Origin of the sequence: Clostridium brassicae (assembly GCF_026738875.1) — a bacterium.
Taxonomy (GTDB): Bacteria; Bacillota; Clostridia; order Clostridiales; family Clostridiaceae; genus Clostridium_H; species Clostridium_H brassicae.
Window position 1 is genome coordinate 57672 of sequence record NZ_JAPQFJ010000014.1, and the last position, 57671, is coordinate 115342.

General features: G+C 29.4%; 58 protein-coding genes (2 of these 58 cut by a window edge). 55 read left to right on the top strand and 3 right to left on the bottom strand.

All coding sequences use genetic code 11. The features are described from left to right. From OW729_RS13255 to OW729_RS13460, 42 genes are all read left to right on the top strand, one after another. Positions 1-418 carry the 3' portion of an HAD family hydrolase gene (locus OW729_RS13255; RefSeq protein WP_268062013.1) on the top strand. 254 nt of this gene lie to the left of the window's left edge, so the window shows 418 of its 672 coding nt (coding positions 255-672); the start codon falls outside the window, past its left edge; its stop codon occupies positions 416-418. Positions 419-438: 20 nt separating this feature from the next. Beyond that, the gene (locus tag OW729_RS13260; RefSeq protein ID WP_268062014.1) at positions 439-1161 is read left to right on the top strand and encodes a glycosyltransferase family protein; all 723 of its coding nucleotides are present in this window, start codon (positions 439-441) and stop codon (positions 1159-1161) included. 22 nt (positions 1162-1183) lie between these two features. Further along, positions 1184-2194 (top strand): dTDP-glucose 4,6-dehydratase, encoded by a 1011-nt coding sequence (locus tag OW729_RS13265; RefSeq protein WP_268062015.1) that lies wholly within the window; start codon positions 1184-1186, stop codon positions 2192-2194. An 86-nt stretch (positions 2195-2280) separates the two neighbouring features. After that, entirely contained in the window at positions 2281-3333 is a 1053-nt protein-coding gene (gene pseI / locus OW729_RS13270) for a pseudaminic acid synthase (protein ID WP_268062016.1), read from the top strand. Positions 3334-3348: 15 nt separating this feature from the next. Next, positions 3349-4362 (top strand): UDP-2,4-diacetamido-2,4,6-trideoxy-beta-L-altropyranose hydrolase, encoded by a 1014-nt coding sequence (gene pseG / locus OW729_RS13275; protein ID WP_268062017.1) that lies wholly within the window; start codon positions 3349-3351, stop codon positions 4360-4362. Positions 4363-4476: 114 nt separating this feature from the next. After that, positions 4477-5364: a methyltransferase domain-containing protein gene (locus OW729_RS13280; protein WP_268062018.1), complete on the top strand. Its 888-nt coding sequence runs from the start codon at positions 4477-4479 to the stop codon at positions 5362-5364. 81 nt (positions 5365-5445) lie between these two features. Further along, positions 5446-5973 (top strand): hypothetical protein, encoded by a 528-nt coding sequence (locus tag OW729_RS13285; RefSeq protein ID WP_268062019.1) that lies wholly within the window; start codon positions 5446-5448, stop codon positions 5971-5973. Positions 5974-6111: 138 nt separating this feature from the next. Continuing rightward, a complete protein-coding gene (locus OW729_RS13290; RefSeq protein WP_326498378.1) occupies positions 6112-6960 on the top strand; it encodes a methyl-accepting chemotaxis protein in 849 nt (282 codons plus the stop codon). A gap of 138 nt (positions 6961-7098) precedes the next feature. Then, positions 7099-7275 (top strand): YjfB family protein, encoded by a 177-nt coding sequence (locus OW729_RS13295; protein ID WP_268062020.1) that lies wholly within the window; start codon positions 7099-7101, stop codon positions 7273-7275. Positions 7276-7289: 14 nt separating this feature from the next. Beyond that, the gene (locus OW729_RS13300; protein ID WP_268062021.1) at positions 7290-8111 is read left to right on the top strand and encodes a flagellin; all 822 of its coding nucleotides are present in this window, start codon (positions 7290-7292) and stop codon (positions 8109-8111) included. 232 nt (positions 8112-8343) lie between these two features. After that, positions 8344-9126, top strand: coding sequence for a response regulator (locus OW729_RS13305; RefSeq protein ID WP_268062022.1), 783 nt, complete (start codon positions 8344-8346; stop codon positions 9124-9126). 339 nt (positions 9127-9465) lie between these two features. Continuing rightward, positions 9466-11163 carry a methyl-accepting chemotaxis protein gene (locus tag OW729_RS13310; RefSeq protein WP_268062023.1) on the top strand — a complete coding sequence of 566 codons (1698 nt, stop codon included), beginning with the start codon at positions 9466-9468 and terminating at the stop codon, positions 11161-11163. Between the two features lie 221 nt (positions 11164-11384). Further along, a complete protein-coding gene (locus OW729_RS13315) occupies positions 11385-12239 on the top strand; it encodes a flagellin N-terminal helical domain-containing protein (protein ID WP_268062024.1) in 855 nt (284 codons plus the stop codon). A gap of 769 nt (positions 12240-13008) precedes the next feature. Further along, positions 13009-13413 carry a flagellar basal body rod protein FlgB gene (flgB, locus tag OW729_RS13320; RefSeq protein ID WP_268062025.1) on the top strand — a complete coding sequence of 135 codons (405 nt, stop codon included), beginning with the start codon at positions 13009-13011 and terminating at the stop codon, positions 13411-13413. Position 13414: 1 nt separating this feature from the next. Next, positions 13415-13846, top strand: coding sequence for a flagellar basal body rod protein FlgC (flgC, locus tag OW729_RS13325; RefSeq protein WP_268062026.1), 432 nt, complete (start codon positions 13415-13417; stop codon positions 13844-13846). A 13-nt stretch (positions 13847-13859) separates the two neighbouring features. Then, positions 13860-14171 carry a flagellar hook-basal body complex protein FliE gene (gene fliE, locus OW729_RS13330; protein WP_407647682.1) on the top strand — a complete coding sequence of 104 codons (312 nt, stop codon included), beginning with the start codon at positions 13860-13862 and terminating at the stop codon, positions 14169-14171. Positions 14172-14188: 17 nt separating this feature from the next. Beyond that, on the top strand, positions 14189-15748 hold the full coding sequence (fliF, locus tag OW729_RS13335) for a flagellar basal-body MS-ring/collar protein FliF (protein WP_268062027.1): 1560 nt from the start codon (positions 14189-14191) through the stop codon (positions 15746-15748). An 8-nt stretch (positions 15749-15756) separates the two neighbouring features. After that, positions 15757-16770 (top strand): flagellar motor switch protein FliG, encoded by a 1014-nt coding sequence (fliG, locus tag OW729_RS13340; protein WP_268062028.1) that lies wholly within the window; start codon positions 15757-15759, stop codon positions 16768-16770. Next, entirely contained in the window at positions 16754-17524 is a 771-nt protein-coding gene (locus tag OW729_RS13345) for a FliH/SctL family protein (RefSeq protein ID WP_268062029.1), read from the top strand. Before fliG ends, OW729_RS13345 begins: the two co-directional genes overlap by 17 nt. A gap of 131 nt (positions 17525-17655) precedes the next feature. Then, positions 17656-18966, top strand: a complete 1311-nt coding sequence (gene fliI, locus OW729_RS13350) for a flagellar protein export ATPase FliI (RefSeq protein ID WP_268062030.1) — start codon at positions 17656-17658, stop codon at positions 18964-18966. Between the two features lie 182 nt (positions 18967-19148). Then, on the top strand, positions 19149-19589 hold the full coding sequence (gene fliJ, locus OW729_RS13355; protein WP_268062031.1) for a flagellar export protein FliJ: 441 nt from the start codon (positions 19149-19151) through the stop codon (positions 19587-19589). A gap of 16 nt (positions 19590-19605) precedes the next feature. Continuing rightward, positions 19606-21033: a flagellar hook-length control protein FliK gene (locus OW729_RS13360; RefSeq protein WP_268062032.1), complete on the top strand. Its 1428-nt coding sequence runs from the start codon at positions 19606-19608 to the stop codon at positions 21031-21033. A 15-nt stretch (positions 21034-21048) separates the two neighbouring features. Continuing rightward, positions 21049-21819 carry a flagellar hook capping FlgD N-terminal domain-containing protein gene (locus tag OW729_RS13365; RefSeq protein ID WP_268062033.1) on the top strand — a complete coding sequence of 257 codons (771 nt, stop codon included), beginning with the start codon at positions 21049-21051 and terminating at the stop codon, positions 21817-21819. 13 nt (positions 21820-21832) lie between these two features. Further along, positions 21833-22228 carry a TIGR02530 family flagellar biosynthesis protein gene (locus OW729_RS13370; RefSeq protein WP_268062034.1) on the top strand — a complete coding sequence of 132 codons (396 nt, stop codon included), beginning with the start codon at positions 21833-21835 and terminating at the stop codon, positions 22226-22228. 73 nt (positions 22229-22301) lie between these two features. Further along, positions 22302-23744 (top strand): flagellar hook protein FlgE, encoded by a 1443-nt coding sequence (locus tag OW729_RS13375; RefSeq protein ID WP_268062035.1) that lies wholly within the window; start codon positions 22302-22304, stop codon positions 23742-23744. Between the two features lie 209 nt (positions 23745-23953). Then, a complete protein-coding gene (locus OW729_RS13380) occupies positions 23954-24145 on the top strand; it encodes a flagellar FlbD family protein (protein ID WP_268062036.1) in 192 nt (63 codons plus the stop codon). Positions 24146-24157: 12 nt separating this feature from the next. Then, on the top strand, positions 24158-24964 hold the full coding sequence (locus OW729_RS13385; RefSeq protein WP_268062037.1) for a motility protein A: 807 nt from the start codon (positions 24158-24160) through the stop codon (positions 24962-24964). Further along, positions 24957-25694, top strand: coding sequence for an OmpA family protein (locus OW729_RS13390; RefSeq protein ID WP_268062038.1), 738 nt, complete (start codon positions 24957-24959; stop codon positions 25692-25694). The genes OW729_RS13385 and OW729_RS13390 overlap by 8 nt, the downstream gene beginning before the upstream one ends. Before the next feature lies 1 nt (position 25695). Then, positions 25696-26181 carry a flagellar basal body-associated FliL family protein gene (locus OW729_RS13395; RefSeq protein WP_268062039.1) on the top strand — a complete coding sequence of 162 codons (486 nt, stop codon included), beginning with the start codon at positions 25696-25698 and terminating at the stop codon, positions 26179-26181. Positions 26182-26197: 16 nt separating this feature from the next. After that, positions 26198-26551, top strand: a complete 354-nt coding sequence (gene fliO, locus OW729_RS13400; RefSeq protein ID WP_268062040.1) for a flagellar biosynthetic protein FliO — start codon at positions 26198-26200, stop codon at positions 26549-26551. Then, positions 26551-27324, top strand: coding sequence for a flagellar type III secretion system pore protein FliP (fliP, locus tag OW729_RS13405; RefSeq protein ID WP_268062041.1), 774 nt, complete (start codon positions 26551-26553; stop codon positions 27322-27324). Before fliO ends, fliP begins: the two co-directional genes overlap by 1 nt. Positions 27325-27334: 10 nt before the next feature. Next, positions 27335-27604: a flagellar biosynthesis protein FliQ gene (gene fliQ / locus OW729_RS13410; protein ID WP_268062042.1), complete on the top strand. Its 270-nt coding sequence runs from the start codon at positions 27335-27337 to the stop codon at positions 27602-27604. An 11-nt stretch (positions 27605-27615) separates the two neighbouring features. Then, on the top strand, positions 27616-29457 hold the full coding sequence (locus tag OW729_RS13415) for a fused FliR family export protein/FlhB family type III secretion system protein (RefSeq protein ID WP_268062044.1): 1842 nt from the start codon (positions 27616-27618) through the stop codon (positions 29455-29457). A gap of 16 nt (positions 29458-29473) precedes the next feature. Then, positions 29474-31546, top strand: a complete 2073-nt coding sequence (gene flhA, locus OW729_RS13420) for a flagellar biosynthesis protein FlhA (RefSeq protein WP_407647683.1) — start codon at positions 29474-29476, stop codon at positions 31544-31546. After that, a complete protein-coding gene (flhF, locus tag OW729_RS13425; RefSeq protein ID WP_268062046.1) occupies positions 31543-32697 on the top strand; it encodes a flagellar biosynthesis protein FlhF in 1155 nt (384 codons plus the stop codon). Before flhA ends, flhF begins: the two co-directional genes overlap by 4 nt. After that, positions 32691-33593 carry a MinD/ParA family protein gene (locus OW729_RS13430; protein ID WP_268062047.1) on the top strand — a complete coding sequence of 301 codons (903 nt, stop codon included), beginning with the start codon at positions 32691-32693 and terminating at the stop codon, positions 33591-33593. Before flhF ends, OW729_RS13430 begins: the two co-directional genes overlap by 7 nt. An 18-nt stretch (positions 33594-33611) precedes the next feature. Further along, positions 33612-34268, top strand: coding sequence for a flagellar brake protein (locus OW729_RS13435; RefSeq protein ID WP_268062048.1), 657 nt, complete (start codon positions 33612-33614; stop codon positions 34266-34268). A 4-nt stretch (positions 34269-34272) separates the two neighbouring features. Next, complete coding sequence (locus tag OW729_RS13440) at positions 34273-35004, top strand: FliA/WhiG family RNA polymerase sigma factor (protein ID WP_268062049.1); 732 nt, start codon at positions 34273-34275, stop codon at positions 35002-35004. A gap of 12 nt (positions 35005-35016) precedes the next feature. After that, on the top strand, positions 35017-35649 hold the full coding sequence (locus tag OW729_RS13445; RefSeq protein WP_268062050.1) for a hypothetical protein: 633 nt from the start codon (positions 35017-35019) through the stop codon (positions 35647-35649). A 77-nt stretch (positions 35650-35726) separates the two neighbouring features. Beyond that, positions 35727-35873, top strand: a complete 147-nt coding sequence (locus OW729_RS13450) for a hypothetical protein (protein WP_268062051.1) — start codon at positions 35727-35729, stop codon at positions 35871-35873. Continuing rightward, the gene (locus OW729_RS13455) at positions 35870-36640 is read left to right on the top strand and encodes a flagellar hook-basal body complex protein (RefSeq protein WP_268062052.1); all 771 of its coding nucleotides are present in this window, start codon (positions 35870-35872) and stop codon (positions 36638-36640) included. The genes OW729_RS13450 and OW729_RS13455 overlap by 4 nt, the downstream gene beginning before the upstream one ends. 30 nt (positions 36641-36670) lie before the next feature. Continuing rightward, entirely contained in the window at positions 36671-37471 is an 801-nt protein-coding gene (locus OW729_RS13460) for a flagellar hook-basal body complex protein (RefSeq protein ID WP_268062053.1), read from the top strand. Between the two features lie 157 nt (positions 37472-37628). Here the strand turns inward: OW729_RS13460 and OW729_RS13465 are convergent, their stop codons facing one another. Next, positions 37629-39272: a putative manganese-dependent inorganic diphosphatase gene (locus tag OW729_RS13465; protein WP_268062054.1), complete on the bottom strand. Its 1644-nt coding sequence runs from the start codon at positions 39270-39272 to the stop codon at positions 37629-37631. A 392-nt stretch (positions 39273-39664) separates the two neighbouring features. On the opposite strand from OW729_RS13465, the gene OW729_RS13470 reads away from it, so the two are divergent. After that, entirely contained in the window at positions 39665-42187 is a 2523-nt protein-coding gene (locus tag OW729_RS13470; protein ID WP_268062091.1) for a calcium-translocating P-type ATPase, SERCA-type, read from the top strand. 73 nt (positions 42188-42260) lie between these two features. Here OW729_RS13470 and OW729_RS13475 read toward each other — a convergent pair whose 3' ends face one another. Then, on the bottom strand, positions 42261-42674 hold the full coding sequence (locus OW729_RS13475; RefSeq protein ID WP_268062055.1) for a hypothetical protein: 414 nt from the start codon (positions 42672-42674) through the stop codon (positions 42261-42263). A 253-nt stretch (positions 42675-42927) separates the two neighbouring features. On the opposite strand from OW729_RS13475, the gene OW729_RS13480 reads away from it, so the two are divergent. Then, positions 42928-45234: an AAA family ATPase gene (locus OW729_RS13480; RefSeq protein ID WP_268062056.1), complete on the top strand. Its 2307-nt coding sequence runs from the start codon at positions 42928-42930 to the stop codon at positions 45232-45234. Positions 45235-45300: 66 nt separating this feature from the next. On the opposite strand, the gene ychF is transcribed toward OW729_RS13480, so the two are convergent. Further along, entirely contained in the window at positions 45301-46398 is a 1098-nt protein-coding gene (ychF, locus tag OW729_RS13485; RefSeq protein ID WP_268062057.1) for a redox-regulated ATPase YchF, read from the bottom strand. Between the two features lie 396 nt (positions 46399-46794). On the opposite strand from ychF, the gene rsmH reads away from it, so the two are divergent. The 11 genes from rsmH to OW729_RS13540 all read left to right on the top strand — a co-directional run. After that, a complete protein-coding gene (gene rsmH / locus OW729_RS13490; protein WP_268062058.1) occupies positions 46795-47724 on the top strand; it encodes a 16S rRNA (cytosine(1402)-N(4))-methyltransferase RsmH in 930 nt (309 codons plus the stop codon). 27 nt (positions 47725-47751) lie between these two features. After that, positions 47752-48252, top strand: coding sequence for a hypothetical protein (locus OW729_RS13495; RefSeq protein ID WP_268062059.1), 501 nt, complete (start codon positions 47752-47754; stop codon positions 48250-48252). 15 nt (positions 48253-48267) lie between these two features. Further along, positions 48268-50442, top strand: coding sequence for a stage V sporulation protein D (locus tag OW729_RS13500; protein WP_268062060.1), 2175 nt, complete (start codon positions 48268-48270; stop codon positions 50440-50442). Between the two features lie 227 nt (positions 50443-50669). Further along, the gene (locus OW729_RS13505; protein ID WP_268062061.1) at positions 50670-52115 is read left to right on the top strand and encodes a UDP-N-acetylmuramoyl-L-alanyl-D-glutamate--2,6-diaminopimelate ligase; all 1446 of its coding nucleotides are present in this window, start codon (positions 50670-50672) and stop codon (positions 52113-52115) included. Next, positions 52116-53486: a UDP-N-acetylmuramoyl-tripeptide--D-alanyl-D-alanine ligase gene (locus OW729_RS13510; protein ID WP_268062062.1), complete on the top strand. Its 1371-nt coding sequence runs from the start codon at positions 52116-52118 to the stop codon at positions 53484-53486. 13 nt (positions 53487-53499) lie between these two features. Next, entirely contained in the window at positions 53500-54471 is a 972-nt protein-coding gene (mraY, locus tag OW729_RS13515) for a phospho-N-acetylmuramoyl-pentapeptide-transferase (protein WP_268062063.1), read from the top strand. A 25-nt stretch (positions 54472-54496) separates the two neighbouring features. Continuing rightward, entirely contained in the window at positions 54497-55615 is a 1119-nt protein-coding gene (spoVE, locus tag OW729_RS13520) for a stage V sporulation protein E (RefSeq protein ID WP_268062064.1), read from the top strand. Between the two features lie 130 nt (positions 55616-55745). Next, entirely contained in the window at positions 55746-56513 is a 768-nt protein-coding gene (locus OW729_RS13525; RefSeq protein WP_268062065.1) for a cell division protein FtsQ/DivIB, read from the top strand. Positions 56514-56525: 12 nt separating this feature from the next. Then, a complete protein-coding gene (locus tag OW729_RS13530) occupies positions 56526-57242 on the top strand; it encodes a DUF881 domain-containing protein (protein ID WP_268062066.1) in 717 nt (238 codons plus the stop codon). Between the two features lie 11 nt (positions 57243-57253). Further along, positions 57254-57595: a small basic family protein gene (locus OW729_RS13535; RefSeq protein WP_268062067.1), complete on the top strand. Its 342-nt coding sequence runs from the start codon at positions 57254-57256 to the stop codon at positions 57593-57595. Positions 57596-57607: 12 nt separating this feature from the next. Next, positions 57608-57671: the start of a DUF881 domain-containing protein gene (locus OW729_RS13540; protein WP_268062068.1), read on the top strand. It continues 668 nt past the right edge of the window; the window shows 64 of its 732 coding nt (coding positions 1-64); its start codon is at positions 57608-57610; the stop codon falls past the right edge of the window.

A 57671-nucleotide genomic window follows, 5' to 3' on the forward strand; every position in this document is an offset into this window, starting at 1 on the left:
GCTAAATTTATATGAGGATAGTATAGAGATATTAAATAAGCTAAGGTGCAAATATAAATTAGGACTTATAACTGATGGGTTAGCTTATGTTCAATGGAATAAAATCAAAATTTTAGATTTAGAAAAACATTTCGATAATATTATAGTAACTGATGAATTGGGAAGAGAGTATTGGAAACCTCATATAATGCCTTTTCAAAATATGGCAGATAAATTTAAAGTTTCACCAAAGGAATGTATCTACATAGGAGATAATCCTAGTAAGGATTTCTTTGGAGCAAAAAAGATCGGATATAAGACAATAAGAATAATTAGACAAGAAGGGGATCATATTAAAGCAAGACTAGATAAAAATTATGAAGCTGATTACGATATAAGTAGTTTAGATGAATTAATTCCTATAATTCAAGACATTTGATTTAAAAGGTGGGATTATTAATGAAAGTATTAGCTATAGTTCAAGCAAGAATGGGTTCAGAAAGGTTACCAGGAAAAGTTGTAAAACCTATTTTGAATAAGCCTATGATAATGCATACTCTAGATAGATTAAAAAAGAGTAAATACATAGATAAAGTTGTATTGGCAACTTCAGATTTAGAAAAAGATGATATTTTAAATAAAACAGTAAAAGAAGGTTGTTATGATGTTTTTAGAGGTAGTGAAGACAATGTTCTTGAGAGGTATAAAATAACTAGTGATAAATACTGTGGAGATATAATAATAAGAGTTACAGGGGACTGTCCCTTAATTGATCCTGTAATAGTGGATAATGTAGTAAGTTATTTTTTAATGAATAATTTTGATTATGTTAGGCTAGATGTTCCAGAAAGTTTTATTAGAGGTTTTGACGTAGAAGTGTTTTCGAAAGAAGCTTTAGATAAAACCTTTAAACTAGCTAAAGAGGAAAAATATAAGGAACATGTAACACTTTATATGTATAATCATCCAGAGATATTTAAAATAGGTTATGTTAAAGGGAATAGTTTTTATAAAAAAGACTATAGATTGTGTGTTGATACAGAAGAGGATTTTAAGTTAGTAAGTTTAATATATGAAAATTTCAATGATGAAAATGTATCAGCTAAAGATGTAGTTGAATTTTTAGATAAAAATAGAGAAATTGCAAATGTAAATAAACAAGTTGTTCAAAAGAATGTTTAATTAAATGTAAGGAAGTGAAGGCATGAAAATATTAGTAACAGGTGGAACGGGATTTATAGGTAGATGGGTAGTGAAAAGATTATTAGAAGATGGACATAATGTCTTAGCATTAGATAATTTATCTAATGGAAGACTTGAAAATATAGAAGAATTCAAAAGTAATGATAAATTTAAATTTATAAAAGGAGATATAAAAGACAAGAAAACTTTAGATGAAATATTCAATGGGGATAAGTTTGATATTGTATATCATTTAGCTGCCTCCATAAATGTACAAGATAGTATAGATGATCCCGCAACAACTTTTTATAATGATACAGTGGGAACTTTTAATATTTTAGAAAAAGCTAAAATTCAGATGTTTGGAAAAAATGCTAAGATGGATGGGGATGAATGGGTAATAGATGAGAATGAAGATACTTACCCTTGCAAAGTTGTATTTATGAGTACATGTATGGTTTATGATAAAGCAGGAGAAGAGGGTATAAATGAAATTCATCCAACGAAACCAGTATCTCCTTATGGAGGTGCTAAAATAGCAGCTGAAAATATGGTGCTTTCATATTATAATGCATATAAAATTCCTACAGTAGTAATAAGACCGTTTAATACTTATGGACCTTTTCAAAAGACAGGAGGAGAAGGTGGCGTAGTAGCTATATTTATAAAAAATGCTTTAAATAATAAGACGTTGAATATATATGGGACAGGAAATCAAACAAGAGATTTACTTTACGTAAAAGACTGTGCAAGATTTGTAGTCATGACAGGTTACTCAAATAAAGTATATGGGGAAATAGTAAATGCAGGCACAGGAAGAGAGGTAACTATAAATGAACTTGCAAAAATTATTTCAAAAGGTAGAGTTGATATTAATCATGTAAAACATATTCATCCTCAAAGTGAAATAATGAAATTAAAGTGTAATTATGAAAAAGCAAAAGAAATTTTAAATTGGAATCCTGAGTACACTTTAGAAGAAGGGATAAATGAAACGGAAGAATGGATAAAAAGCAATATGCTATCAATATAGTATATGTTTTGTATTAAAATTTTAAAGAATCATAAAGAATGTCATATGATTAGGATGATTCTTTTAAAATGAAAGGAGTTGACTTTATGGGCGATTTAATAAAAATTCAAGATAAAATAATAGGAGAGAACAACTCTACATTTATTATAGCTGAAATGTCAGCAAACCATCTTCAAAACTTTGACAGAGCAGTTGAAATTATAAAAAAAGCCAAGTGGGCAGGAGCAGATGCTATAAAACTTCAAACATACACACCAGACACAATAACTTTAGATTGTGATAATGAGTATTTTCAAATCAAGCAAGGAACAATTTGGGATGGAACTACTTTACATAAATTATATGAAGAAGCATATACTCCTTGGGAGTGGCAGCCTAAATTAAAACAAATAGCTGAAGATGAAGGTTTAATTTGGTTTTCATCTCCTTTTGACAAAACAGCTGTTGAGTTTTTAGAAGATATGGATGTGCCAGCATACAAGATAGCTTCTTTTGAAATAACAGATATACCTTTTATAGAATATATAGCATCTAAAGGAAAACCTGTAATAATGTCAACAGGTATAGCAACTCTTTCGGATATAGAAGAAGCTATAAATGCTTGCAGGAAAGTTGGAAATAATCAAATTGCTTTATTAAAATGTACAAGTGCTTATCCAGCGCCTGTAGAAGAAGCAAATTTAACAACTATTCCTAATATAGCTGAAACTTTTGATGTTGTAACTGGGCTTTCAGATCATACTTTAGGTAGTGCGGTATCTGTAGCTGCTGTAGCCTTAGGAGCTAAAATAATAGAAAAACATTTTACTTTAAGTAGAGAAGATGGTGGACCTGATTCAGCTTTTTCTATGGAACCTCATGAGTTTAAACAAATGGTTGTAGACATAAGAAATGTAGAAAGAGCTTTAGGGAAAATCAGCTATGATCTTACTGAAAAACAACAGAATAGTAGACAACATTCGAGGTCATTGTTTGTAGTAAAAGATGTAAAAGAAGGAGAAGAATTTACTGAAGAAAATGTAAAAAGTATAAGACCAGGGTTTGGTATGAAAACTAAATATATAAAAGATGTTATTGGTAAAAAAGCTAGTTGTAATATAAGTAAAGGAACTCCAATGGATTGGAAGTTTATAAGATAAAAACAGGTGATATATATGAAAATAGCGATTCGAGCAGATGGTGGAAATAAGATAGGTATGGGTCATGTTATGAGAACATTGGTTTTAGCGAAAGAGCTTGCTAAGACCAATGATGTTTTTTATGTATGTAAAGTAGATAATTCTTTCTCAGACAGGTATAAGCAAGGTATAGATAAAATTAGATCTCAAGGATTTAATGTGGTGACTATTGATGAAAATAATGTTTTCAATGAACTAAAAAACATTTTAGCAGATTGTTTAATAACTGATAGTTATGATGTGAATGAAGATTATTTTAATGAAACAAAAAAATATTTTAAATTAACAGGTTATATAGATGACATGAATTTATATTACTTTAATGTTGATTTTATAATAAATCAAAATATTGGGGCAGAGGATTATGTATATAAAACAAACAAGGATACTAAATTATTTTTAGGAACTCAATATGTTATGTTAAGGAAAGAATTTAGAAATATTTCTAATAGAGTTATTAATAAAAAAGTTTCTAATGTTATGATAACTCTAGGTGGATCCGATACTAATGGAATTACAAATATGATTTTAGATTATGTAAAAGATTCAGAACTTAATTTTCATGTTGTAATAGGTCCGTCTTTTGAAGAAAATAATATACAGAAGCTAAGAGAATTAGAAAAACTGAAATCTAATATAAAACTATATTTTAATGCTAATATGATTGAGATAATGAATAAATGTGATATTGCAATATCAGCTTGTGGAAGCACATTATATGAGTTGACAGTTTGCCATGTGCCTACTCTTGGAATAATTGTGGTAGATAATCAGCAACAAATAGCTAGGAAGATGGATGAATTAGGTATGATAAAAAATATGGGATGGTATGATAAATTACTTAAAGATAAGTTTGTTAATAGTTTAAACATCTTATGTAATGATTTTGTAATGAGGAGAGAAATCGCTATAAAAGCTAAGAAATCTATTGACGGTAATGGAGTAGCAAGAATAGCAAAAGAGTTAAAGGTACAATTACATATAAAATAATAATATAGTATGGATGATGCTAAGAAATACATAAAAGTATTGAGTGTGTTATAAAATATACAAAATCTTAAATTAATATTTTTAATATAATTGATATTTAAGGAGATGAAAAACATGGATAAATTAAAAATTTTAAATAGAATTAAGGAATTGTATCTTAAGGATACAAATATAATAAAGTATTTAAAAATAATGGAAAATAATGACTATAATAGTATTGAGGACATTATGATAAGTTATGATTTGCAAGCGGGAACATATAGTGATTACTATAAAAAAAATCCAATATTAAAAAATAAATATTGTAATTATCTTGCTGATATAATTAATAAACTAGAAGAAGTTAATTCATTATTAGAAGTAGGTATTGGGGAAGCAACTACTTTAGGGCCTTTAATGCTAGCTTTAAATAAAAGACCTAAAAATTGCTATGGATTTGATGTATCTTGGTCAAGAATAAAATATGCTAAGAGGTTTCTAAATGAATTAAACTTAAATGAAGTTGAGTTATTTACAGGAGATTTATTTTGTGCTCCATTTAAAGATAATTCTATAGATATAGTATATACTTCTCACTCAGTAGAGCCTAATGGAGGAAAAGAGAGAGAAGCTTTGGAAGAATTATATCGTATAACAAATAAATATCTAATTTTATTAGAACCGGATTACGAATTAGCAGATGAGAAGTCACAGAAGAGAATGATTGAACATGGATATGTAACTAAACTATACTCCACAGCTATAGAGCTTGGTTATAAAGTAATTGAACATAGATTATTTGATATTTGTGCAAATCAACTAAATCCTACGGGATTAATAATAATTGAAAAAGAATCTAAACAACAGGTTGAAAATCCTATATGTTGTCCTATTACAAAAACAAATATGATTAGAAAAAATAATGCTTATTATTCACCTGAAAGTCTTCTTGCTTATCCAATAATAGACGATATACCATGTTTATTATCTCAAAATGCAATTATTGCAACAAAATTCTTATAATAATATCACTGGTGTGTTTTTTCAAAACTCATCTAATGGACGCCTAAAGATTGAAAAACATATAAAAGGTGGAGAAATAATTTGAAAAAACTTTCAAACAAACAAAAAATGATTTTTGTACTTTCTTTAATTTTCTTTTGTACTTCTATAGCTGTTAAAATTAAAAATTTTAATAATAATATTCAAGCTATAAAAAAGAAAGATAGCATAGAAGAAAAAGGTAAACAAAATTTAAAAAACTCTTCATTAAATATTACACCAAAAAAATTAAAAAATCAGTTTGTATTAGATAATAATAAAGAAGTGCAAAATGGCATAGATATCAAGAATAGAGTATCAGAGCTTTTGGGTACTTTAGATAAAGCTATAAATTATTTAAAAAATAATATAGATAATAAAAATAAAAAAGAAGAAATTATAATTTTAATAGATGATTGTATAAATGCTTTAAATAGTATAGAAAATGCTTTAGTGAAGGTTAAAACTAAAGATGATACTATTAATGCAAAGAAAGATATTAAAAAATTAAAAGAGGATTTTAAGGAACTTAAAAAAGTTTTTAAAGAGGGTAACTTAAAGAAATGTAAGGAGATTTTAGATAAAAGCTAATAAGAGATTCAATCCCCTAATATTTGGATTAAGTTTTAAAGAAAATTTGCGATAAGTATAGGAAGAGAAACTATTATTTCACAAACAAAGTAAAGTAATGTTTAAAGTTTAGTAATTTTTAGGGGAGTTGGATAAGTAATGAGCGTAAACGAAGATTTTAAGACAAATGAGGAAATATTGGCTGCATTTAAGCTTGTATTACCTTACATTAACAAAATTATACATGATGACATGGTAGTGGGATTAACAGACTTAGAAAAGTATATTGGATACCATAGAGCAAATGATTTTGAATTGGATTTACCAGAAGGAAAACCAATTGAGGGAATTGACACTATTAAAGAGTGTATTAAATATAAAAAGGAAACTTTTGCTGATGTTCCACGTGAAGTATATGGTAGAGAAATTAAAACTATATTTACTCCTATATATGGAATAAATAATGAAGTTATAGGAACTCTTAGTTCAGGCATAGACTTTAATAATAATAAAAGACTTATAGAATCTGTATCTGGGTTAGCTGAAGTTACAGAACAGGTAAATAAAAGTATAAGACAAGTTGCAGAATCAGCAACCAATTTAGCAAATGCAGGTCAAAGTTCAATTGAAATGGTTGGAAAACTTAACGATAAAAAGAGTGATACAGCTGAAATTTTGCAATTTATCAGAAATATTTCAGCACAAACAAATTTACTTGGTTTGAATGCTGCTATAGAATCAGCTAGAGCTGGTGAATATGGACGAGGTTTTTCTGTAGTAGCTTCTGAAGTGAGAAAGTTGGCAGAACAATCTCAAGAATCAGTTAAAAACATAGAAAAAATACTTGAAGAAATGAATGGAAGTATAAATCATATTAGTAATAACGTAGGGAATATAGGTGCAATTAGTGAAGAACAGGCAGCAGTTACAGAAGAAGTTTTAGCAAATGTTGATCAAATAAATAATACAGTTGAAGATTTGAAAAATTTTGTTCAAAGATATAAATAGAGTTTGATTGAAAATTAACAGCAGAGGTATGGCGTAAAATACATCTTTAAATTAAGTTCTAAAAAAAAATTACGATAATAATTAAAGGATATATTTCACAGACAAGGAAGTCTAATATAAAAACAAGGAGATAATATTATGGATATTGCAGGAATGTCTATGAATTTAAACAATGCTAAAGTAATGCAGGCATCTCAATTAGCTGTTATGAAACTTGCTATGAACACAGGTAAAGATATTGCAGCTGAAATGACTGAAATGATGGAAAAATCTTGTGACCCTAATTTGGGAAACCACATTGATACACAAGCTTAAAAGGGGGGAATTGTATGTTTGTTGCAAATAACATATCCCTTTTAAATTCTTTTGGCAAGCTAACTAAAAATAAGACAGCTAAAAATGAACTTACAGAAAAGATATCTTCCGGAAAAAGAATAAATAGAGCTGCTGATGATTCAGCAGGATTATCTATAAGCCAAAGCTTTAAAGCTCAAGTAAGAGGGATTGACATGGCAGAGAGAAATATCCAAGATGGTATTTCTATGATTCAAGTAGCAGACGGTGCTATGGAGGAGATAACAAAAACTCTTCACAGGATGAAGGAAGCTTCAGTACAAGCAGCTAATGGAACATTAACAGATGAAGATAGAGGAGCAATAGAAGAAGAATTTAAAAATCTTAAAGAAAGCATAGATAAAATAGTAAATGATACAGAATTTAATGAAATAAAGCTTTTAAATGAAGATAAAACATTGAATTTACAAATAAGAGATAACCCGTATGCTAGCTATGATTTAACACTAACTGATAATTCTTGCATAGCTTTAGGAATAGATGATATTAATGTAAGTACTGTAGGTAGTTCCAATGAAGCCAATGGAAAGATTGACGAAGCTTTAAATAGGATTACTAGTAATAGAACAGAGTTAGGGGGACATTTAAATAATCTCCAACATTCTTATAATGATGTATCTAATGCAAAAATTAATTTAACAGCCTCTCTTTCACAAGTGGAAGATGTAAATATGGCAACAGCTCTTATGCAATCTGTTAAAAATAATGTACTATTAAATTGTAATAAATCTATGTTAACTTCAGCAAAATTGAATAATGAAAATGTAAATACTGTACTTAACAAATGGATTTCATAGAAGTGCCTTAGGGTACTTCTTGTTTTTATACTTATTTATTGTAAAACTCCACTTAGTTTATAATTTTAATATAGAGTAAGAATTTATTAAAAGTTAAGGGCTTCTAATTATTTTTATAATATGAGAAAATATTAAATATTCATAAAAAATATTCGATAATATAGTAAATATTTCTAATAAGGTTATGAATTTAATTTAAAGCTAAAAATTAAAGAGATTGGGGAGATTTACTATGTACACGATACTTCATATTGAACAAAGCGAATTTTTTTGTAATATTGTAGAGGATCAGGTGAGAAAAAAAGGTTATCAATACATGTGCACTAATAACTTTAATGAAGCCTATAGTATACTAGAAAAATTTTATGTAGATTTGATAATAACTTCATTGTCTGCAAAAGATGGAAAGGTTGAAAATTTTGTAACTAAGGTTAATAAAAACATAAATGATAAGATTCCAATTTTTGCATTAACAGGAGGTAATCTTAATAATAAAAAGAAAAAAATAATTGATCTAGGGGTTAGTGACTATATATTTAAAAGTGATTTAGCGAATGAAGTATCTGAGCGTATAGATGATGTTTTAGAAGAACAGGGAAATATGAAGTACCTTAAAGAGGTAGAAATGGCAATAATAGATGATAATTTTTTTGAAACTGCTATAGAAGAAAAACTTTTAAATAAATATGATATATATAACTTTGATTATTATCAGTCAGGAAAAGAACTTATAAAGAGCAAAAACAAATATGATGTATATCTTGTGGATATAATTCTTAAAGATGAGTTTGGAACAGATATTATAAGAGATATAAGAAGAAATAACAAAGATGCTGTAATTATAGCTGTAACCTCTCTTAATAATCCTAGGACTTTGGCTAGTGTTTTAAATGCAGGAGCAGATGACTATATACCTAAACCTTTAGATGAAAATTTATTTATAGCTAAATTAAAGTCTAACATAAGACATTACAGTTACCATGGAGAAACTTTTGAAACATCACAGGGATATTAACTTTGATTTTACAAAGACATGCTTTTGCAAGTCTTTTTTTTATGTCCATTTTGATGGGAATTATTTACATGCAGTATATATTTTTTAAAACAATATATTTATTAAATAATTAATAAATTTTGTAAATATAAAATACAGTTATTACAAATTACAGTTATTTTATAGAACTTCAAATATTTAGGAAATAACTTTTGATATACAATAAAGGTTTGAAATTGAAACACGAAATATGTAGTATGGTAAAATTATTTTTTAAAAATTTCATTTAATTTAAAAACAATTTAAAAATAAAAGATATTTTTGGTATTTATAAAAATAAATACAGGAGGAACCTTAAATATGAAATTAAAGAAAAATTTAAAAGTCACACAAGGAATTGTTATTTTAGGCATTATAGCTTTTTTGAGTACTTTTATTGTAGCGGGCGTAGGTTTTTATGGTATGAGCAAATTAACAAATAACACTAAAGCTATATATGAAGAAAAATTGAATAATATTAAAATATTTGGCTACATTAATGCTGAAATGGGAATGCTTAGAAATTCTCTTACTAAGGTTATAGATAGACCATATAACCAAGATGAAGTAAATATTGTATTAGAAAATGATAAAGCTATAAAAGAGAATTTACAACTCCTTGAAAAAGTTAAAAAGGATGCAAAAGGAGAGGAGTTTCTAAAAATTGCAAAGCAAAATTACAAAGAATATATGAAAGGCGCAGAGCAAATAATAGCTAAAAAGAAGAGTGGACAAGTAATTGAAACTAGCTTTGCTCAGCAGTATGGTAAAGCTGGAACAAATGTATCAAAAAGCATATTAGATTCTATGGATTATAATAAACAGTTAGCAGAAGCGCTTTATAAAGAATCTACCGAACAATCTAATTCTATGAAAACTATATTTATAGTTGTACTTATTTTGTCATCAGTAATAGTAGTTTGTATACTTTTAACAATATTTAAGATTATAAAGGATTCTATAAAAGATTTTACTAATATTCTTAAAGTTATATCTTCAGGAGATTTCACAGTAGGAATAGATACAACTGAAAATAATGAGTTTGGAATTATGAAAAAAGAACTTGCCTGTACTATAGAATCTATATCAGGAATACTTAAAAAAATAAAAAATGATATGGAAAAGATAAACGATAACGCTATATCCTTATCTTCTATATCAGAAGAAATGACAGCAACTACTCAAGAAGTAGCAAATTCTATAGAAGGTGTTGCTGATGGGTCTGTTTCTCAAGCAGGTGATCTTGTTCAAACAGCCCAACTAGCAAGTGACTTTGGAGAATCAATAAATAACATTGTTATATCAATAAGTAATGTAGATTCAAATGCGAAAAATGTAAATGGATTAGCTAGTACAAGCAATTCTAATCTTTTAGAATTAATTAATTCCTCTAGTGAAATGAGAGAAGCTTTTAAAGAAGTAAGCAGTAAAATATCTTCATTAGGAAGTAGTGTAAGACAGATAAACGAAATTACTAATATGATAAATAATATTGCAGATCAAACTAATTTACTTGCATTAAATGCAGCTATTGAAGCAGCAAGGGCAGGAGAAGCGGGGAAGGGATTTGCAGTAGTAGCAGAAGAAATAAGAAAATTGGCAGAACAAAGTAAAAATTCTCTTGGAGAAATAAATAATCATATTAATGTAATTTCTAATGAAACAGAGGAAGTTATAAATAATACAGAAAAAGTTAATCTAGAGTTTACAAAACAAACGGAAGTAATAAATAATTCCATTGATTCTTTCAAAAATATTATAGAAGAAATAGAAAATATATTACCTTTAATAGAAAGTGTAAATTCAGAAGTAAACAAAATAAACTCTGAGAAAAATGATATTATAAGTAAGGTAGAAAGCGCTTCAGCGGTAGCAGAAGAAAATTCAGCTTCTTCAGAAGAAATTTCAGCTTCTGCTCATGAAATGAATGCATCATCAGAAGAAGTAGCTTCTAGTTCAGAAACATTATCAATAGTGGCAGCAGCAACTTTAGAAAAAATAAATAAATTTAAACTATAAGTAAAATGAAAAAACAACTCTTGTGGATTTATATATCATACAAGAGTTGTTTTTTATAAATGAATAGAAAAAATGTTTTAAAGAAATAAAATTAATAAACGATAAATTTAATAATGTCTATTTAAGTAGATATGTCTAGGGAGGTATAAGAAATTACTTACATTGTATAATGTAAGTAATGGCTATTTTAATAAAAATTTTTATTTATTGGAGTTGATAAAATGAGATTAAATCATAACCTAGCATCACTTAATATATATAGAGAACATGAAAGAGTACTTCAAAGACAAAGTGGTGTTTTAGAAAGGATTTCTTCAGGAACTAAGATAAATAGTGCAAAAGACAATCCTGTTAAGTTGGCTGATAGTGAAAGAATGAGAATTCAAATAAGAGGTCTACAAATGGCTGAAAGGAATGCTCAAGATGGCATAAGTATGCTTCAAACAGCAGAGGGTGGTTTAGATGGGATGACTTCTATGCTTCAAAGAATAAGAGAACTTACTTTGCAAGCAGGAAGTGGTGCAAATAATACTCAAGATAAAGAAACAATACAACAAGAGATTAATCAACTTATTGAAGGAATTGAAGATATATCTAAAAATACAGAATTCAATAGTATTCATTTACTAAATGGTAATGCAGATGATAAAAGTCTTTTTATGCCTATAGGTGCTAATGTTGGAGAAAAAGTAGATATACCCATGTTTGATTTATCTTGTGAAAAAATAGGAAATGGCAGTAAAACACTTAAGGATTTAAATACTTCTGGATTAAACAATTTAGGCGTAGACGAATCTTTGTCAATAATTGATGGAGCGCTAGATAGTGTTTTAAGTGCTAGAAGTAAATATGGTGCTATTTGTAATAGATTTGAAAGTAGTCATGATAAAATAAGTGAGATATATACTTGTATGCAAGGTGCTGAAAGTAAAATAAGAGATTCTGATATAGCAGAAGAAATGATGAACTTTGCTAGAGATAATATTTTAATAGAATCGGGAAATGCTATGATGGCTCAATCAAACAAGTTCCCTCAGGATGCATTAAAAGTATTGGAAAATGTGAGAACTAGGTAATTTATATACCTAGTTCTTTTATGGAATAAATAGACTTTTTAATGGCTTTTTAAAATCTATAATAATAATTATAAATAAAATAAAAAAAATATTAAATTAAACTTGAATTATTTTAGATAATAATGTAAAATTTAAATGGATAAAGAGTTTATTTCCATATTGAAGGAAGTTGATATGATTGATAGAGAATAAGATTTTATTTAGCTAGAGATATATCAATTTTATATATGGTTCTTATAAATATTATTAATTAAAAAATAAAATAGATATTTACTATTACTAGTATGTACATAAAGAGAGTATGGTTATATTTAGCTATATGTAAGCTAGCATGGTTAGTTTAAGTTACTTTGAAAGTAACTTGTCTGATTGTGCTGGCTTTTATTTTTTGATGTGATATTTTGCAATAATATATATTAATTTGAAAATTAGTATAAATAATCTCAAAGATTTTATAAAATGAGTAAAAATCTGCTTAGTTTAATGAGAAATTTAATTTAATATAAAATTTGTATTAAAACTATTTAAAAAAATGAGAAAATATTATATAATAAAAATATGATTATTTTGAAAAAACTACTATTTGTCATATTACATTTATAAGAACTCCAGATATAAGAAGAAATGTGTTAAATTTTATTGAAAAATATATTAATTTTTATTAAATTTTATTAGATAATGTGTTAAAATTTAATAAAAAATAGAAAAAACACAGATAATTTAAATAATTTGGAGTTTGCCGTAGAAAATAAGATAAGGAGCTGATATTTTGAAGATTGGAAGTAATTCTGTAGAAGAAAACACGTATAGTCTTATAAAAAAGGCATTAGATGCCTCTCTAAAAAGAAATGAAGTTATAGATAACAATATAGCAAATGTTAATACTAAAGGATTCAAAAGGAGCTATGTAACTTTTGAAGAGACTCTAAAAGATACCCAAGATGACATAAATATGACAATAACTAACGAAAAACATATAAATCAAGGAAAAGAATATGGACAAATAGAAGAACAGAGAGATGAATCAGATAGTATGAGAATGGATGGTAATAATGTAGATATCGATAATGAAATGGCTAATCTAGCTGCTAATTCATTGAAATATAATGCTTTAATAAGTCAAATAAATTCTAGAATATCTATGAAAAGAAATGTTATAAACGGAGGAAAATAATATGAGTGCTTTTGATTCTTTTAGGATAAGTGCTAGTGGTCTTTCAGCTGAGAGACTAAGAATGGATACTATTGCGGCTAATATTGCCAATGTTTCAACAACAAGAGGAGAAGATGGGCAAGCTTATAGAAGAAAAGTAGCTGTGTTCCAAGAAAATTTAGAGCAAGAATTAAATAAAGAAGATAATAAATATGGAACTAAATTAAAAGGAGTAAAGGCTGTAGGAATTGAAGAAGATCAATCTCCTTTGAGAAAAGTATATGATCCATCCCATCCAGATGCAGATGCAGAAGGATATGTTATGATGCCAAATGTTAATGTTCTAAACGAGATGGCTGATATGATAGCTGCAACACGTGCTTATGAAGCTAATGTTACAGCAATGAATTCTGAGAAGAGTATGTTTTCAAAAGCTTTAGAAATAGGCAGATAGGAGGAAGATAAATTTGAAAATTAATGATTTTATACCCAATACACCATTTTATACTCAAATAAATTCAAAAGATATCCAAAATGACATGGAACAAGAAGGCAATATTTCTAGCTTTGGTGAAGCTTTGAAATCAGAATTAAATAAGGTTAATGACAAACAGTTGGAGGCTGAAGATCTAACAGATAAGTTTATAAAAGGGGAAGATGATAATATACATGAAGTAATGTTAAAAACTGAAGAAGCAAAGCTTTCTCTCCAGCTTGCAGTTCAAGTAAGAAATAAAGTTTTGGAGGCTTACCAAGAGATAAATAGAATGCAAGTATAGTTAGGAGTGCTGAATAAATGAACAAGCTAAAGGAGAATGTGGGGAAGCTGTTAGATAAGATAAAGAGTTTAAGTAAAGGCAAAAAAATAGCTTTTGGAACTCTAGCTTTAGGAATTCTTATAGTAATTATTTATTTAATTGTTTATTTTAATAAAACCAATTATGCAGTGCTCTTTAGAGATATGGACCCTAATGATGCACAAACAGCTTTAGCTAAGTTAAATGAAAAAAAGATACAGTATAAAATAGAGAATAACACTATAAAAGTTCCAGAGGGAAAGGCAGCAGAACTAAGGATGGAAATTGCTCCTGTATTGACAAATGGGGCTAAAGGATATGAGATATTAGATGAGGGAAGCAAATGGGGAATGACAGATAAAGAAATGGATACAAAATATCAAATTGCTCTTCAAGGAGAACTTCAAAAGACTATAGAAACATTTCCAGAAGTTGAAAAAGCAGATGTTAAACTTGTTATGAATAAGGAAAGTGATTTCTTTAAAAAAGAAGATCCTGCCCAAGCTTCTGTAACATTACATTTTAAAAATGGGAAAAAGGTAAACAAAGAACAAATAAAAGCTATAGTTTCTCTTGTTGGAGGCAGTGTTAAAAATTTACCTAAAGAAAATGTAAAAGTAATAGGTGTAATAAATGGTACTACTTCCGTTTTAAGTGAAGACTTGTTTGATGATGAAAAAAATACTTTAGGAACTGCTACAGATAAGCAAAGAGAATATGAGAAAAATCTTGAAAAGGAATACGAAAAAAAGATTTTAACATTGTTATCTCAAAAATATGGAAACGGTGTGCAAGCCACAGTTGATGTAGAGGCAGATTTTAATGCTTCAGAGAAGACTTCTACAGCATGGGATAAAACACCTGTAGTAAGAAGCGAAAAAAATGTAAAAGATACAAATACAAATGCTCAAACAAAAAATAGTGGAAGTCCTGTAGACAACAATATGTCTAATACATATGGTAGTAATGGAGGAGTTTCTAATTCTTCTCATGAAGAAAGTACAAAAAATTATGAAATTGGCAAGGTGGAAGAAAAAGTAGTTGCAGCTCCAGGAAAGATTAAAAAAGTTTCTGCATCTATAATTGTTAATGAATCTAGTTTAAGTGATGATGCAAAAACAAAGATACAAAACACAGTATCCGCTGCAATTGGTTATGACCAAAACAGAGGAGATATCATAAGTGTTGAAGGAATGAAATTTGTTGGAGTAGATGACCCTGAAAAAGAAGCGGAGAAGAAGGCGCAAGAAGAAGCGGCTCAAAAGAAAATGCTTATGTATAAATATATAGGTGCTGGAGTAGCAGCATTAATAGCATTAATAGCGGTATTTATTTTTGTAAGAAAATCAAGAAGAAAGAGAAATCAAGAAGATGAAACACAAGGAATAGATTTCCTTGTAGATGAAAATATAACTCCAAAAGAACCTTTAAAGCCAATTCAATTTGACGATGAGAATGAAAAGACTCATTTAGAAAAAGAAATAAAGAAATATGCATCAAACAAGCCAGAGCAGGTTGCTGAGATTATTAAAGCCTGGATGGCAGAAGATGAGAGGTGATATAGTATATGGCTAAGGAAAATAAACTTACCGGAATTCAAAAGGCTGCCATTCTATTCATAACTCTTGGACCAGAAGCAGCATCTGGGATTATTAAAAAATTATCTGATAATGAAATACAAAAAATAACTTATGAAATAGCTAATACAACATCAGTAAAGCAGGAACAAAGATCAGAAATTCTGGAAGAATTTATAGAGATGAATAAAGCTAAAGATTATATTCTAGAAGGTGGTTTTGAGTATGCTAGAAATGTTTTAGGAAAGGCGCTTGGAACTCAAAGAGCTAAAGAAATCTTGGATAAGGTATCTGAAGCTACCCAACAATATAGACCTTTTGCAATAGCAAGAAAAGCCGATGCTCATCAACTTCTAAATGTTATATCTAATGAGCACCCTCAAACAATAGCACTTATATTGTGTTACCTTCAAGGAGATAAAGCTGGTCAAATAATGGCTGAATTGCCTGAAGATATTCAAACAGAGGTAGCTTTTAGAATAGCAACTATGGATAATACATCACCTATGGTTATTAAAGAGATTGAAAAAGTACTAAATAGTAAATTGTCTTCAGTAGTTAGAACAGATATGACAATTATAGGTGGAGTTGAAACGTTAGTTGATATATTGAATCAAGTTGATAGAACTACTGAGAAAAATATTACAGAAGGATTGGAAAGAGAAGATCCAGAACTTGCAGAAAAAATCAAACAATCTATGTTTGTATTTGAAGATATTATTTCATTGGATGATGTATCTATACAAAGAGTACTCCGAGAAGTGGAGACAAAAGATCTTTCTCTTGCATTAAAAGGATGTTCAGAAGAAGTTGCCAATGCTATATTTAGAAATCAATCAAAGAGAGCTGCTGCATCATTAAAAGAAGATATAGAATTCTTAGGACCTGTAAGAATTATGGATGTTGAAAAAGCTCAACAAAAAGTTGTTAGTGTAATAAGAAGATTAGAAGATGCAGGAGAAATAATTATTTCTAGGGGTGGAGAAGATGCTATCATCGTCTAGGGTCATAAAAAGTAATTCTACTATTGAGAGTGGTAAGGTAGAAATAAACACAGAATATGTATGTAAAAAAAATAAAGAACTAGCAGAGAAGAATGCTAAGGATTTTATTGAAAACTATGAAGTGCTAGCAAGAACTATGCTTGAAAATGCAAGAAAGCAAGGTGAAGAACTGATTTCTAGAGCTTATCATGAAGCTCAACAAATAGAGGAAGATGCATATAGAAAAGGCTATGATGAGGGATTAGAAACAGGTTATAAAGAAGCTTATGAAAAAGGTGTGGGTGAAGCTAATGAGTATTATGAAAACATCTCAAAACAAGCCCAAATGGAATTAGAAGAAACTAATGCAAAAATAGACAAGATGTTTTTTCAAGCTAATCAAGATTATTTAAACTACTTGGATGAAAAAAAAGAAGATGTAAAAGACTTAGTTATTACCATAGCGGAAAATATTCTTCAGAAAGAAATTAAGGAAAAAGATTCAATAGGTAATATGATTTTAGATGCTATGGAAGTAAACTTGAAATCTAAAACTGTTATTGTTAAAGCAAGAAGTGAATATATAGATGATGTTAAATCAAAAATTGAGATATGGAAAAGTGGCAATGTTTTTAATGGAGATGTTTTTGTAGTAGCAGACGATACTTTAGATGAAGGTTCTGCAATTATTCAAAGAGAAAATGGGAAAATAGTAGTTGATGCAATAAAGGCTTTAGACAAGGTTAAAGAAATAATGTTTTCTAATGATCAGTAATCAGTAGCTAGATGCCAGTGACTAGTTGCCATGTGTTAAGAGAGACGGAATTTCTTCAAATCAGAGATTCAGTTAATACTGCTACTAGAATCTGGTAAGTGGTTACTAAAAAAGGCGAACGGAGTGATAGTTTGAATATTTCGCTGGATTTTCAAGGTTTAAGGGATAAAATTAATGAGTGGGATTTTAAATATGTAGAAGGAATGGTAAAACAAGTTATTGGACTTACTATAGAAGTTGAGGGGATTAAGGCTTTTGTAGGAGAAATTTGTAATATATATAGTGAAAAAAATAAACCTATAACTTGTGAAGTAGTAGGATTTAAGGAAGATAATGTAATATTAATGCCTCTTGGTGAACTCAAAGGAATAGCCCCCGGGTGTAGGGTTGTACCTTTAAAAAAACCATTAAGCGTTAGGTGTTCAGAAGAGTTATTTGGAAAGGTATTAGATGGTTTAGGTAGACCTTTAAATGGTGAAGAGATAAAAACAGGAGTTGAATATGCCTTAGATACTTCACCACCAGATCCCTTGAAAAGAAGAAGAATTACAGAACCAATCGCAACAGGAATAAGAGCTATTGATGGATTTTTGACTTGTGGAGAGGGACAAAGGATAGGTATTTTTGCAGGAAGTGGTGTTGGTAAAAGTACTACTTTAGGAATGATAGCGAGAGATGCTAAGGCAGATGTAAATGTAATATCTCTTGTGGGAGAAAGAGGAAGAGAAGTTAAGGACTTTTTAGAAAAGGACTTAGGAGAAGAAGGGTTGAAAAAATCAATTATAGTATGTGCAACTTCAGACCAACCAGCTTTAGTTAGACTTAAGGGATGTTTTACAGCTACAGCAATTGCTGAGTATTTCAGAGATAAGGGCAAAAAAGTAATATTAATGATGGATTCTGTTACTAGATTTGCTATGGCTCAAAGAGAAATTGGACTTGCTATAGGAGAACCTCCTGCAACTAAAGGATACACACCTTCCGTTTTTGCTATGCTTCCAAGATTAATGGAAAGGTCAGGTATGTCAGATAAAGGTTCTATTACAGCTTTTTATACAGTACTTGTAGATGGGGATGATTTTAACGAACCAATAGCTGATGCAGTTAGAGGTATTTTAGATGGACATATTGTCTTATCTAGAAGTTTAGCTGCAAAGAACCATTATCCTGCCATAGACATTTTAAGTAGTGTAAGTAGGTTAATGTCAGAAATTGCAGAGAAAGACCATAAAGATGCTGCATCTATAGCAAGAGATTTATTAGCTACTTACAAAAACTCTGAAGATTTAATAAATATAGGAGCTTATGTTAAAGGAAGTACGCCAAAGGTAGATATGGCTATACATTATATTGATTTTATTAATAACTTTTTAAAACAAGGAATAGAAGAACACTGTGAGTTTGATGAAAGTATTACAAAATTAAAAACAATGTTTAAGTAGTACATATAAAAAATTTCTAGTTACTAGTTGTTAATTACTAAAAAGGTTAGACAAGCTTTTAGATGAGATGAGTCGAGTCATTTAGTTATTAGAGATTAAAAAATAAAAAAATCTAGAGTAATTGATAAAAAGATTTATCAAAATTAAAATTGTTTGATATTGGTAAGTGGGGAGTGAAGAGTTTGGGATTTAATTTTAGGCTTCAAAAAGTTCTTGACATTAGAACTGATAAAGAAGAAGAGAGTAAGAGAATTTTTAAAAAAGCTCAAGATGAAAAAAATAAGGTTGAAAAAAGATTGGACTTTTTAAAAGATGAATATAACAAATATTCTAAATTTAAAAAAGAATGTAGTGTTGTTGAGAGGAAAATAAGGCAAAATTATTGTACATCTCTTCATTTTTCAATTGGTGAAACCCATGATGAACTTAAAAATAAATCAAAGATACTAGAAGAAAAAAGGCAGGATTTAAAACAAAAACAAGTAGAAAGAAAGACTGTAGAAATTTTAAAAGATAAACAAAAAGAAGCTTATATTAAAGAGCAAAATTTAATTGAACAAAAAGCCAATGACGAGTATGCTCTTTATTCATTTATAAGAAATTTAAAAAATAGATATGTGTGAAAGGAGGTGAAAAGGTATGAGTAATACATCTTTAAATGGTGTACAAGCAATAAATGAAGTTGCTGTAGGTAAAGGTAATACAGCTAAAACTAATACAAAAACTTCTACATCTAAGGAATTTGAAAAATTCTTCAACAAAGCATCAATTGAAAAAAGAAATGTTGTTGAAAATAAAGGATCTATTCAGAATAAAAATAATGTTGAAAACAAGAATGTAAATGAAGAGAATTCAGATGAAAAAGATGTTAGATTAACAGAAAGTACTAGTTCTCAAAAAACAGATGATAAAAACGTAAAAAACAAAAATGTAAGTGAAGAAAACACTATAGAGACTGAGATAGAAAAACTTAAAAGCTCTAATAGTAAAGAAGATTATATTAATAATTTAGCAAGCCTTTTAGAAAAAATGCTTAATGGAGAAGTAAAGATTGATTTAGATCTCATACAAAAAATATTAAAACAATCTAATGGTGAGATACTTAATCAAATTAATGCATCTATAGGCTCTGAAGGTATTAGCAAAATAAAAAGTGATATTCTTCAAATAATGAAGAATGATTTTGGTAGTCAATTTAATTTCAAAAAGATGGAGGAAAAACCTTTATCAGAAATCTTTGAGATGATAGTTAAATTACCTTCTATTAATACTTCAGAAAAATCAGATTTTAAGAATCAAATTATAAAAGTATTGAAAGATAGGTTAGAAGGGTTAAATAATAAGGAGAAATCCTTAGATTTAAAGGAGAAATCCTTAGATTTAAGTGAAACTTTAATTAGTAACACAAAAGACAATAAATCTGATTTAAACTTAAATCTAAGTGAAAAGAATAACGAAACTTTAGCAGAAGGTTTTGATGAAAGTGATTCTGAAAGTGATATTCTAAAAAAACTAGCTTTTTCTGATAAAGATGATGACAAACCTCAATTCCAAAGAGTTATAAACTACATGGGTAGAATAAACAAGACACAGGGTATTAATCCTATAGTAGAAGTAGATTCCAAAAATTTAGGCGTTGTTAATTCAAAAAACTTAGTTGAAGATTTAGTGAAAGATGTTAAGTTTATGCAGTTAAATAACTTAAAAGAAATGACTGTAAAAATAAACCCTAAGGAATTAGGGCAACTGATTATAAGAGTTACTATGGAAAATGGTGCTATGAAAGCAAATATAACTGCACATAACAAGGAGGCATACAATTTACTTAACACAAACTACAGTGAACTTAATAGTAAGCTATCAGATGATGGAATTAAAATTCAAAACTTTACTATAGACATATATAATGGAGACACTACTTTCTTTAGCAATGAAAAAAATAAACATGAAAATCAACAAGGATCTAGCAAAGGAAGTAATTCTAACATTGCATTAAATGAAGAAGATACAATCAATGTTGAAAGTTCAAATACTGTAGATAGCAATAGTGTAAATGCCTTTGTATAAGTAGGAGGATAAATTATGGCAGAAGTAAGTAAAACTAGAAATGGAACAATTATAGCTAAAAGAGGATTTGAAGTAGAAAAATCTAATAATGCAACTAGTAAGGGAACTAGAATAGTAAAAAAAGGGAATGAACTTGACAAAAATGCTTTTTTAAAAATCCTTACTGCGGAACTTACAAATCAAGATCCTACAAATGCTAAAGATTCTACTGCATATATTTCACAATTTGCCCAATTTGCAAGTCTTGAACAAATGGCAAATTTAAATGGCACAATGAGTTTTAACTCAGCTTCTAGTTTAGTTGGTAAAACAGTAGCTTTAAGTGCTTATGACGATTGGGGACATCAGTATGGCGGTAGAGTAACAAATGTTACTAAGCAAGGTGATAATATAAAATTAATGGTTAATGTTCCTAAGTATAGAGGCGAAAAAATTATCGATTATGAAGACAAGGAATTTGACTATAAAGATCTTTCTGATGTTTTAAATGTGCCAGCAGATGATACTGTACTTTTACAATACTTAAAAGACCATTTTGCTTATTTGAATAATAATATGAATTTTATGTCTGCAACCAGTATAGTTAATAAAAAGGTTCAATTGACAACTTATGAAGAAAATAAAGATGCTAAAGAGGGCGAAGATAAGTATAAAGAAGTTAAGTATTCAGGAACTGTAAAAGAAGTTTACAAGACAAAAGAAGGAGTAAAAGTAAATGTTATTTTAGATGAAACAGGAAAAGAGAAAGAGTTCTTGTTTGATGATGTATCTAAAATCCTAAGCTAGAGTTGGTGGTAATATGGGATATAGAGTTTTAAATGGTAAAGTATATCAAGTTGGAAGTTTTCAGCAAGATATAAAGCCTAAAGTGCAAGGACAAGAAAGTAAAATTAAGGGAAATACCTTTCAAAATATATTTAATAAAGAAATAGACAAGCAGTGTAATCTTACTATATCTAATCATGCAGCGCAAAGACTAAAAGATAGAAATATAGAGTTAGATGAAAATGACATGAAAACTATTAATGAAGGAATAAACAAGGCGAATGAGAAAGGGTCTAAAGATTCATTGATTATATATAAAAATATGGCCTTAGTTACAAGTATAAAAAACAGAACAATAATAACTGCTGTAGACAAAGAAAGCAGTAAAGGAAATGTTTTTACTAACATAGATAGTGTAGTTTTATTATAGGCTGGACCGAAAGGAAGCCAAGCTCCAATGAATGACAGAGTTGGAGATTAAAAAAAGTGGGAGGTTTTTATAAATGTTAAGATCTATGTATTCGGCAATTAGTGGAATGAAGGTTAATCAAGTTAAATTAGATGTAACTGGTAATAATATATCAAATGTAGGAACAACAGCTTTTAAAGGGTCAAGGGTAAGATTTCAAGATATGCTTAGTCAAAATGTATCTCAAGCTTTAGGACCAGGAAGAAATACCGGTGGTGTAAACCCAAGACAAGTAGGACTTGGAGTTCAAGTATCAGGTATAGATACTATAGTAAGCCAAGGTATGATGCAGCCAACAAGCAGAAACCTAGATGTAGCAATGGACGGAACAGGATACTTTGTAGTTGCAAGAGGACCACTTCCAGATAGTAACGCTGGCGGAATTTCAGTAGATCAAGCTAGTCATACTATGAGTGGAGGAAATTTTGAAGTAAGTTTTACAAGGGATGGTGCATTAGCTCTTGACCATGAAGGAAACCTTTTAACTTCAGATGGATATAGAGTTATGGGATATGCTTTAAGAGAAAATGGTGGAACTAATGCAGATGCTTTAAGTATAGACTATAATGCTAATGGATACGTAAATTTTGTAGATTCTGACAGCGAATATGGGTTAATAAATTCAGGAAATTTAGTTCCTTTAAGAATACCAGATAGTGTTCATGTTAAAGCTGATAATATTTCTGCTCAGGCTAAAGAAATGAACTATACTGGTTCAGCGGATAAAAGTATATTTGATACTGATAATACAAAGTCAGGAATGGAAGGGTATCCTACAATAAAAACAGATGGTGTTTTTAAGGGGAAAAAAGATATAAATATAGAAGTAAAGTATACAGATAAAGATAAGGATAGTGCAACAGATGATAAAGGTTGGATGGTATTTATAAATGGGAAAAACACTTATATAGAAGCAGCGACAGATGTAGATGATTCAAATATTGATTCTTCAACTATATTAAATGCTGATGAAAAAGCTGCTTTGAAAGATTTATTAAACGGAAGTAAAATAACTACAACAGCACCAGATGAAACTAAAATGGAAACTGATAAAACAAAATATAGCTGGTCATTTAATCTAAGAGCAGAAGGAGACAAAAAAATTAGAAGTTTTTCTATAGAAAAAGATGGAATACTAAAAGCAGTTCTTGATGATGGTACTGTTAGTGCTCTTGGACAAATTGCTACGGCATCTTTTAAGAATCCAGCTGGTTTAACTAAGCTTGGAAAGAATATGCTTCAAAACAGTGCGAACTCAGGACAACCTATATTGAGAAGCGGAATAGGCTCAGATCCTGCTTATGATAATGGAGATGGATATGGAGATATGCTTCAGGGAATGCTTGAAATGTCAAACATTGACTTAGCGGAACAATTTACAGATATGATAGTTACAACAAGAGCTTTCCAAGCAGCAGGAAAAATGATTTCTACAGGAGATGAAATTCTTCAAGATATTATCAACTTAAAAAGGTAGTTTTTAGGTTCGAACTAGGATTAAATTAAATACTAAGTTCTAGGGGAAAAGGCTAAGAAGAGCAATCAATAGTTGCTAGCAACTAATAACTAAAAGAATTACAAAAGTTTTTATCAACTAAAGATTAGTAATTAAAAAAATAAAGTCTAGGGTGTTTTTTTAGTGTTATACAAACTAAAACACCCTAGCACCTAAAAAGGGGTGTTTTTATGATAAAACTTACAGGATTAAACCATAAGGAAATGTTTTTAAATGCAGATCATATTGAAAAAATGGAAGAAGTACCTGAAACCCTAATAACTTTAACAAATGGGAAGAAATATATTGTACTTGAATCTAATGAGGAAGTTCTTAATAAAGTTGTGGAGTACAAAAGAAAAATTTTCACGCTAGGCTTATAGGAGGAATTTGGAATGAAGAGACAGGATGTACTTACGCTGGTAGGGTTAGTACTTGGATTTGGATTGGTTGTTTTTGGTATGTTAAGTGGTGGAACAGTAAGCATGTTTGTTGACCCATCTTCTATAGCAATTACTGTTGGGGGATCTTTTGGAGCACTTTTGATTGCATATCCAATGGCAGAATTTAAGAGAGTAGGTAAGGTAATAATTCAATCTTTTAAAGAAAATGGTATGTCTGGATTAGATATAATAAACAAGTTTTCAGATGTGTCAAAGAAGGCAAGAAGAGAAGGATTATTATCTCTTGAAGAAGATATAGAAAAAATAGATGATAATTTCTTGAAAAAGGGACTTCAAATGGTAGTTGATGGATTGGAGCCAGAAACCATAAGAGATATAATGGAACTAGAAATTGGAGAAATGGAAAAAAGACATAAAGTGGGTGCATCAATTTTTAGAACATGGGGAGGATTCGCTCCTGCTTTTGGTATGTTAGGTACTCTTATTGGACTTATACAGATGCTTGCTAATCTTAATGATCCAGCTGCTCTTGGTCCAGGAATGAGTAAAGCACTTATAACAACATTTTATGGTTCATTACTAGCAAGTTTAATATTAAATCCTACAGCAGGCAATTTAGAGTATAAAAGTGGTGTAGAAGCAACTCTTCGTGAAATGATAGTGGAAGGTGTACTTGCTATACAATCAGGAGTAAACCCTAGAATAGTAGAAGAAAAGCTTGTTTCATACTTGAACCCAGAGGATAAGAAGAAATTCCTTCAAATTCAATCAAGTGGTGAGGTGGGAGAAGATGTCTAGAAGAAACAAAAATCAGCAAGAAGAACCAAAAGAAAATAATGATTGGTTGGCAACTTATGCTGATACTATAACATTGCTAATGACATTCTTTGTACTGCTTTATGCTTTTTCAATGGTAGATCAAACTAAATTTCAGCAGATAGCTGCTTCAATGAACTCTGTTTTAACAGGAAACAACGCTACATCAATATTGGAAATGAATACTTCAGGAGATGTTCCTGTTACAGGTTCGCCTGTAGATATGGGACCAAAGCAAACTGGAAATACCGAAAAAGAAAGTATGTATAATAAAATTAAATCCTTTGTAGATAGTAATAAATTAAAAGATACAATTGAAATACGTAAAGACAGTAGAGGGGTAGTAATGGAACTTAAAGATAATGTTTTGTTTGATACCGCAGAAGCTGATATTAAGGAAAGCAGTAAGCCAATATTAGATAAAATTAATTCTCTTTTAGCTACACTTCCAAATGAAATTATAGTAGAGGGACATACAGATAATGTTCCTATTAGAAATTATAAGTATGCTAGTAACTGGGAGTTATCTACTCAAAGAGCTGTTAATGTTTTAAAATATTTTGTAGAAGTGAAGGGACAAAACCCTAAAAGATTTCAGGCAGCTGGTTATGGAGAATATCGTCCTATAGCACAAAACAATAATGATACTAATAGAGCAAAAAATAGAAGAGTTAATATACTAATTACAGCAGGGGAAAAGGAGAAGAAATAATATGAGCGAAGTAACAAATAAAGAAACTGGTAAAAAAGGAAATGTACTTAAAGTTATAATTATCGTTTTACTTGCTGCAGTTCTTGTTGGAGGGGGAACTTTTGGTGGATACTATGTTTCAACAAAACTAAACTCTCAAAAAACTAAGATAAATGTTGTAAAAAGTGAAGTAGTTAACAAAAGAACTTTTGCATTAGATGAATTTTTAGTAAACTTAAAAGCAGAGAATGCTCAAAGATTTATTAAAGCTAAGATATTTGTAGGTTATGCAGGTGAAAAACAAGATAAAAAATTTGAAGAAGAATTGACAGATAAGAAAGCTATTTTAAGAGATAACATCAATTCAATACTAAGAAACAAAAAACCAGAAGAATTTACAGATAGCGGTATTCAAAAAATGAAAGAAGAAATAAAGCAAAAAATCAATCCGTTTTTAAAAAAGGGTGAAATAACAGATATTTATTTTTCAGATATATTAGTTCAATAGGAAGTAGTGATATTATATGGGAACAAAGGATACTATAGGAGCTTTTATCCAAGTAATTATTTTCTTACCGTTTATAATATTTCTGATATACCTTTTTAGTAAGTATGGGGGAGAAAAACTTCAAAGTTTACAAAATGGCAGATATATGAAAATATTAGATAGAATGCCTTTGTCTAAAGATAATGCTATATTAATTACTAAAATAGGAGAAAAAGGATATTTAATATCTTCTGCCCAAGGTAGAGTGGAGATTTTAAGAGAATTAGATGAAAATGAAATAAAGAAAATCGAGGAAGATAAAAATTTGAATACTAATCCAAACTTTAAAGAAGTTATTACAAAACTGAAATTTAAAAAGGAAGATAAATAATGAGAAAAAATAAAACTGTTTTAATAATATTGGTATCATTATTTACTATATTATTTTTAACTAAAATTAATGCTTATGCAGAGCCAAGTACAATATCTGTTCCTAAAATAAACATTTCTGTAGATAAAGCATCAACACCAAAGGAGTATGTAGATAACATAAAGCTCTTAATTATGCTTACAGTGATATCACTATTACCTTCCTTTATAGTTATGATGACAAGCTTTACTAGAATAATTGTTGTATTTGGATTCATGAAGAATGCTCTTGGGACACAGCAAGCACCTCCTAGTCAAGTATTGGTTGGACTTGCCCTAGTTTTAACTATTTTCATAATGGCACCTACATATAGTAAAATAAACAATGATGCTGTTAAACCTTTTTTAGAAAATAAAATAAATCAACAGCAGGCTATTGAAAAAAGTTCAAAGCCATTAAGAGATTTTATGTTAAAACAAACAAGAAAAAAGGATTTAGAATTATTTGTAGAAATATCAAAGATAGACAAGACAAATTTAAATGAACAAAATGCTCCTTTATACATAGTAGTTCCAGCTTTTATAATAAGTGAGCTTAAAACTGCTTTTAAAATTGGATTTTTATTATTTATTCCATTTTTAATAATTGATATTGTGGTAGCAAGTGTTCTTATGTCTATGGGAATGTTTATGCTTCCACCGGTTATGATTTCTTTGCCTTTTAAAATATTGTTATTTGTAATGGTGGATGGATGGTATCTTCTTGTTAAATCTTTAATTATGAGTTATTCGTGAGGTGTTTTAAATGAGTGAAGAAATGGTTATTGGAATTTTAAAAGATGCAATAATGACAGGAATGAAAGCGGCTGCACCCATATTGATTGTATCTATAGTTGTAGGACTTATTGTAAGTATTTTTCAAGCTACAACTCAAATACAGGAACAGACATTGACTTTTGTTCCAAAACTTATTGCAGTTGCTTTAGTTGGACTTTTAACAGCTAGATTTATGCAACATACAGTAATGAGTTTTACACAAAGAATATTTGATATTATTTCTACTATTACGGCTTAGGTGGGATAGATTTGATAGATACAGTATATTTTACAGCTTTTCTTTTGATTTTTATTAGGTTGTTTGCTTTTATTCAAGTTGTACCTGCATTTTATCCTAGTGGTACACCGTATTTAGTAAAAGGAACTCTTCCAGCAATCATTGCTTTTATAATTATGCCAGGAATAGATCATTCAGGTGTAAATTTAATAAATAATAATTTTGTTTTACTAACAGCTGTTATAGCTGAAATCGGCACAGGGTTAACTTTTGGATTTATTGTAAATCTTTGTTTTAACTGTATAAGATACGCAGGGTCTTTGATGGATATGCAAATCGGCTTTGCTATGATGTCTATGTTTGATCCAAATTCTAATAGTAATGCAACTCTTATAGAAAGGATGTTGTATTGGTTTAGTTTAATAATATTTTTAACTGTTGATGGACATCATATGTTAATTAAACAATTAATAGAGAGTTTCAGTGTAGTACATTTAGGTAATTTTATTTTATCTCAAAAAAGTGCAATGATTATTGTACAAGTATTTATAAAATATTTTGAATTAGGATTGAGAATAGCAATACCAATAATATTGATAATTATATTAACAGACTTAACTTTAGCTCTTGTAGCTAAAACTGTACCTCAATTAAATGTAATGATTTTAGGACTTCCAATAAAAATTCTATTAGGACTAAGTGTTATTTCGTTATCACTACCTATATTCTACAAACTTATTTCTAATGGTTTTGGAAATATACCTAGTTTTATAAGAGAAATTTACAAAGTTGTACCTCTTGTCATAGTTTTTGCTAGTGGTGACAGCGGCGATAAGACAGAAGACGCTACTCCCCATAAATTAAATGAAGCAAAAAAGAAGGGACAAGTAGCTAAAAGTAAAGAAGTAAATTCAGCTCTTACCCTATTAGCTTCGACTATTATAATAATAACTTTAGGGGAATATGTTATAGGAGCTTTTAAAGATAATATAGTAAGTTTTTTAGGATCATATTTAAATATGAATCTAGATTCCAGTAGTTTATATGGGCTAACAATACTTATTACTATAAAAATAGCTTCTGTATTACTTCCTATAGTAGTTCCTATAATGATTATAGGGGCAGGAGCTAATATAATTCAGACAGGTTTTATTAAATCAACGGAGCCAATAAAACCACAGTTATCAAAAATAAATCCTATAAATGGATTTAAAAAAATGTTTTCTATGAGAACAATTATGGAGCTTATTAAAGATATAGCTGTAATTTCTATAGTTGGAATAGTAGGATTTAATTTTTTAAAGGGTAATTTTGATAAAATATTAAATATGGGAAATCTAAAGTTTTCAGTTATTATAGAAACTGTATTAGATCTTACTAAAAATATTTTTTTTAGAATAACACTTGTAATGATAGGAATAGCTTTAATAGATTTTATTTATCAAAAGTATCAATTTAAGAAAGATATGAGGATGAGTAAGCAAGAAATAAAAGAAGAATATAAGCAGCAAGAAGGAGATCCTCAAATAAAGTCAAAAATAAGACAAAAGCAAAGAGAAATGGCTATGGGAAGAATGATGCAACAAGTTCCAGATGCATCAGTAGTAATTACTAATCCTACTCATATTGCAGTTGCCCTAAAGTATGAGGAAGGAAAAATGGGAGCACCTCTTTTATTAGCTAAAGGAAGTGACTATATAGCCATAAAGATAAAAGAAAAAGCGAAAGAAAATGATATACCTATTATTGAAAATAAGCCTCTAGCAAGATTAATATACAACCAGGTGGAAATCAATTCTGAGATCCCTGAAGAAATGTACCAAGCAGTAGCGGAAATTCTAGTGCTGGTATATAAAATAAAAAAGACAAAGTAGATAAAGGGTGAGATTTTTGGAGAATGTTAAAAAAATAAATTCTAAAATTAAAAATTACACAGATATAATTATAGCTTTTGGGGTAATAGGTATAGTACTTATGATAATTATTCCTTTGCCACCATCAATACTAGATGTGTTACTTGCATTTAATATAACAATTTCTTGTGTAATTATATTACTCACTATGTTTACAACAGAAGTTCTTCAATTTTCTGTTTTCCCAACACTTCTTTTAATAACTACACTTTTTAGGTTGGGACTTAACATATCGTCAACAAGGTTAATACTTAAAGACCATTACGCAGGGGATATAATTGAAACCTTTGGAAGCTTTGTTGTAGGCGGAAACTATGTAGTTGGAGTAATAATATTTTTAATCATTATAATTATTCAGTTTGTAGTAATTACAAATGGTGCAGGCAGAGTATCGGAAGTTTCAGCTAGATTTACATTAGATGCTATGCCAGGAAAACAAATGAGTATAGATGCAGACCTTAATGCAGGTCTTATATCTGAAGTACAAGCTAGGGAAAGACGTGAAAAAATTCAAGAAGAAGCAAATTTTTATGGAGCTATGGATGGTGCTTCTAAATTCGTAAAAGGTGATGCTATTGCAGGTATAATAATAACTCTTATAAATGTAATTGCGGGTATAATTATAGGAGTTGGAATGCAGGGAATGCCAGCAACAGATGCAGCTGCTACTTATGTAAGACTTACTATAGGAGATGGACTTGTTGGACAAATACCAGCACTTTTAATATCAGTTGCTTCAGGTATACTTGTAACTCGTTCAGCTTCTAGTGAAAACTTAGGAAACTTATTAACAAAACAATTAACAGGATTTCCTAAGGTTTTAGGTATAGCTTCAGCAGTACTATTATTTTTAGGATTTATTCCAGGAATGCCTAAATTCGTTTTCTTTGTTTTAGCTATTGCTACAGCAGTAAGTGCATATTTTCTTTATAATGATGAAAAAGAAAAAGTTATACTTCAAATGCAAACAGAAGAGGAAGAGATTATTGAAAGTGAAAAAAGAGAACCAGAAAATGTTACAACTTTAATAGCAGTAGAACCTATGGACATAGAGATAGGGTATGGATTAATACCTTTAGCTGATGAAGCATCGGGAGGCGATTTACTTCAAAGAATTGCTTCGGTTAGACGTCAGTGTGCTATAGAAATGGGTATAATAGTACAGCCTATAAGAATAAGAGATAACTTACAATTAAAAACGAATGAGTATGTGATAAAGATAAGAGGAACAGCTATTGTTAGAGGAGAACTTATGCCAAATATGCTTCTTTGTATGGATCCTAGTGGAGATGAAATGAGCATTGAAGGTATTAGAACTATAGAACCTACTTTTGGACTTCCAGCTCTTTGGATAAATCATGATCAAAGAGAAGAAGCTGAAATAAAAGGACTAACTGTTGTAGATCCTACTACAGTAATGGTAACTCATTTAACAGAGATTATAAAATCTCATTCTTATGAATTATTAGGAAGACAAGAAACTAAACTTATTATTGATACAGTAAAAGAAAAATATTCTACGGTTGTAGAAGAGTTAATACCTGACTTAATGACTATTGGAGAAATTCAAAAAGTACTTCAAAGTCTTTTAAAAGAAAAAGTTTCAATAAAGGATATGGTAACTATATTAGAATCTCTTGCGGATAATTCTAGAACTACAAAAGACATTGAGGTTCTTACAGAATATGTTAGATTTGCTTTGGCAAGAAATATATGTAATGAATTAGTAGATGAGAATGGAAGTATTACTGTGGCGATTCTTTCACCTGAACTTGAAGAGTTAATAGGAAATAGCATTCAAAAGTCTATGCAAGGTTCTTTCCCTGCAATAGATCCTGAGATTACAGGACAAATATTTGAATCTATAAAGAATGTTTTGGATACGGTGAATTTTTATGGAAATCAACCTGTTATACTTGTATCTCCAAAGATAAGGCCAGCTTTTAGGAAACTTACCGAGATGGTATTCCCTGGTATAAACATACTGTCTTTAAATGAGATACCTAATGATATAGAAATCAGAACTGAAGGAGTTGTGACTTATCAATGATTATAAAAAAATACATAGTTAATAATATGAATGAGGCTATGAGTAGAATTAGGTATGAGCTAGGAAAAGATGCTGTTATAATCAGTCAAAGAAAAATAAGGAAGCCAGGGATTAGAGGTATTTTTTCTTCAAAGATAATAGAAGTTACAGCAGCCATAGATAACAAAGATGATCTTAAGGAAGATATGAAAAATAGCATAGATGCTATAAAACAAGTAATGAAATTTAAAGAACCTTCTAAAATAGATTCTAATCAATTAACTATGAATAAAGAGAATAAAAACAAATCAAATAAAGAAGAGCAAAAGTATGAAAAAACTGAAAATGATTTGCTAAGAGAAATGCAAGAAATGAAAAAAATTATGACAACTATAGCAAATAAGGAAGAACATGAGGAAAAAAGCCAATTAGAACTTACTTTAGAAGAAAATGATATAAATAATACTATAATAGAAGATATTTTAGATAAAATTAATACAATAGATGATAGCATGGAGGAATATGAGAAAGTAAAAAGAATTATAAATGAAGAAACACAAATTTCAAATACTAAAATGCAAGGCACTGTAGTTTTAGTAGGTCCTACGGGAGTTGGCAAAACAACTACTATTGCAAAGTTAGCTGGAAGATTATCTCTTATAGAAAAGAAAAAGGTAGGACTTATAACTATTGATACATATAGAATAGGAGCAGTAGAACAGCTAAGTACTTATGCAGACATAATGAATATACCTTTTAAGGTGATTATATCTCCAAAGGAAATGGAAGAAGCGATTAATAGTATGAAAGATTGTGACGTAGTTTTAATTGATACTACAGGACGCAGTAGCAAAAACAAAATGCAAATTGCAGAACTTAATTCCTTTATACAAAAGGCTGAAACAGATAATATACATTTAGTTATAAGTTGCACGACCAAAGATAAGGACATAAATTCTATAATTGAAGGATACAAATCTCTTGATTTTAATAATGTAATAATAACAAAATTAGATGAAACAACTACCTATGGATCCATACTTAATATATTACATTACACAAAGAAGCCTTTAAGTTTCGTAACTACAGGCCAGAATGTACCAGATGATATCAAAAAAATAACCTGTGAAGAAATTACGAATCTTATTTTAGGAGAGGACTTTATATGCTAGATCAAGCACAAACACTAAGGAGATTAGCTCAATATAGAAATAATGAAAATTCAAATCATGAAATGTTGGATATGAAAGATAATGATCTTAATAGTGGTTGTAAAATTATAACCATCACTTCTGGAAAAGGAGGGGTGGGAAAAAGTAATTTTGTTGTTAACCTAGGAATAACCCTTCAAAGAATGGGTAAATCAGTTTTAATATTTGATGCAGATGTAGGAATGGGAAACGATGATGTATTAATGGGGTTCTTACCTAAGTATAATATATATGATATAATATTGAAAAATATGGATATAGAGGATGTAGTTATTGAGGGCCCTTATGGTATAAAACTTCTGCCAGCAGGTTCAGGGCTAAACAGGCTAGATGAAATAAATGAGGAACAAAGGGAAGCATTTTTTAATAAACTTAATCTTTTAGAAGGCTTAGATTTTATACTAATGGATACTGGAGCAGGAATAAATAGAAGCGTATTAGGATTTATTGATTGTTGCGATGAAGTTATAATTGTTACTACTCCAGAACCTACATCTATAACTGATGCATATAGTTTAATGAAAGCTGTTAGTTATTTTAAAGTTAAAAAATCTTCAAAAATAGTTGTTAATAAAGTAATAGAAGAAAGAGAAGGAAAAGCAACATTTAGTAAACTTAATAATGCAGCGGATAAATTTTTGGATATGAGGCTTCAGCACCTAGGAGATATTAAAGAAGATAGAAAGTTAGTACAAGCTGTTAGAGCACAAAAGCCTTTTGTGATTAATTATCCAAATTGTGATGCTTCTAAAGATATAGAAAAAATTGCCTTAAAACTTTGTGGAAGTAATAATGAACATAATAAGAAAGGTGAAGTAAAAGGATTATTCGAAAAAATATTTAGAATTTTTACTTAAGGGGGGAATAAGACATAAATGGAAGGAATTAATTTCAATATTAATAGCAAAGTAGAAGTTATATACAACGATGAAGCATATTTATGTGATATTCAAGATACAAAAGATAACTGTGTAGCTATAAGCATTCCGATAAAAGAGAGAGGGTATTTGCCCCTTAATAAAGGGGAGAGAATCGATGTTTATTATTATGATGATAAGTGTATATACGAGTTTACAACCACTGTAGTTGGAAGAGAACGAAGAAATATACCTCTTGTATGGATACTTTCTCCAGAAAGATATAAAAAAATTCAAAGAAGAAAATTTGTAAGAATAAGTTTGCTTTTAGATGTAAAATATGCAGTTGTTAAAGAAGGAGTATCTTTAAGTAAAAATTATTTAAGCGAATTAAAGTTTTTAAAAGCCATTGCTCTAGATTTAAGTGGTGGAGGAATAAAATTAAAAACAAAAGAGGAATTAAAGCCTGGGGAACATTTAATTATAGCTATTCCTTTAGATGGTAAAGGTATGATGGTAAAAGGAAAAGTTATAAGAGCTAGCAAAGATGACTTAAAAGAAAACATAAATGGAGTTAAATTTGAACAAATAAATCTTAGAGAACAAGATAGAGTTATACAATACGTATTTAAAATTATGAGAGAGCAGATGAAGAAGGGATTAAAGGAGGAGTAAAAAAATGGCCATAGCTACCAATTTAGATGTAAGAGAACAGATTGTAAAAAAATATATACCCCTTGTAAAATATATCGCATCTAGAGTGATTATAGGTAAGAGTAAATATATTGACTTTGAAGATTTGCTAGGTTATGGTATGGTGGGGCTCATGGATGCTCTTAATAAGTTTGATGAAAGCAAAGGAATGAAGTTTTCTACTTATGCTTCTATCAGGATAAGAGGAGCCATGATAGATGAAATAAGAAAAAATAGTCCTATATCCAAAGGAGCTATGGACAAATTAAACAGGTATAATAGAGCTGTAGAGAGCCTTCAAAAGAAGAACTTAAGAGAACCAAACGGTATAGAGATTGCTAATGAATTAGGGATGTCTGTAGGTGAAGTTGGAGAAGTAGAGAATTTTATAAATTATATTTCTGTGGTTTCTTTAGAGGATTTAATATTTTCAGAAGAGGATGATATGCTTTTAATTGGAACTATAGAAGATGAGAATAGTCCTAATCCAGAAAGAAATGTTCAAGAAAAAGAACAAACAGAATATCTTGCTAAGGCAATTGAAATCCTTAATGAAAAGGATAGAATAGTTATAACATTATATTATTATGAAGGGCTTACTTTAAAGGAAATAGGAAATGTACTTGGAGTATCAGAATCAAGAGTTTGCCAACTTCACAGTAGAGCTATAGTTAATCTTAGAAAAAAACTATTCACACTTAAATATGATATTAAATAAAGAGGTGTATATATGTTTACTGCTATTTTTTTGTTAATTATAGGTGCTATTTTAATTTTATTTAATATCAATGCTGTTAAAAGAGAAGAGAATAATTTTGAGAAAATACTTCATGAGAAAGAAAAAAATATTGGAGATTATGAGGTAGAAATAGGAAAGTTAAGAAAAGAGTTTGCAGAAACGCTTGTAGAAATTCAAAGTCAAATTATAGTATTAGAAGAAGGTATACATACTAAGGATTGTGATGACAAATACAAAACTACATTTCATGAAGAGTTACCCAGTGAAAACAATAAACATAGTGAAGTTTTAGATAAAGATATAGAAGATAATGACGATAAAGATAAGGTAGGGACTAAAACAGAAAGTGATCTTAAAAAAACTCAAGATAAAGAAGAAACTGTAGAAATGAAGAAGGATACAAATGAAGAAGAACATATAAAGAATAAAGAGGATGAAAACCAAGAAGAAAAAACAGAAAGTGAAGAAACTCCTGAAGTTCATGAAAATCATAAGGTGAATAATGTAAAGGTAAGTGAGATTCAACGTCTTATTGAAGAAGGATTAGGCGTGGATGAAATTGCCAATAAATTAAAGGTGAATAAGGGGGAAGTGCTATTAATAAAGGAATTATACTTAAAATAAAAAAAACAGTAAATTTTTTAAGTGATAGAAAAGTATTAATAGGTATAGGTATAGGAATCATAATTGCTACTGTTGCAATGACAAGTGCCAAGATAAGTGTAAATTTATCTAGATATGAAGTAGAACTTAAAGCTAGACAATACGGTATGGAATATAGGGATGAACAGAAAGTTATTCCTAAAAGTACAGATAAAAATTCAAATAATAAGGATGTGAAAAAATGATAAGGAGTATATACACGGCAGTTTCTGGTTTAATAACACAGGAAGCAAAACAGGATACAATAAGTAATAATTTGGCTAACGCTAATACTATTGGATATAAAAAAGATAATTTAATAGCTAAAAAATTTGAAGATGTTATGATACAAAATTATGATAAGATACAAAATGGAAAAAATGTAAGAAATGAAATTGGAACTTTAAGTATGGGAAGCAAAATAGATGGTACATATACTTTGTTTCAGCAAGGAGTTATTACGGGAACAGATAAAGATACAGATTTTGCAATTAATGGAAGAGGTTTTTTTACTGTAACTAGAGGTACAACTGGAAACAGATTATATACAAGAGACGGACAATTCCACATAGATAATTCAGGATATTTAGCTAATAGTTCTGGAGATAGAGTTTTAGGAAGAAATATTAGAAATGGAAATGTAGAGCCAATTTATGTAGGGAATGGAGAGATGAAGTCTGATGATGGAGGCAATATAAATATTAATGGTGCTCCTTCATACAAATTATACATAGCTGATTTTCAAGATTATTCATCTCTAAAGAAGATGGAGGATAATTTATTTCAAGGAGAAAATCCTACTGAAATAAATGCAAGAGTATTCCAAAATTCTTTAGAAAAATCAAATGTAAATATTATGGCTGAAATGTCAGATATGATGATGACTATGAGAAGTTTTGAAAGTAGTCAAAAAGTTATACAATCTTTAGATGAAACACTAGGGAAAACAGTAAATGAGGTAGGAAGAGTTTAAAATTAGTACCTAGAAAAAGGGGTGGATAAATTGCTTAGAAGCATATGGAATTCAAGAGCTGGTATGTCAGCTACTATGGAAAAGATGGATACTATATCGAATAACTTAAGTAATATAAATACAATAGGTTATAAAAAAGTAGATGTGAATTTTCAAAGTTTAGTACAAGAGACATTAAAAAGACAAGGATATCCTACTAATGATGCAAATGCTGCTACAGGTACAGGTGTAAAGACTTCTGAGTTGTTTAAGGATAATTCTCAAGGAATTTTAATAAATACTGAAGTTAAAACAGATCTAGCATTAGATGGTAAAGGGTATTTTAAAGTAATAGATGCAAATGGTAATGAAGCCTATACTAGAAGTGGTTCTTTTAACATTGACTCTGATGGTAGAATTGTAGATCCTAATGGAAATAGGTTAGTAGTATTAAACGATAGAGGACAAAATGTAAATGTGTCAAATAGTAATATAAGATTTAATGAGAAAAATTTTGTAGTTGATGAAAATGGGAATGTATTAGGAAATAATTTTGGAAATTTAAGAATACCAGTTTATGATGCTCTAGGAGATAATTCTATGAAAAGTATAGGTAAAAATTTATACTCTCCAGAAATTATTGTAGATGAAAATGGTAACCAAAGACAAACTCAAGTATTTGAAAAAAGAGATACGAATATTCTTCAAGGACATGTTGAAAATTCAAATGTAAAAATTGAAGAAGAATTTTCACAGATGATTATAAATCAAAGAGCTTTCCAATTAAATTCTAATGCCCTTAAAACTGCTGATGAGATGTGGCAAATGGCAAATAATATAAGAGGTAGATAAGGATATGTTTTAAAAGTTATTGAATTCGTATAATTTCTAATTATAATGAATTGAACAATTTTAAACATATTCTTAAGAGAACGGAAAGAATAGAAAATGCACAGTATATTAGAATTTTAATATATTGTGCATTTTTTATTGAAGATACATCTTATTTTTATTCTTGTTCCACTGCAGCTGTTAGTGGAGGAATTACTTGTTTTTTTCTAGAAAGAAGATTAGGTACATAAGCAGTGTTATTTTCTAGTGTTACATTAAATGCTTTTTCTACAAAGTCTAATTTTTTACCTACAACGATTAACTGAGAACCATTTTTCATTATGTCAGTAAGCATTAATATTAGTGAATCATAATCCTCAGAAGAACATTTATTGTTCATATAATCAAGCATTTTTTCTTTCATAGGTTCGAATCCATCTATGTCCATAGTAGAGACTTGGCCAACTCCTATCTTTTTATCTACTATAGTGAAAGGTTTAAAATCTTGATTAAATATTTCCTCAACAGTTTTACCAGCTAAGGATGTTCCTGCTTTAAACATTTCATTAGCATAAGTTTCTACATTTATATCAGCTATTTTAGCAAGTCTGTTTAAGATTAGCTTATCTATATTAGTTGAAGTAGGTGATTTGAATAATAAAGTATCTGATATAATTGCGCTACATAGTAATCCTGCAATTTTCTTAGATGGTCTTATGCCATTTTCAAAGAACATAGATGCCACAATAGTAGCGGTACATCCTACTGGTTCATTTCTAAAATAAATAGGGTGACCAGTTTGTATATCAGCGAGTCTGTGATGGTCAATTATTTCTAGAATATGGGCATCTTCTAGTCCATTTATTGATTGAGATCTTTCATTATGATCAACTAGAATAACATTTTTATTTGATTGAGAAATCAAGTGGAATCTTGATATTGCTCCTATAGCCTTATTATTTGCATCAAGAATAGGATAACTTCTAAATCTAGTCTTTGTCATAGTATTTTTTATATCTTCAACAAACTCATCTGTTTTAAAGAATATAACATCATCTTTAGGTGTCATTACATATTTTACAGGTATACTTTGTATAATCATTCTAGAAGCAGTAAAAGAATCATAAGGGGTAGCTATAATAGAGCATCCTTGTTTAGTAGCCTTTTCTATAATAGAACTATCAATTTCATGATTACCAGCAACTATCATTAAAGAAGCCTTACCATCTATAATGATTTCTTGAGCATCTATTCTATTTCCACAAATTGCTATATCTCCTTCTTCTAAAACCTCTTTTATCCCAGCTGGATCCATAGCAGCTACAATTATTTTTCCTTTAAAATTGGGGAGTTTTTCATTAAAGTATATTGCTTTGCCTGATAAAGTATCTAATATGTTTTCGTAAGTGGTTCCACTCTTGCCAAGTATGTAATTATCCCAAATATCCATGTAAGCTGATGTTAAATTAGAGATACTAACAACACCTAAAAATGTATCATCTCCATTTACAACAGTAACAGTTTTCATGTTGTTTTTTTTCAATATATTCCAAGCAGTTTTTAAAGAAACATCTGGAGATAGGGGAGCTGCTTTGTCCATATCTAAATCTTTAACTTTAGTTTTTAGAGTATCTATAAGTTTTGGTTCCTTAACTTTAAAATAATCTAAAGCAAATTGAGTTTCTTTGCTTATATTTCCTAGTCTGATTGGAATAGCTTCTACGTCTTGAGTTTTATTCTTAAATTCAGCGTATGCAATGGCAGAACAAATAGAATCGGTGTCTGGATTCTTATGTCCTGTTACATAAATTATGTCTTTCATATAATGTATACCTCCTAAAAGTTTATCTAAAAAGTTTATCTAAATTCTTTTACTATTTTACCATAAAAATAAGGGGAGTGATTATTTTTATGAAAAAATATAATTTTTTCATAAGATAATAAGTACATCTCATATACTAGTTTAGAAGAATTTAATTTTTAATGGGTAATGAACTGTATAGGAGGAGTTTGAAATTCCATCTGAAGCCAAGAACTCTATTTATCCGATGACTACCCCTTCTAATACTCCTATTTTCTTAAAAATGGAAGTAAAGAGCGGTTACGTGCCTGGATAATGATTTCTAAGCTTTAGAGGGAGTAAAAACTCCCTTTGAAGCCAAGAACTCTATTTATGCGAAAGGGGAGAGAAAGGTGATTAGTGAAAAGAATATTATGATGGGTTTAACAACAGATGAAGCTAATAGGAGACTTCAACAATATGGATTAAATACACTTAAGAAAAAGAAAAAAATATCTCCTATTAAAATATTTTTTGAACAATTTAATGATTTTATAATATGGGTGCTTTTAGCAGCCACTATAATTTCTGCTTTTATGGGAGAAAAGGCGGATTCAATAACTATTGTTATAATAGTTATTACTAATGCCATTCTAGGATTTGCACAAGAATATAAAACAGAAAAATCTTTAGAAGCATTAAAACAGCTTGCGGCACCAACAGCAAAAGTAATAAGGGATAATGAGATTAAAGTATTGAATGGAGAATTTTTGGTGCCAGGAGATTTAGTGGTTTTAGAGAGTGGAGATAGAATTCCTGCTGACTGTATATTAGTTCAAGGTAATAGTATAATTGTGGATGAATCTTTGTTAACCGGTGAATCTGTGGGGGTAGAAAAAAATTCTTATGGAAAAAATACCAGTATTTATATGGGAACTGTACTTTTAAAAGGAAAAGGTACTGCTAGAGTAACAGAAACAGGTATGAATACAGAGATGGGCAAAATAGCTAATATGCTACAAAATATTGAGCATGACAAATCGCCTTTAAAGAAAAAACTATCAGACTTAGGTAAAGTTCTTGTAGTGGCTTGTGCTGCTATTTGTATAATTGTAACTTTATTAGGAATAGCAAGGGGACAAGATAGATATGAGATGTTTTTGGTGGGAGTTAGTTTAGCTGTGGCAGCTATTCCAGAAGGTATGGCTGCAATTGTTACAGTAGCATTGGCTTTAGGGGTTTCAAGAATGCTTAAAAGAAATGCCCTTATAAGAAAACTTCCTGCGGTAGAAACCCTAGGATGTACTTCCATCATATGTAGCGATAAAACAGGTACGCTAACGCAAAATAATATGACTGTAGAGAAAATATATTTTAATGATAGAATGTACGATATAAGAAAAAATGAAAGTATGAATTTTGACAAATTAAAAAAGGCCTTTGTGTATTGCAATGATTGTAGTTATGATTTTAGCCAAAAGAATTTTGAAAAGAGTTTATTAGGGGATCCTACAGAAACTGCTTTAATAAAAGCTTTTTTTAATGATGGAAGAAGCTTAAAAGATTTTTTAGATAAAAGCAGAAGAATATATGACATACCCTTTGATTCCAGTAGAAAGATGATGTCTGTTATAGTGATGGAACAAAATAAAAAGGTTTGCTATGTAAAGGGAGCTCCTGAAAGAATAATAGAAAGATGTCAATACATCTTAATCAATGGCAATATAGTTCCTTTTAATGGACAATATAAGAGTAGAGTAATAAAACAGGTAGAGGAGATGTCTTTTAACGCTTTAAGGTGTATAGCAGCTGCATACAAGGAGAAAAACTTAGAAAGCAACAACAAATCAGAACAAAATCTTATTTTCCTTGGAGTAGCAGGAATGAAGGATCCTCCAAGGCCAGAAGTTAAAGAAGCAGTATTTAAATGTAGACGAGCTGGCATAAGACCAATAATGATAACAGGAGATCATAAAAATACAGCTTATGCTATAGGTAAGGAGCTTAATATATGTAAGGATGTATCACAAGTTATGACAGGAGAAGAATTAGATAAATTATCAGATAAAGATTTATTAAATAAAATAAAAACCACTTCTGTATTTGCTAGAGTTAGTCCAAAACATAAACTTAGAATAGTTCAAGCTTTTAAAAAGAAAAATAACATAGTTGCTATGACGGGAGATGGAGTAAATGATGCTCCGGCAGTTAAAGAATCAGATATAGGTATATCTATGGGAATATCAGGCACAGATGTTACAAAGGAAGCTTCTTCGATGATATTACTAGATGATAACTTTGCTACTATAGTATCTGCTGTAGAAGAAGGAAGAATTATATATGACAATATTAGAAAGTTCATAAGATATTTATTATCATGTAATTTGGGAGAAGTTCTAACTATGTTTTTAGCGTCATTATTTTATTTAGAAACACCTCTTCTTCCTATACAAATATTGTTTGTGAATTTAGCTACAGATGGATTACCAGCTATTGCCTTAGGTGTAGATCCTCCTGATCAAGATATAATGACACAAAGACCTAGAGAAAAAGATGAGAGTATATTTGCTAGAGGGCTTAAAGAGAAGATAATTATAAGAGGTTGTTTGATTGGAGTATGTACAGTTTTTGCTTTCTTATGTGGTAAATATTATGGTATGAATTTACAAACATGCAGAACATTAGCTTTATGTACTTTGATAATGTCACAGCTATTTCATGTTTTTGAATGTAGATCTGAGAATCATTCAATTTTCCAAATGAAGTTATTTACTAATCTATATCTATTTGGAGCTGTCTTAGTATCTGTTGCTATGCTGCTTATGATAATTTATGTTCCATTTTTGCAAGGAGTTTTTCATACAGTACCTCTAAATATAGCTCAATGGTGTATAATTATATTCTTTTCAGGTTTTATTGCCTTTATTAATAGTTTATACTTGCTTTTTAGAAGATAATTTCTAAGTTCTTTTAGGGAGTATAACAATACAAGCACTTAAAAAATCTCATGCTAAAGCATGAGATTTTTTATTAGCGGTATTTTACTTTTTGAGCACTTTGAAGCTTTTTTAGTGCATCCCCTTCTAAAGGAACTAGTTGCTTTTTAGTAGTCATATTTAATATGTTCATTACTTGCAGATATTCTCTATCTGATTTTCCTTTTTTACCTTTTAACCCTTGGATTACGACTGAGTGACCTTGAGATAAAACCATAAATTCAGGTTTTTTAAACCACCTATTTTTTCTATAAATACATTTTACTATGTTCTTAGATCTATCTGGTTTTATTAATATAGTTACAGCAAGTTTATGGAAAATCCACAAAATAGATTTTTCTTCAACTTTTGCAGAAATAACTTTTCCTTGTGCTTGAGTAATTCTATCACCATATTTTTTTAAATAAGATTTTGTATAGTGTTCGGATAATTTGTCTCTAAATCCCATTATAATAGCTCCTTTACATATAATTTCTAATACTGCCAGAATAAAAGTAAAATCATAACTAAAATTTATTATAACATAGTATTTTTTTTTTTTAAATAGCTAATGATAGTTTCTCCATAACCTTGATTTTTAAAACTTATTTATTGCATGAAATCAATAAATTCTTAAAACATAGTCAAATTTATATAAATATGTGTTCCTAAATTTGTAATTGAAGAATATTAATATAATAAGTGTAGGAGAGGGGGAAAGAATGAATATGGAATTAATGCCTAAAGATATAAAATACAAGTTTGACACTGATAATATAAATTTTGATAAAAAAAAGTATAATATGCCTGAATATACCGAAGAGGTTTATGAAAAAATTAGAACAGCCCTTGAGATAGAAAATGAAGGGTATAATGTTTATTTAATAGATGATTTTTGTAAAGTTAAATTAGAAAATATAAAACAATATATATCTGAAATTTTAAAAAAGAAAAATAAGCCTAAGGATATATGCTATGTTGTCAATGATAATCCAGAAAATCCTTTTCCACTCTTTTTATCTAATGGCAAAGGAATTGTTTTAAAAGAAACTGTGGAAACCCTACAAGAGGAATATTTGAAAAGCATATATAACTTTTATAATGGTTCAAATAATAAGGAAAAGGAAGATATAATTGATAACATTCATAAAAAAAGAAATGAACTTGTAAATGACCTTATAGATAAATCGCATGATGCGGGTTTTGAAATTAGATCTACAGGAAAAGGATTTACTTTTATACCGTTAAAAGACAAAGACAAAGATGATGAGGTAATGACAGAAAAAGAATATGATGAGTTAGGTAGTAAAGAAAAAGAAGAAATATTGAATAAAGTAAGCGAACTAAAAACTCAATCTCAAAAAATGTTAGAAGAATTGAGTGAAATTGAAACTGTTGAGTTGGATAAAATAAGAAAAATTATAAAGACTTTTTTAAATGAGGAAATAAAACCTGTAGAAGATACTATCGATGAGGAGTTCATAGAAGATTCAGAGGCTATAGGATTCTTAAAAAAAATGTGTAGAGAGATAGAAGAAAATGTTGCAGATGTGTATTCTATGGTTTATGAAGATGATGAAGAAAAAATAAGTGATATAGTTATGAGATATGATGTGAATGTTTTAGTTGATAACTCAGAGCATGATAGCCCAAGAGTTATTTTTGAGGAGGATCCTAGTATTACAAATTTATTAGGTAGCATTGAATACAAGAGTCAGAATGGAACTTATATAACGGATATTTCTTTAATAAAGGGAGGAGCGTTAGTAAAGGCTAATGAAGGATGTTTAATACTCCGAGCCAGTGATTTATTAACTAATACTAATGCTTACTATAATTTAAAGAAAACCATACTAAGTGGAAATGTAAATTTTGATTTCAACAAAGGCTATGTGGAACTTTTATCATTGAAAGGATTAGAACCTAAACCAGTTCATATAAATGAAAAAATTATTATAATAGGTGATTATGATACTTACGATATATTGTATAATTATGATAGCGATTTTAAAAAAATATTTAAAATAAAAGCTCAGTATAAGCCTGTAGTAGAAACTAATAATAATACCAAAGTTTCGTTAATTGAAAACATTGTTAATATATGTAATGAAAATAAACTAAATCCTTTAGATAAAGGGGCAGTAAGAGAAGTTTCTAAATTCTTATCAAGAAAAGCTGAGCATAGAGATAAAGTATACTTTAATATAGACGAATTAAGTAAATTATTAATGCTAGCAAATAATAAAGTTGTTTATAGTAAAAGAAGTTTGATAACTGAAGAAGACATATTAGACATAGCCTATGAAGAAGATATCATTGAAAAAGAGATAAGAGAAATCTATGCACAAAATAAGATATTGATAGATATACAAGGAAAAAGGATTGGCCAAATTAATGGATTATCTGTTATAGATTCAGGGTATTTTAGTTTTGGAAAGCCTATAAGGATAACTTGTTCATGTTATAAAGGTGATGGAGCAATAATAGATGTACAAAAACAAAGTGAGCTTAGTGGAAGTATTCATAGTAAGGCAGTTAATATATTGAGAGGTTTAATAAATCAGCTTTTTGGAAGATATAATACACTACCTGTGAATTTCCATTTGAGTTTTGAACAGGTTTATGGGAAAATAGACGGAGATAGTGCATCAGTAGCAGAACTTATTTCTATGATCTCTGCAATGAGTAAAATTTCTATAAAACAAAATATTGCAGTAACAGGATCTATAAATCAATTTGGAGAAGTTCAACCTATTGGAGGAGTTAATGATAAAATAGAAGGATTTTTTAAGGTTTGTAAAGCTATTGACAAAATTGATGACAAAGGTGTATTAATACCATACTACAATAAAGATAATATAGTTTTAAGTAGGGAAGTAGAAGATGCTATAGAAAAAAGGCAGTTTCATATATATGTGATGAAAGATATAAAGGATGCTATTAATATTTTAATGGGAAAATATGAAATGGTCATTAATGCTGCTGAAAAAGAAATTAAAAAATACAAAGATAGTAAAACTGAAGCATAATATAAAAAGATGTAGGTAATTTATTTTTATATAAATAAACCTACATCTTTATTAATCTATAGTTTTTTACACATTAAATCTAAAATGAACTACATCTCCATTTTGCATAACATAATCTTTACCTTCAAGTCTGTAAAAGCCTTTTTCTCTAGCAGCTGATTCTGAACCACATTCAACAAGTTTATCATAAGAAATTATTTCGGCTCTTATAAATCCTCTTTCGATATCTGTATGAATTTTTCCACCAGCTTGAGGAGCCTTTGTGCCTATTTTAATAGTCCAAGCTCTTATTTCTTGTTGGCCAGCAGTTAAGAAACTCATAAGACCAAGTAAATGGTAACTAGAACGAACTAATATATTTAATCCAGGCTCAGTCAAACCATATTCAGAAAGCATTTCATCTCTTTCATCATCTTCAAGAGAAGATAGCTCTTCTTCAATTTTAGCACAAATGGTTACAACTTCGGAATTTTCTTTTGCAGCATAATCTTTTACTTTTTTAACAAAGTCATTTTCAGTATTACCTGATATTAAATCATCTTCAGAAATATTAGCTACATATAATATTGGTTTTGAAGTTATTAAGAAAAATGTTTTTATAACAGCAGCTTCTTCATCTGTAGTTTCTAAAGTTCTAACTGGTTTGTTAGATTCTAAGTGAGCTTTTACTTTTTCAAGTAATTCTAATTCTGCTTTAGATTCTTTATTTCCGCTACGAGCAGTTTTAGTAGCTCTTTCAATTCTTCTTTCTACCACTTCAAGGTCTGCAAATATTAATTCAAGATTTATAGTTTCTATATCTCTAATAGGATCTACAGAGCCTTCAACGTGAACAATATTGTCATCGTTAAAACATCTAACTGTATGAACAATTGCTGCAACTTCTCTTATGTGAGATAAGAATTTATTACCTAATCCTTCTCCTTTGCTTGCTCCTTTGACAAGTCCAGCTATATCATAAAATTCAACAGCAGCATAAACCTTTTTTTTAGAGTCATACATTTGTTGAAGTACATCTAATCTTTCATCAGGTACAGTAACAACTCCTACATTTGGTTCTATTGTACAAAAAGGATAGTTTGCAGATTCTGCTCCAGCCTTTGTTATTGCATTAAACAAGGTGCTTTTACCTACATTAGGTAAACCAACAATTCCTAATTTCATCTATGTACATTCCTTTCTAATCTATTAGTATAATTTCCTAATAAATTATACTCTAGTTTAGTTACTATTTCAAGCTAGCAAAGCCTAGGGATTAGCAATCAATAATTGCCAAGTTTTTAGCAAATACTAATTGTATTTTAATCCTGCTCATTAACAGTTCATAATTAAAAATTATAATAAAATAGAGTTTATATTAAAAAATTATTAGATTAGTTTAATATTTTTAAAAAATTAATTAAAAATTATTAAACTATTGAAGGAATTTTAAATTTTATATAGAATAATAGTATTGTAGTTTATTGTAGTTGTAATGCGAAAAAATGAGCAAACTAGAAATATATAAACATATAAGTAATATCGAACAAACAATAGATGAAGATATAAAAGGAGAAAACCATGGAATTTAAACATATACCAGTATTACTAAATGAGGTTATAGAATCTCTAGATATCAAGGAAGAGGGAATCTATGTAGATTGCACCTTAGGTGGTGCAGGACATTCCAGTGAAATAATTAAAAGATTATCTAGTAAAGGAAGATTAATTGGAATAGATCAAGATATTAATGCTTTAAAAGCTGCTAAAGAAAAATTAAAATCGTACGAAAATGTAACTTATGTACATGATAATTTTTATAATATAGAAAGTATTTTAAAAGACTTAGAAATTGAAAAAGTTGATGGGATTCTGATGGATTTAGGAGTTTCATCATATCAGTTAGATACTGCAGAAAGAGGATTTAGCTATATGCAAGATGCTCCTTTAGATATGAGAATGAATACTCAGAATAGTTTTTCTGCATATGATGTTGTTAACGGGTACAGTGAAAAAGAGTTGTTTAGAATTTTAAAAGACTATGGGGAGGAGAAATTTGCAAAAAGGATAGCTTGGAGAATTGTTGAGAGTAGAGAGAAAAAAAATATAGAAACTACTCTAGAATTAGTAGACATAATAAGAAAAGCTATACCTATGAAATTTCAAAAAAATGGTCACCCAGCAAAAAAAACATTTCAAGCAATAAGGATTGAAGTTAATAAGGAATTATATATACTAGATGATGCAGTCGAAGATAGTATAAGTCATTTAAAAGAAGGTGGAAGACTTTCTATAATAACTTTCCATTCTTTAGAGGATAGGATAATTAAAAATAAATTTAAAGAACTTGAAAATCCATGTACATGTCCAAAAGAATTTCCAATTTGTGTATGTGGCAAAGAACCAATTATTAAAGTAATTACTAGAAAACCAATAGAGCCATTAGATGAAGAAAAAGAATGCAATTCAAGAAGCAAGAGCGCAAAGCTTAGAGTTGCAGAAAAGATTTAGTTCTAAATTAGGGATGGAGGGAATAAAGTGATAGTGAAAAATAAAAAAAATCCTATAAATGGAAGCAGTGCTTTAGTACCTGAATACTCGCCATCAAGGCATATTGATGAAAGAAAACTTAAAGAACTTGAGCAATCTAAGAAAGAACATATAAGGATTAATAGAGAAAAAAAAGTAAAACTTAAAGCAAAGATTTTAAGAAACATAGTAGTAGGTTTTGTAGTAGCTATTACATTAATCTATAGATATTGTTTTATTTACAATATGGAAAAAAATGCTATAGGAGTAAAGAAACAAATATCTACGATGAATGCGGAAAATGAAAGTCTAAAGATTGGCTTATTAAAATATAATAATATTGAGCTAATAGAAAAAACTGCTTCTGAAAAATCAAATATGATTCCTAAGAGTAGAACAAACGTGATGTACGTAGATTTGAATAAGGATAATTTTAAACAAATTAGTAATGGACAAGAAAAAAGCAAAGGAAATTCTTTTATAGAAAAGATAAAAAAGATTTTGTTCTAATGGAGGTAATTGATTGTGGCAAAAAAAGAATACATGGACAAAGTCATAATAAAGCGAAGGATGCTGTTTGTTTTTTGCATGCTTTTGCTTTTGTTTTTTGCATTATTGTGCAGGCTCTCTTATATTACTATAGCTAAATCTGAGGAATATAAGAATATTGCTGAGAATCAATGGACGAGCGAAGTAAAGATAGAGGCAAGAAGAGGTAAAATACTTGATAGAAATGGAAATGAGCTTGCAGTTAGTGCTAATGTCTATAGAGTAGACTTGGACATGAATACATTAAGAAAAACTCAAAAGGATAAGAAAATTTCTGATGAAGATATGGCTACTAAATTAGCAGGGGCATTGAATATGGAAAAGGAAGAAGTTATAAAAATTCTTCATAAAAAATTGCCAGGAGGGCTTCCAATTGGTTCTGCTACATTGAAAAGAAGAATTGAAAAGGAAGAGGCGGACAAGGCTACTGACTTAAAGATAAGAGGAGTTATTGTGTCACCAGATACAAAGAGATATTACCCAAATAATAACTTTTTATCTCAAGTTTTAGGACATACAAGGTCTGATGGAGAGGGATTAACAGGGGTTGAGCTAAAATATAACAAATATTTAGCTGGAATACCAGGAGTTAAAATAGCTGAAACAGATAATAAGAGTCAAGATTTACCTTATACTATTTCTGAGTATACAAGACCTGTTTCAGGAAGCGATGTTATGCTTACTATTGATGATATGATACAGCATTTTTCTGAAAAAGCAGCAGAACAAGCCTTAAAGGATAATCAAGCAAAAGCAGTTACTATAATGGTTATGAATCCTAAAAATGGAGAAATTTTAGCTATGGCTAATAAACCAGACTATAACCCTAATTCTCCATGGGTAGAAGGTAAGGCTTTTAATGAACTTCAAAAAGATTGGAGAAATAGGGCTGTAAGTGATACATTTGAGCCAGGATCTATTTTTAAAGTTGTTACAGCTACAGCTGCTATGGAAGAAAAAGTTATAGATGAAGATAAATATCAAATCACTTGTACTGGTGGTTTACCTATTGGTAAAAGAATAATACATTGTTGGAAAAAAGTAGGACATGGAACAGAAAGCTTTCAAGATATATTAAAAAATTCATGTAATGTAGGTTTTATGGATTTAGGAAGAAAATTAGGCCCTGAAAAGTTAAACAAATATATTAATAAATTTGGATTTGGTCAAAAAACTGGGATAGATCTTCCAGGAGAAGCTTCAGGTATAGTTAAAAAGACACAGAATATGAGTGAAACTGATTTAGCTACAATTTCTTTTGGTCAAACTAATACACTCACATGTGTTCAATACTTAACTGCATTGAATGCTATAGCTAATGGAGGAACTTGGATAAGACCTCATGTTATGAAAGAAATATATCATTATGATGAAAATAATGAAAAGATTGTTGATAAACAATTTGATGATTTTGGAAAGAGACAAGTAGCAGATAAAGATGTAGTGGCAAGATTGAGAGGATATCTTGAAAAAGTTGTATCAGAAGGTGGAGGAAGTAAAGCTTTTGTTGAAGGCTATAATATAGCAGGAAAAACAGGAACTGCCCAAAAGGTCAAAGAGGGTGGAGGTGGATATGCGCCTAACAAGTATGTTGCTTCTTTTGCAGGTATGGCGCCAGCTGAAGATCCAAAAGTTACAGTATTGGTATCTATAGATGAGCCAAATCCAGGTAATTATTATGGTGGTCAAATTGCTGCACCTGTTGCTAAACAAGTTTTTACGGATATATTTAATTACATGTCTTTAAAAGAAGGTTCAAATATAAAGCTTAAAAATGTGCTTGTACCTGAGGTAAGAGGTAAATCAAAAGAAGAAGCAATAAAAATTCTTAAAGAAGCAAAATTAAATTATGAAATTGATAATAAGGGAGAGCATATTATTGATATGACACCTAAACCAGGCTATGCAGTGGATGAAGGAAGTAAAATTGTACTTTACAGTGGAACATCATCAAATTATAATAAGGAAGTGGTAGTGCCAAGTGTCAGAGGTTATGGCAAGGAGAAAGCTATTGAACTTCTAAAGACTTTAGGTATTGAAGCAAAAACTGTAGGTGAAGGTGTAGTTACAGGGCAAAGCATTGAAGCTGGTAAAAAAGTAAATAAAGGAACTACAACTATTGTTCTTAAACTACAAGAGATAGGTGACTAGTTATTAGTAACTAGATGTCGTGGCTGCTTAGTAGTTGATGGGATTAGACTTTCTATGAAACAAAAAAATCTTCTAAATTAGTTACTGCTTATTAAAAAAATGGTAACTAGAAATTGGTTATTGGGTACTAGAAAAAGCTGGCTACTGATTAAAGGTGTTGAAAAATGAAATGTGATTAGCAAGTATTTTGCTAATCACATTAATTTGTATTATAGAGGTGATATGTTTTGAAGTTAAATGAAATATTAAAAGGATTAGACTATAAAATTATTAATGGAAGTGATGATGAGGAAGTTAATAAGATAGAATACGATTCACGAAAAGTTGAAAAAGGTGATTTATTTGTATGTATTGAAGGTTTCAATGTAGATGGCCATAAATATGCTAAAGCTGCCTATGAGAAAGGTGCATCTGCTATAATTTGCAGTAAGGATATAGAAAAGATAGGGAAGTGCAGCATAATAAAAGTACAGGATTGTAGAAAAGCATTAGCTATAAGTGCATCAAATTTTTACGGAAATCCTTCAAAAAAATTAAAGTTAATAGGTATAACTGGTACAAATGGAAAAACAACTTCTACTTTTATGATTAAATCTATTTTAGAAAATGCAGGGCATAAAACAGGACTTATAGGTACTATTTCAAATTACATAGGAGATAAAAAGTTAAAGTCAGAAAGAACTACACCAGAATCTCTTGAACTTCATCAGTTGTTTAGAAAGATGGTTGATAATAATATAGAGTATTGTGTAATGGAGGTTTCCTCTCATTCATTAAGTTTAGATAGAGTTTATGGAATAGAATTTTGTGAAGGGGTATTTACTAATTTAACTCAAGACCATTTAGATTTCCATAAAACCTTTCAAAATTATTATGAGGCAAAATTAAAATTGTTTAAAGGGTCTAAAAATTCTATAGTAAATATTGATGACACTTATGGAGAAAAAATATTAAATGATATCAGCGGAGATAGCATTACATATTCTGTTGAAAAGAATAGTGATCTTATAGCAAAAAATATTCACAATCACTCAAGAGGTGTAGAATTCGATTTGTGTTACAAAAATGAGAACATACATATGGAATTGCATATACCTGGAAGATACAATGTGTATAATGCATTATGCAGTGTTGCTGCTTGTATTTGTGAAGGGATTTCTTTAGAAGATATTAAAAAGGGATTAAAAGATGTTGTTGTTCCTGGAAGATGTGAACTTGCAACAAAGGGGACAAATCTTGATTATGATGTAATTATTGATTATGCTCATACTCCTGATGGATTAGAAAATATATTAAAAACTGCTAAAGAATTTACAAAAGGAAGACTTATAAGTGTTTTTGGTTGTGGTGGTGATAGAGATAGAACTAAGAGACCTGTAATGGGTAAAATAGGCTCTGAAATGTCAGATATAGCTATAATTACTTCTGACAATCCTAGAAGCGAAGAACCAATAAAAATAATAGAAGATATCCTTGAGGGAATTGATAAAAGTAATTATGTAGTAGTTGAAAACAGAAGAGATGCTATAAAAAAAGCTATGATGATGGCTAAAGAGGGAGATGTAGTTGTAGTAGCTGGAAAAGGGCATGAGGATTATCAAATTTTAAAAGACGAAACAATACATTTTGATGAAAGAGAAGTTATAAAGGATATCATAAAGGAGTTGTTCTAAATGGAGAAGTTAACCTTTGAAGAAATAGTTAAAGCTGTTGATGGTAAAATAATCATAAATAATAATTTTCATAAATATAATTATGTGAGTACAGATACAAGAAAAATTTGTGAAAACAGTATATTTATTGCATTAAAAGGTGAGAATTTTAATGGCAATAATTATATTGCAGACGCTAGTAAAAAAGGCTCTAATTTATGTATAGTAGATGAAATAAACTTTAAAAATGAAGAATTGCAAGATTATACTTCTGTTATATTAGTTGAAAATACTAGAAAGGCATTACTAGATTTGGCGGAATACTACAGAAATAAATTAAATCTTAAGGTTATTGGTATTACAGGTTCTACAGGAAAAACATCTACTAAGGATTTAACTGCAGCAGCTTTAGGTTCTAAATTTAAAGTTTTTAAGACAAAAGGGAATTTCAATAATGAAATAGGACTTCCTCTTATGATATTTGAACTAGACAATAGCTACGATGTAGCTGTTCTTGAAATGGGGATGAGTGATTTTGGGGAAATTCATAGGTTAGCAAAAACCGCACGACCTGATATAGCTATAATTACTAATGTAGGTATATCCCATATAGAAAACCTAAAGACAAGAGAAAATATACTTAAAGCTAAAATGGAAATAACGGATTTCTTTACTGAAGAATCTATACTTATAATAAATAATGAAAATGATTTGTTAGCTACAATAGAAGAAAAAGATTATAAATTAATAAAAACTGGTGTTGAAAATCAATTAGATTATAAAGCTGAAAATATTGAACTTGGAGAAAGTTATGTAAAATTCTCTCTTGAAAATGATAACAAAGAAGAAAAGTTTAAAATAGATGTTCCAGGAAAACATAATGTATTAAATGCTTTATTAGCTATAGCAGCAGGGAGAGTTTTGGACATAGAGTATGATGAACTTAAAGAAGGTATAAAAAATCTAAATGTAACTTCAATGAGGTTAGATATAGTAAGAGCGAATAATTATACTATAATAGATGATTGTTATAATGCAAGTCCTGATTCAATGAAGGCTGCACTTGAGGTAATGAATACATTAAAAGGAAACAGAAAAATTGCAGTGTTGGGTACCATGAGAGAACTTGGTGATGAATCCCATAAGGCGCATAAAGAAATTGGAGAATATGCAGCAAAAATGGGAGTAGATAAACTTATAGCTGTAGGAGATTATAATTCATCTTATAAAGAAGGGTTTAATAATGATGAGAATTTTAAAATGTTTAGTAGTAACACAGAAGCTATTAAATATTTAGAAGAACTTATTAAGGATGAAGATATAATACTTATTAAAGCTTCTAGAAGTATGAAATTTGAAGAAATTGTAAAGAAACTTAAGTTAAGCAATTAAAGGAGATAGGGAAATGAGTTTGATGATATATTCTGTATTAGTAGCTTTTGTGATAGCACTACTTCAAGGACCGATTTTGATTCCAGTGTTACATAAATTGAAGTTTGGGCAAAATATAAGAGAAGAAGGTCCTGAAAGCCATAAAGCTAAATCAGGTACTCCTACTATGGGAGGAATAATATTTATAATAGCTACTATCATAACAGTGTTTATTGTAATGAAAAAGCCAGGTTTTGAAACATTATTAGCATTATTTGCATTTGTTTCGTTTGGGGCTATAGGTTTTATAGATGATTTTCTAAAAATAGCGCATAAGAAGAATGAAGGATTAAATCCAAGGCAGAAAATGATTCTTTTAATTTTAGTTTCAGGCATAATAGCATACTATGCTTATAAAAGTCCATCTGTAGGAACTTCAATTATAATTCCTTTCACTCATAAAACTTGGGATTTAGGAGTATTTTATATTCCTTTTATAATATTCTATTTTGCAGCTACAACTAATGCCGTAAATTTAACAGATGGGTTAGATGGGCTTGCTACAAGTATAACTCTTCTTGTAATGACTTTCTTTGCAGTAGTAAGTTTTGCTACAGGTTATTATACTCTTGCTGTATTTTGTTCTATAGTAGGAGGTTCCCTTTTGGGATTTTTAAGATACAATGCACACCCAGCTCAAATTTTTATGGGAGATACAGGTTCTTTAGCTTTAGGGGGAGTAGTTGGAGTTGTTGCTATGCTTCTAAAACTTCCTTTACTAATCATTATTGTGGGTGGAGTATATGTAGCTGAAGCTGTTTCAGTAATTTTGCAAATAGGATCTTATAAAATGTTTAAAAAGAGAGTATTTAAAATGGCTCCACTTCATCATCATTTTGAATTAAGTGGATGGCATGAAACTAAAGTTGTAACTATATTTTCTATTGTTACGGTTATTCTGTGCCTAGTAGGATTTTTATCTTTAATGAATATTTTATCCTTGTAGTAATCTAAAATAGGAGGATATGTTTATGAAAAAGACCAAAACCAAGGTCAAAATGGGGCAAGTGGATTTTGTCTTGTTTGCAACTATTATGATTTTAGTTGCTGTAGGTATAGTAATGGTTTATAGTGCTAGTTCTTATACAGCGCTACACAGCAAAGCTTATAATAACGATGACATGTATTTTTTAAAGAAACAAGGGGAAGCGGCAATTATAGGGTTAATTGCAATGGTGTTTGTAGTGAAATTTGACTACCATAAGATAAAAAACAAAACAACATTGATTATGATTATAGCTGTAATTTTGCTTTTAGTTGTATTTGCTTTCCCTGCAAATAAAGGTGCACAGAGATGGATAAAAATACCGGGACTTCCATCTATTCAACCTTCTGAAATTGCAAAATATACTGTTGTGTTGTATATGGCAAAAAGTATATCTAACAAAGGAGAAAAAATTAAAACTTTTAAATATGGGGTAATGCCATATTTGTTGGTTTCAGGGTTTTATGCTGGACTTGTTTTAGCAGAAAAAAACTTAAGTATAGCCTCTGTAATAATGATAGTTACACTTATGATATTATTTTCTTCTGGGTGTAAAAAAAGTCATATTGCTTTTGTAATGTCATTGGTAGCAATGGGTGGCATAGCTGCTACTGTATTGGTTCCTTATAGAATGAGAAGACTTATGAGTTTTTTAAATCCTTGGGCCGATCCTCAAAAAGACGGATATCAGCTTATCCAATCTTTCTTGGCTTTAGGTTCAGGGGGGATTTTAGGAACAGGGCTTGGAAAGTCTAGACAAAAGTGCTATTACATACCTGAACCTCATAATGATTTTATCTTTTCAATAATAGGAGAAGAACTTGGTTTTATAGGATGTATTTTTGTTGTTTCATTATTTTTAGTGTTGATATGGAGAGGTATAAGAATTGCTATAAAAGCAAAAGATGTTTATGGAACAATATTAGCAATAGGAATAACAGGAGTTATAGCTGTTCAGGCTATTATAAATATTGCTGTTGTAACAGGATCTATGCCTGTTACTGGAGTACCTCTTCCATTTATAAGTTATGGAGGATCAGCACTTCTTTTCAATTTAATAGCAATGGGTATATTATTAAATATATCCAGACAAACAACTATATAATAACAGCATTGCTTTGGCAATGCTGTTATTATATTAATTTAATTAAAAAAATTATTAAATAAGTTTAATCATAACATATTATGTGCTATTATATAGATATAATAATTATTTTATGACAGAGAGGGAAAAGATGTCTGAAGGTAAAAATTCTAATGAATTAATAGAGAGAAGAAGGAAAAAAATAAAGATAAAAAGGTATATAGGCATTTTTGTAATTTTAGTTGCTGTAGTAATTACTTTATGCTTGAAATTACCCTATTTTAGTATTAAACATATAGAGGTTTTAAATAATAGAAATATAACTTCTCCCAATATAACAAAGCTCTCGCAGATTAATATAGGAGATAATATTTTTTATTTAAATTTAAAAAAGAGTAAAGAAAATGTACTATCGAATCCATACATATTGGATGTTAATATAAAAAGAAAAATGCCAAATAAAATTACAATAGATGTTAAAGAAAGAGAAGCAGTATTTTATGTAATGCAAGATAATAAGTGTTTAGTCATTGATAAAGAAGGAATTGTTCTAGAAGAGAAGAATTCTATTAGTGGGATGAAACTATTAAGATTAGAGGGATTCAAAAAAAAGGATTATGAACTTGGTAAGGTTTTAGACAAAACTGAGCCAAGAAAAATTGAAATTATAGGTCAAATTACAGAACTTATAGATAATTTAAAAAAAGATGTTCCAGAACCGTCAATGGTGGATATAACTGATATAACTGATATAAAAGTATATTACAAAAATATTTTAGTTAAAATTGGGACAAGTGAAAATTTAAGGGAAAAACTAAACAAAGCAATAAACATTTTAGTAGAGAATAATCTAATAAATAAAAAAGGATATATAGATGTAAGCTTTAAGGGAAGTCCAGTATTTTTAGTTGAAGGCTAGGAGGCTTTACTTATGAAAAAGATAGGTTCAAAGTTAGCTGTAGGTGCAGTTTGTATATTATTAGGTTTCACTATAACTTATCAGTTAAAAGCAATTAGTAGGCAACAAAAAACTATTACAAAGGATACAAATGTAGCACAAATTACATTAGAAACAGAGCAGCTAAAAAAACAAAAAGAAAGTATGCAAAAAAAAATAGATGAACTTCAATCTCAAGTAAAGAATTACGAGAATGCAGCATCTAGTAATGACACTATGACAAAAGAAATAGTTAAAAAATTAGAGAATAGCAGAATTCTTACTGGTAGTGTAGATGTTCAAGGAGAGGGAGTTGTAATATATATAACACCCCAAAGTGCTTTATTTAATACTAAAGTAGAATCACCAGCCATAGTAGACAGTGATTTACTTAAAATAATAAATGAGTTAAATGCATCTGATGCTGAAGCTATATCAGTAAATGATATAAGAATAAATGCAAGAACAGCCATAAGAAATGCTAGTAATTACATTACTGTAAATGAGGAAAGGATATCGCCTTATAAGAGAATTACAATTAAGGCTATAGGAAATAAAGCAAAACTAAAAGCTGGTTTAGAGTTTCCAGGTGCCATAGATTCCGGATTTCAAGGATGTGACATAAAATATGAGTTTAAAGACGATATACAAATACCTAAATACAATAAAAGTGTGCAATTTGAGTACGCTAAGCCTATAAAAAAAGACTAGAGGTGTTTTAGATGGTAATATTCATTGGATTGTTAATTGGGGTAGTTATAGGGTTTTTCTGGAATATAAATATTCCAGTTAGATTTTCACCATATCTTTCAGTTGCAATATTTGCATGTTTAGATTCTGTTTTTGGAGCTATTAAAGCTTCTATAGATAAGAAATATAGAACAGATATTTTTATATCAGGTTTTTTTGGAAATGCTGTTTTAGCTGTAGCTTTAACATACCTTGGTGATAAATTAGGGATGCCTATATATTTAGCTGCGGTTATTGTATTTGGAGAAAGAATATTTAATAATTTTGCGGCAATAAGAAGACTTTTACTTGAAAAAGCAAGATCACATCAGTGATGAGGTGATTAAATGAAAACTAACGAAGCAACCATATTTGTTTTTATAGCTTCTATAATAATAGGAATATTAATTT

What these genes read in the sequence shown, in the direction of transcription:
- OW729_RS13260 (WP_268062014.1), top strand. Translation starts at nt 439, where the DNA reads ATGAAAGTATTAGCTATAGTTCAAGCAAGAATGGGTTCAGAAAGGTTA.
- OW729_RS13265 (WP_268062015.1), top strand. Translation starts at nt 1,184, where the DNA reads ATGAAAATATTAGTAACAGGTGGAACGGGATTTATAGGTAGATGGGTA.
- pseI (WP_268062016.1), top strand. Translation starts at nt 2,281, where the DNA reads ATGGGCGATTTAATAAAAATTCAAGATAAAATAATAGGAGAGAACAAC.
- pseG (WP_268062017.1), top strand. Translation starts at nt 3,349, where the DNA reads ATGAAAATAGCGATTCGAGCAGATGGTGGAAATAAGATAGGTATGGGT.
- OW729_RS13280 (WP_268062018.1), top strand. Translation starts at nt 4,477, where the DNA reads ATGGATAAATTAAAAATTTTAAATAGAATTAAGGAATTGTATCTTAAG.
- OW729_RS13290 (WP_326498378.1), top strand. Translation starts at nt 6,112, where the DNA reads ATGAGCGTAAACGAAGATTTTAAGACAAATGAGGAAATATTGGCTGCA.
- OW729_RS13295 (WP_268062020.1), top strand. Translation starts at nt 7,099, where the DNA reads ATGGATATTGCAGGAATGTCTATGAATTTAAACAATGCTAAAGTAATG.
- OW729_RS13300 (WP_268062021.1), top strand. Translation starts at nt 7,290, where the DNA reads ATGTTTGTTGCAAATAACATATCCCTTTTAAATTCTTTTGGCAAGCTA.
- OW729_RS13305 (WP_268062022.1), top strand. Translation starts at nt 8,344, where the DNA reads ATGTACACGATACTTCATATTGAACAAAGCGAATTTTTTTGTAATATT.
- OW729_RS13310 (WP_268062023.1), top strand. Translation starts at nt 9,466, where the DNA reads ATGAAATTAAAGAAAAATTTAAAAGTCACACAAGGAATTGTTATTTTA.
- OW729_RS13315 (WP_268062024.1), top strand. Translation starts at nt 11,385, where the DNA reads ATGAGATTAAATCATAACCTAGCATCACTTAATATATATAGAGAACAT.
- flgC (WP_268062026.1), top strand. Translation starts at nt 13,415, where the DNA reads ATGAGTGCTTTTGATTCTTTTAGGATAAGTGCTAGTGGTCTTTCAGCT.
- fliF (WP_268062027.1), top strand. Translation starts at nt 14,189, where the DNA reads ATGAACAAGCTAAAGGAGAATGTGGGGAAGCTGTTAGATAAGATAAAG.
- fliG (WP_268062028.1), top strand. Translation starts at nt 15,757, where the DNA reads ATGGCTAAGGAAAATAAACTTACCGGAATTCAAAAGGCTGCCATTCTA.
- OW729_RS13345 (WP_268062029.1), top strand. Translation starts at nt 16,754, where the DNA reads ATGCTATCATCGTCTAGGGTCATAAAAAGTAATTCTACTATTGAGAGT.
- OW729_RS13360 (WP_268062032.1), top strand. Translation starts at nt 19,606, where the DNA reads ATGAGTAATACATCTTTAAATGGTGTACAAGCAATAAATGAAGTTGCT.
- OW729_RS13365 (WP_268062033.1), top strand. Translation starts at nt 21,049, where the DNA reads ATGGCAGAAGTAAGTAAAACTAGAAATGGAACAATTATAGCTAAAAGA.
- OW729_RS13370 (WP_268062034.1), top strand. Translation starts at nt 21,833, where the DNA reads ATGGGATATAGAGTTTTAAATGGTAAAGTATATCAAGTTGGAAGTTTT.
- OW729_RS13375 (WP_268062035.1), top strand. Translation starts at nt 22,302, where the DNA reads ATGTTAAGATCTATGTATTCGGCAATTAGTGGAATGAAGGTTAATCAA.
- OW729_RS13380 (WP_268062036.1), top strand. Translation starts at nt 23,954, where the DNA reads ATGATAAAACTTACAGGATTAAACCATAAGGAAATGTTTTTAAATGCA.
- OW729_RS13385 (WP_268062037.1), top strand. Translation starts at nt 24,158, where the DNA reads ATGAAGAGACAGGATGTACTTACGCTGGTAGGGTTAGTACTTGGATTT.
- OW729_RS13390 (WP_268062038.1), top strand. Translation starts at nt 24,957, where the DNA reads ATGTCTAGAAGAAACAAAAATCAGCAAGAAGAACCAAAAGAAAATAAT.
- OW729_RS13395 (WP_268062039.1), top strand. Translation starts at nt 25,696, where the DNA reads ATGAGCGAAGTAACAAATAAAGAAACTGGTAAAAAAGGAAATGTACTT.
- fliO (WP_268062040.1), top strand. Translation starts at nt 26,198, where the DNA reads ATGGGAACAAAGGATACTATAGGAGCTTTTATCCAAGTAATTATTTTC.
- fliP (WP_268062041.1), top strand. Translation starts at nt 26,551, where the DNA reads ATGAGAAAAAATAAAACTGTTTTAATAATATTGGTATCATTATTTACT.
- fliQ (WP_268062042.1), top strand. Translation starts at nt 27,335, where the DNA reads ATGAGTGAAGAAATGGTTATTGGAATTTTAAAAGATGCAATAATGACA.
- flhF (WP_268062046.1), top strand. Translation starts at nt 31,543, where the DNA reads ATGATTATAAAAAAATACATAGTTAATAATATGAATGAGGCTATGAGT.
- OW729_RS13430 (WP_268062047.1), top strand. Translation starts at nt 32,691, where the DNA reads ATGCTAGATCAAGCACAAACACTAAGGAGATTAGCTCAATATAGAAAT.
- OW729_RS13435 (WP_268062048.1), top strand. Translation starts at nt 33,612, where the DNA reads ATGGAAGGAATTAATTTCAATATTAATAGCAAAGTAGAAGTTATATAC.
- OW729_RS13440 (WP_268062049.1), top strand. Translation starts at nt 34,273, where the DNA reads ATGGCCATAGCTACCAATTTAGATGTAAGAGAACAGATTGTAAAAAAA.
- OW729_RS13445 (WP_268062050.1), top strand. Translation starts at nt 35,017, where the DNA reads ATGTTTACTGCTATTTTTTTGTTAATTATAGGTGCTATTTTAATTTTA.
- OW729_RS13450 (WP_268062051.1), top strand. Translation starts at nt 35,727, where the DNA reads ATGACAAGTGCCAAGATAAGTGTAAATTTATCTAGATATGAAGTAGAA.
- OW729_RS13455 (WP_268062052.1), top strand. Translation starts at nt 35,870, where the DNA reads ATGATAAGGAGTATATACACGGCAGTTTCTGGTTTAATAACACAGGAA.
- OW729_RS13465 (WP_268062054.1), bottom strand. Translation starts at nt 39,272, where the DNA reads ATGAAAGACATAATTTATGTAACAGGACATAAGAATCCAGACACCGAT.
- OW729_RS13470 (WP_268062091.1), top strand. Translation starts at nt 39,665, where the DNA reads ATGATGGGTTTAACAACAGATGAAGCTAATAGGAGACTTCAACAATAT.
- OW729_RS13475 (WP_268062055.1), bottom strand. Translation starts at nt 42,674, where the DNA reads ATGGGATTTAGAGACAAATTATCCGAACACTATACAAAATCTTATTTA.
- OW729_RS13480 (WP_268062056.1), top strand. Translation starts at nt 42,928, where the DNA reads ATGAATATGGAATTAATGCCTAAAGATATAAAATACAAGTTTGACACT.
- ychF (WP_268062057.1), bottom strand. Translation starts at nt 46,398, where the DNA reads ATGAAATTAGGAATTGTTGGTTTACCTAATGTAGGTAAAAGCACCTTG.
- rsmH (WP_268062058.1), top strand. Translation starts at nt 46,795, where the DNA reads ATGGAATTTAAACATATACCAGTATTACTAAATGAGGTTATAGAATCT.
- OW729_RS13510 (WP_268062062.1), top strand. Translation starts at nt 52,116, where the DNA reads ATGGAGAAGTTAACCTTTGAAGAAATAGTTAAAGCTGTTGATGGTAAA.
- mraY (WP_268062063.1), top strand. Translation starts at nt 53,500, where the DNA reads ATGAGTTTGATGATATATTCTGTATTAGTAGCTTTTGTGATAGCACTA.
- spoVE (WP_268062064.1), top strand. Translation starts at nt 54,497, where the DNA reads ATGAAAAAGACCAAAACCAAGGTCAAAATGGGGCAAGTGGATTTTGTC.
- OW729_RS13525 (WP_268062065.1), top strand. Translation starts at nt 55,746, where the DNA reads ATGTCTGAAGGTAAAAATTCTAATGAATTAATAGAGAGAAGAAGGAAA.
- OW729_RS13530 (WP_268062066.1), top strand. Translation starts at nt 56,526, where the DNA reads ATGAAAAAGATAGGTTCAAAGTTAGCTGTAGGTGCAGTTTGTATATTA.
- OW729_RS13535 (WP_268062067.1), top strand. Translation starts at nt 57,254, where the DNA reads ATGGTAATATTCATTGGATTGTTAATTGGGGTAGTTATAGGGTTTTTC.